Annotated in this window: 42 protein-coding genes (2 of these 42 cut by a window edge); 26 read left to right on the top strand and 16 right to left on the bottom strand. The window is 59.4% G+C overall.

Going from position 1 to position 57,671, the window contains the following annotated elements:
* Positions 1 to 289, bottom strand: the 5' portion of a protein-coding gene (locus SIC19_RS08320) for a CoA-acylating methylmalonate-semialdehyde dehydrogenase (RefSeq protein ID WP_075195413.1). Its footprint begins 1,202 nt before the window's first position; the window shows 289 of its 1,491 coding nt (coding positions 1-289); the start codon lies at positions 287 to 289; the stop codon falls past the left edge of the window.
* A gap of 149 nt (positions 290 to 438) precedes the next feature.
* Between SIC19_RS08320 and SIC19_RS08325 the strand changes: the two genes are divergently transcribed.
* The 7 genes from SIC19_RS08325 to SIC19_RS08355 all read left to right on the top strand — a co-directional run bounded on the left by SIC19_RS08325 (position 439) and on the right by SIC19_RS08355 (position 9,265).
* Positions 439 to 1,314, top strand: coding sequence for an AraC family transcriptional regulator (locus SIC19_RS08325; protein WP_041333627.1), 876 nt, complete (start codon positions 439 to 441; stop codon positions 1,312 to 1,314).
* 111 nt (positions 1,315 to 1,425) lie between these two features.
* Entirely contained in the window at positions 1,426 to 2,481 is a 1,056-nt protein-coding gene (locus SIC19_RS08330; RefSeq protein ID WP_075195414.1) for an NAD(P)-dependent alcohol dehydrogenase, read from the top strand.
* Positions 2,482 to 2,639: 158 nt separating this feature from the next.
* The gene (locus SIC19_RS08335) at positions 2,640 to 3,833 is read left to right on the top strand and encodes a sensor domain-containing diguanylate cyclase (RefSeq protein WP_041333625.1); all 1,194 of its coding nucleotides are present in this window, start codon (positions 2,640 to 2,642) and stop codon (positions 3,831 to 3,833) included.
* A 34-nt stretch (positions 3,834 to 3,867) separates the two neighbouring features.
* A complete protein-coding gene (locus tag SIC19_RS08340; RefSeq protein ID WP_127402304.1) occupies positions 3,868 to 4,689 on the top strand; it encodes a crotonase/enoyl-CoA hydratase family protein in 822 nt (273 codons plus the stop codon).
* Positions 4,686 to 5,306: a metallophosphatase domain-containing protein gene (locus SIC19_RS08345; protein ID WP_041333624.1), complete on the top strand. Its 621-nt coding sequence runs from the start codon at positions 4,686 to 4,688 to the stop codon at positions 5,304 to 5,306. The genes SIC19_RS08340 and SIC19_RS08345 overlap by 4 nt, the downstream gene beginning before the upstream one ends.
* 9 nt (positions 5,307 to 5,315) lie before the next feature.
* Complete coding sequence (locus tag SIC19_RS08350) at positions 5,316 to 7,016, top strand: VRR-NUC domain-containing protein (RefSeq protein ID WP_041333623.1); 1,701 nt, start codon at positions 5,316 to 5,318, stop codon at positions 7,014 to 7,016.
* Complete coding sequence (locus tag SIC19_RS08355; RefSeq protein ID WP_127402305.1) at positions 7,013 to 9,265, top strand: ATP-dependent DNA helicase; 2,253 nt, start codon at positions 7,013 to 7,015, stop codon at positions 9,263 to 9,265. The genes SIC19_RS08350 and SIC19_RS08355 overlap by 4 nt, the downstream gene beginning before the upstream one ends.
* Here the strand turns inward: SIC19_RS08355 and SIC19_RS08360 are convergent.
* Complete coding sequence (locus SIC19_RS08360) at positions 9,262 to 10,458, bottom strand: MFS transporter (protein ID WP_127402306.1); 1,197 nt, start codon at positions 10,456 to 10,458, stop codon at positions 9,262 to 9,264. The genes SIC19_RS08355 and SIC19_RS08360 overlap by 4 nt on opposite strands.
* Positions 10,459 to 10,647: 189 nt before the next feature.
* Between SIC19_RS08360 and SIC19_RS08365 the strand changes: the two genes are divergently transcribed.
* From SIC19_RS08365 to SIC19_RS08380, 4 genes are all read left to right on the top strand, one after another.
* Complete coding sequence (locus SIC19_RS08365; RefSeq protein WP_127402307.1) at positions 10,648 to 12,639, top strand: ExeM/NucH family extracellular endonuclease; 1,992 nt, start codon at positions 10,648 to 10,650, stop codon at positions 12,637 to 12,639.
* Positions 12,640 to 12,766: 127 nt separating this feature from the next.
* Positions 12,767 to 14,602 carry an NAD nucleotidase gene (nadN, locus tag SIC19_RS08370; RefSeq protein ID WP_127402308.1) on the top strand — a complete coding sequence of 612 codons (1,836 nt, stop codon included), beginning with the start codon at positions 12,767 to 12,769 and terminating at the stop codon, positions 14,600 to 14,602.
* Between the two features lie 78 nt (positions 14,603 to 14,680).
* The gene (locus SIC19_RS08375; RefSeq protein WP_286810071.1) at positions 14,681 to 15,685 is read left to right on the top strand and encodes an LLM class flavin-dependent oxidoreductase; all 1,005 of its coding nucleotides are present in this window, start codon (positions 14,681 to 14,683) and stop codon (positions 15,683 to 15,685) included.
* Between the two features lie 19 nt (positions 15,686 to 15,704).
* Positions 15,705 to 16,235, top strand: a complete 531-nt coding sequence (locus tag SIC19_RS08380; protein WP_127402310.1) for an alpha/beta fold hydrolase — start codon at positions 15,705 to 15,707, stop codon at positions 16,233 to 16,235.
* An 11-nt stretch (positions 16,236 to 16,246) separates the two neighbouring features.
* Here SIC19_RS08380 and SIC19_RS08385 read toward each other — a convergent pair whose 3' ends face one another.
* Genes SIC19_RS08385 through recC form a run of 4 tightly spaced genes read right to left on the bottom strand, consistent with a single transcriptional unit; the run spans position 16,247 to position 26,212 of the window.
* Positions 16,247 to 16,705: an META domain-containing protein gene (locus SIC19_RS08385; protein ID WP_075195423.1), complete on the bottom strand. Its 459-nt coding sequence runs from the start codon at positions 16,703 to 16,705 to the stop codon at positions 16,247 to 16,249.
* A gap of 35 nt (positions 16,706 to 16,740) precedes the next feature.
* The gene (recD, locus tag SIC19_RS08390) at positions 16,741 to 18,912 is read right to left on the bottom strand and encodes an exodeoxyribonuclease V subunit alpha (protein WP_127402311.1); all 2,172 of its coding nucleotides are present in this window, start codon (positions 18,910 to 18,912) and stop codon (positions 16,741 to 16,743) included.
* Entirely contained in the window at positions 18,909 to 22,616 is a 3,708-nt protein-coding gene (gene recB, locus SIC19_RS08395; protein WP_127402312.1) for an exodeoxyribonuclease V subunit beta, read from the bottom strand. Before recB ends, recD begins: the two co-directional genes overlap by 4 nt.
* Entirely contained in the window at positions 22,613 to 26,212 is a 3,600-nt protein-coding gene (recC, locus tag SIC19_RS08400) for an exodeoxyribonuclease V subunit gamma (RefSeq protein WP_127402313.1), read from the bottom strand. Before recC ends, recB begins: the two co-directional genes overlap by 4 nt.
* A gap of 182 nt (positions 26,213 to 26,394) precedes the next feature.
* On the opposite strand from recC, the gene dctP reads away from it, so the two are divergent.
* The 5 genes from dctP to SIC19_RS08425 all read left to right on the top strand — a co-directional run bounded on the left by dctP (position 26,395) and on the right by SIC19_RS08425 (position 31,353).
* A complete protein-coding gene (gene dctP / locus SIC19_RS08405) occupies positions 26,395 to 27,423 on the top strand; it encodes a TRAP transporter substrate-binding protein DctP (RefSeq protein ID WP_075195426.1) in 1,029 nt (342 codons plus the stop codon).
* Positions 27,424 to 27,532: 109 nt separating this feature from the next.
* A complete protein-coding gene (locus SIC19_RS08410; RefSeq protein WP_036202413.1) occupies positions 27,533 to 28,126 on the top strand; it encodes a TRAP transporter small permease in 594 nt (197 codons plus the stop codon).
* 33 nt (positions 28,127 to 28,159) lie between these two features.
* Positions 28,160 to 29,443: a TRAP transporter large permease gene (locus tag SIC19_RS08415; protein ID WP_075195427.1), complete on the top strand. Its 1,284-nt coding sequence runs from the start codon at positions 28,160 to 28,162 to the stop codon at positions 29,441 to 29,443.
* A gap of 33 nt (positions 29,444 to 29,476) precedes the next feature.
* A complete protein-coding gene (locus SIC19_RS08420; RefSeq protein ID WP_041333611.1) occupies positions 29,477 to 29,917 on the top strand; it encodes a universal stress protein in 441 nt (146 codons plus the stop codon).
* A gap of 23 nt (positions 29,918 to 29,940) precedes the next feature.
* Positions 29,941 to 31,353, top strand: coding sequence for an alanine/glycine:cation symporter family protein (locus SIC19_RS08425; RefSeq protein ID WP_075195428.1), 1,413 nt, complete (start codon positions 29,941 to 29,943; stop codon positions 31,351 to 31,353).
* A gap of 15 nt (positions 31,354 to 31,368) precedes the next feature.
* On the opposite strand, the gene SIC19_RS08430 is transcribed toward SIC19_RS08425, so the two are convergent.
* Positions 31,369 to 33,606, bottom strand: coding sequence for a GGDEF domain-containing protein (locus tag SIC19_RS08430; RefSeq protein WP_228712285.1), 2,238 nt, complete (start codon positions 33,604 to 33,606; stop codon positions 31,369 to 31,371).
* Positions 33,607 to 33,849: 243 nt separating this feature from the next.
* Between SIC19_RS08430 and SIC19_RS08435 the strand changes: the two genes are divergently transcribed.
* Positions 33,850 to 34,806 (top strand): HAD-IIA family hydrolase, encoded by a 957-nt coding sequence (locus SIC19_RS08435; protein WP_127402315.1) that lies wholly within the window; start codon positions 33,850 to 33,852, stop codon positions 34,804 to 34,806.
* Between the two features lie 30 nt (positions 34,807 to 34,836).
* Here SIC19_RS08435 and SIC19_RS08440 read toward each other — a convergent pair whose 3' ends face one another.
* From SIC19_RS08440 to SIC19_RS08465, 6 genes are all read right to left on the bottom strand, one after another.
* The gene (locus SIC19_RS08440; RefSeq protein ID WP_127402316.1) at positions 34,837 to 35,880 is read right to left on the bottom strand and encodes an extracellular solute-binding protein; all 1,044 of its coding nucleotides are present in this window, start codon (positions 35,878 to 35,880) and stop codon (positions 34,837 to 34,839) included.
* Positions 35,877 to 36,647 carry a spermidine/putrescine ABC transporter permease PotC gene (potC, locus tag SIC19_RS08445; protein ID WP_041333605.1) on the bottom strand — a complete coding sequence of 257 codons (771 nt, stop codon included), beginning with the start codon at positions 36,645 to 36,647 and terminating at the stop codon, positions 35,877 to 35,879. Before potC ends, SIC19_RS08440 begins: the two co-directional genes overlap by 4 nt.
* The gene (gene potB, locus SIC19_RS08450) at positions 36,644 to 37,504 is read right to left on the bottom strand and encodes a spermidine/putrescine ABC transporter permease PotB (RefSeq protein ID WP_075195436.1); all 861 of its coding nucleotides are present in this window, start codon (positions 37,502 to 37,504) and stop codon (positions 36,644 to 36,646) included. The genes potC and potB overlap by 4 nt, the downstream gene beginning before the upstream one ends.
* Complete coding sequence (gene potA / locus SIC19_RS08455) at positions 37,497 to 38,627, bottom strand: spermidine/putrescine ABC transporter ATP-binding protein PotA (RefSeq protein ID WP_041333602.1); 1,131 nt, start codon at positions 38,625 to 38,627, stop codon at positions 37,497 to 37,499. Before potA ends, potB begins: the two co-directional genes overlap by 8 nt.
* Positions 38,624 to 39,694, bottom strand: coding sequence for a TRAP transporter substrate-binding protein (locus SIC19_RS08460; RefSeq protein ID WP_075195438.1), 1,071 nt, complete (start codon positions 39,692 to 39,694; stop codon positions 38,624 to 38,626). Before SIC19_RS08460 ends, potA begins: the two co-directional genes overlap by 4 nt.
* A gap of 103 nt (positions 39,695 to 39,797) precedes the next feature.
* A complete protein-coding gene (locus SIC19_RS08465) occupies positions 39,798 to 41,474 on the bottom strand; it encodes a methyl-accepting chemotaxis protein (protein WP_127402317.1) in 1,677 nt (558 codons plus the stop codon).
* 267 nt (positions 41,475 to 41,741) lie between these two features.
* Here SIC19_RS08465 and SIC19_RS08470 point away from each other — a divergent pair, with 267 nt between their 5' ends.
* Positions 41,742 to 43,103: a CHAD domain-containing protein gene (locus tag SIC19_RS08470; RefSeq protein ID WP_127402318.1), complete on the top strand. Its 1,362-nt coding sequence runs from the start codon at positions 41,742 to 41,744 to the stop codon at positions 43,101 to 43,103.
* A 19-nt stretch (positions 43,104 to 43,122) separates the two neighbouring features.
* Here SIC19_RS08470 and rarD read toward each other — a convergent pair whose 3' ends face one another.
* Positions 43,123 to 44,022, bottom strand: a complete 900-nt coding sequence (gene rarD, locus SIC19_RS08475; protein ID WP_127402319.1) for an EamA family transporter RarD — start codon at positions 44,020 to 44,022, stop codon at positions 43,123 to 43,125.
* Positions 44,019 to 44,366, bottom strand: coding sequence for a YchJ family protein (locus SIC19_RS08480; protein ID WP_075195441.1), 348 nt, complete (start codon positions 44,364 to 44,366; stop codon positions 44,019 to 44,021). The genes rarD and SIC19_RS08480 overlap by 4 nt, the downstream gene beginning before the upstream one ends.
* A 251-nt stretch (positions 44,367 to 44,617) precedes the next feature.
* On the opposite strand from SIC19_RS08480, the gene SIC19_RS08485 reads away from it, so the two are divergent.
* Positions 44,618 to 45,349: a sulfite exporter TauE/SafE family protein gene (locus SIC19_RS08485; RefSeq protein WP_036202386.1), complete on the top strand. Its 732-nt coding sequence runs from the start codon at positions 44,618 to 44,620 to the stop codon at positions 45,347 to 45,349.
* A gap of 11 nt (positions 45,350 to 45,360) precedes the next feature.
* On the opposite strand, the gene SIC19_RS08490 is transcribed toward SIC19_RS08485, so the two are convergent.
* The gene (locus SIC19_RS08490) at positions 45,361 to 46,038 is read right to left on the bottom strand and encodes a hypothetical protein (RefSeq protein ID WP_127402320.1); all 678 of its coding nucleotides are present in this window, start codon (positions 46,036 to 46,038) and stop codon (positions 45,361 to 45,363) included.
* Positions 46,039 to 46,311: 273 nt separating this feature from the next.
* Here SIC19_RS08490 and SIC19_RS08495 point away from each other — a divergent pair, with 273 nt between their 5' ends.
* The 7 genes in view from SIC19_RS08495 to pelG are tightly spaced (at most 25 nt apart) and all read left to right on the top strand, a layout consistent with a single transcriptional unit that may run on beyond the window.
* Positions 46,312 to 48,948: an endo alpha-1,4 polygalactosaminidase gene (locus tag SIC19_RS08495; protein WP_286848031.1), complete on the top strand. Its 2,637-nt coding sequence runs from the start codon at positions 46,312 to 46,314 to the stop codon at positions 48,946 to 48,948.
* A gap of 4 nt (positions 48,949 to 48,952) precedes the next feature.
* Entirely contained in the window at positions 48,953 to 52,420 is a 3,468-nt protein-coding gene (locus tag SIC19_RS08500; protein WP_127402322.1) for a tetratricopeptide repeat protein, read from the top strand.
* 11 nt (positions 52,421 to 52,431) lie between these two features.
* Positions 52,432 to 52,956, top strand: coding sequence for a hypothetical protein (locus SIC19_RS08505; RefSeq protein WP_036202378.1), 525 nt, complete (start codon positions 52,432 to 52,434; stop codon positions 52,954 to 52,956).
* Positions 52,957 to 52,981: 25 nt separating this feature from the next.
* Positions 52,982 to 54,346 (top strand): PelD GGDEF domain-containing protein, encoded by a 1,365-nt coding sequence (locus SIC19_RS08510; RefSeq protein ID WP_127402323.1) that lies wholly within the window; start codon positions 52,982 to 52,984, stop codon positions 54,344 to 54,346.
* A complete protein-coding gene (locus SIC19_RS08515; RefSeq protein ID WP_036202376.1) occupies positions 54,336 to 55,322 on the top strand; it encodes a HEAT repeat domain-containing protein in 987 nt (328 codons plus the stop codon). The genes SIC19_RS08510 and SIC19_RS08515 overlap by 11 nt, the downstream gene beginning before the upstream one ends.
* The gene (gene pelF / locus SIC19_RS08520) at positions 55,319 to 56,839 is read left to right on the top strand and encodes a GT4 family glycosyltransferase PelF (RefSeq protein ID WP_036205546.1); all 1,521 of its coding nucleotides are present in this window, start codon (positions 55,319 to 55,321) and stop codon (positions 56,837 to 56,839) included. Before SIC19_RS08515 ends, pelF begins: the two co-directional genes overlap by 4 nt.
* Positions 56,839 to 57,671, top strand: partial view of an exopolysaccharide Pel transporter PelG gene (gene pelG / locus SIC19_RS08525; RefSeq protein ID WP_036202374.1) — the 5' portion only. The gene runs 544 nt beyond the window's last position; 833 of the gene's 1,377 nt are visible here — the first part of the coding sequence; it begins with the start codon at positions 56,839 to 56,841; its stop codon lies off the right edge, out of view. Before pelF ends, pelG begins: the two co-directional genes overlap by 1 nt.

Here is a 57,671-nt window from a genome sequence, read left to right on the forward strand (position 1 = left end):
CCTCGAAGGTTTTGCCGGTTTCGCTGGACAGGATCTCGGCGATTTCATCATGGTGTTCTTTCAGCAGGGCCTGGTAACGCATCATCACCCGGGCGCGCTCGGAGACCGGGACCTCTTTCCAGGTCTTGAACACTTCGCCTGCGTTGTCGATAGCGCGACGCATCTCGGCGTCGGTGGTGCAGGGTGCACGGGCAATCACTTCATTGGTAGCTGGGTCAGTAACGTCAATCCACTGCTCAGTCTGGCTTTGGACGAACTCACCACCGATATAAAGGGGTACGTTTTTCATAGCAATATTCCCTGTCATTGTTGTAGGTCTTTGGGCCTGTGCCCTATGGTTGTCATCGATCCTAGCACAGCCTTCTGCCGCTTAATGATTGACTAAGTTTCGACCATGATGGACTATCTTTCGAATCCATCATGAAACAGGCGCCTACGATGACCAAAACATCACAGTGGCCCGTACCGCCGGACAGCATTCGTTATGTCATCCCTGACCCGGTCATACGCGGCCTGTCACGACACCCGCTGACCCGCGACCTGTACCCGCTCGCCTTCGGTCACTATCGCCGCGCCGCAGGCCACCACATGCACCGGGAGCACCACAATGACGATCTTTTGATCCATTGCACGGAGGGGGAAGCCTACCTGAATGTCGAAGACGAACCCTGCCTGATACGGGCGGGCGACCTGGTGCTGATACCGGCCGGCGCCGCCCACCGATACACCGCCGCACCGGAGAACCCATGGACAATTCATTGGGTGCACTATGCAGGCCCATTGGCGGAACACTTTCGGGAACACATGGGATTTACCGACGGCATCCGCGTTCAGCACATCGGTCGGCAACCCCGATTGCTGGTGGACTTCAACGGCCTGCTTTCGGTACGGCAGACCGGTTTCCGCACCCCCGGCCTGGTCCATGTGGCCAACCGGCTACGCCAGTTGCTGGCGGCCGTCCCCCTGAGCGTCGGCGAGGCCGGCCAGGCGCAGCAGCCAGACCTGGACATCATTCATAACTTCATGCGCGAGCATCTGGATGAGCGCATCACGCTCAATCAACTGGCGGACCTGACGGGGCTCTCACCCGCACACTTTGCCACCCGCTACCGGGCCCTGACCGGCGTCTCCCCGATCCAGCATTTCCTGCACCTGAAAGTGGAACAGGCCTGCCAGTTACTGGACACCACGGACCACTCCTTTACCCAGATCAGTAGCCTTCTGGGCTATGACGACAACTATTATTTTTCGCGACTGTTCAAGAAGGTCATGGGCCAGTCCCCCACCGACTACCGCCACACCCATCGTCATTAACCCTTGATGATATTCCTTTCATAAAAGGAACTTGCGGTTGAGAAACTGACTCACACCCGGAGTTACTGCGTATAGGTTTGAATATTTACCGACAAAGAAGGAACACGGACCATGGCGACTGCAAAAGGCTACGCAGCTGAATCAGCCGACTCAAAGCTGGCCCCCATCAGCTTCGAACGGCGCGAACCGCGCCCGGACGATGTCTCCATCGAGATTGACTACTGCGGGGTCTGCCACACCGATATCCACTTCGCCCAGAACGATTGGGGCGTCACGCAGTTTCCGGTAATTCCCGGCCACGAGATCATTGGCCGTGTCACTGCTGTTGGCTCCGACGTGACAGACTATAAGGTGGGCGATACGGTCGGCGTAGGCTGCATGGTGGATTCCTGCCGTAGCTGTTCCGCCTGCGAATCCGGCCTCGAACAGTATTGCCTGGAAGGCATGACCGCCACCTACAATGGCGAGGACCGTTATGACGGCTCCATCACCTACGGCGGTTATTCCGACCGGGTTGTGGTCAGCGAGCGCTTTGTGGTGAAAGTCCCGGAAAAGCTGGACCCAGCCTCCGCCGCCCCCATTCTCTGCGCAGGCATTACCACCTACTCCCCACTACGCCACTACGGCGTTCGACCTGGCGACAAAGTGGGCGTTATCGGCATGGGCGGCCTCGGCCATATGGGCGTGAAATTCGCCAAGGCCCTGGGCGCGGAGGTCACCATCTTCACTCGCTCCGAAAGCAAGGTGGCCGAGGCGAAGAAACAGGGCGCCGACCATGTTGTCGTCTCCACCGACGACAGCCAGATGGAAGCTGCCGCCGAATCCTTCGATTTCATGCTGGATACCGTGCCGGTACAGCATGACCTGAATCCGTACCTGAACTGCCTGACGTTCGACGGCACCCACATCCTCGTGGGTTTACTGGAACCGGTCGATCCGCCCCTGGAAGCCGGCGGCCTGGTATTCAAGCGCCGCGTGCTGGCAGGCTCTCTCATCGGCGGTATGCCCGAAACCCAGGAAGTGCTGGACTTCTGCGCCGATCACGGCATCACCTGTGACGTGGAAATGCTCGACATCAAAAACATCAACGAAGCCTACGAGCGCATGAAGAAAGGCGATGTGAAGTACCGTTTCGTGATCGACATGAAGACACTGAAAGCCGCATAACCAAACGGCCAGCCGCCAGCCACGCTCTGCCGGCGCTGGCGGCTGCGGCTGCCCCCTGTTAGCTTATGCACTAAGAAACGACACACAAAGCTTACTGATCGTAACGTCCCTGGGGGCGTACTCTGTGAAACTGCGAAAATCCGTCACCAGGGATGACTATGGGATTTACCGTTCACCTGCCGACTTTGCTGCTGCTTTCTGTCGCGATCAATCTGTTGATCGGTGGGTTGTTGTGGGCCATTTTCCGGCTGCGTTCCCGCCAGCATTGTTTCCGGTTGTGGGCACTGGCGTGTATGACCTTCGCGGTGGGAACCCTGTTCGCAGGTACACGCGCCTTTATCGATACGCCCTGGATCACCGTGTTCCTGGCTCACCTGTTTCTCGGCCTTTCCCCGTTGCTGGTATTGGCGGGCCTGCAGCGCTTCTCCGGCAGTGCATCGCGTAAAACCCGCCGCTCCCGCCATGCTCTGCGCTTATCCGCGGCCTGTTATCTGCTGATCCTGCTGCTCACCTTCCAAGGCGATCCGCTGAATGCCCGCCTGCTAACAGCCCTGTTCTCGGCTGCCATTTTCAGCTTTGCGGTCTACACCCTGTCGAAACTGGATACCACACCGTCACTGCCCGTCAGGATTCTGAAAGTGCTGTTTACCATGCATGGGGTACTGATGATGTCCCAGGCACTGGTGATCGGCATGGACTGGCTTGGCCTGAACCAGGCCAATACCGGTTTCGTGCTGCAGTTAATCCTCGTCAACCATATTCTGCTGGCTACCGCGACGACCCTGGCACTGCCATTGCTGGCCTTTACCCATTCCGAACAGCGCCTGAGAGTGATGGCGGAGCGCGACGGCCTGACCGGGCTATACAACCGCCGCTCCCTGTTCCGGGAAGGCATCCGGGCCTTTGACCAGGCGACACAGTCCCAGACGCAGCTGGCCGTACTGATGTTGGACCTGGATCACTTCAAACAAGTCAACGACCGCTGGGGACATGCAGCCGGAGATGACGCCCTCCGCCTGGTCGCACGCACGCTGAAAAACGAACTCAGGGATGACGACATCATTGGCCGTGTCGGGGGAGAAGAGTTTGCGATGGTGCTTCGCATCACCGGTGATGACGACGTGCGCATCATCACCCGCCGTCTGCTGGACACCATCGCCACCAACGGCCAGGAAATAGACGGGTTGCCACTGTACATCTCCGCCAGCATAGGGGGTGTTGAAAAAGCCGGCCATCACAAAACCTTCGCAGATATGATGATCGAAGCCGACGCGGCGCTATACAATGCCAAGGACAAGGGCCGGAACCGGGCAGAATTCGGAAGACTGACGCCGGAGACCAGCGTTAGCTGAAACGGCCCGACAACAATAATTCGTTGGAGGCCATGTGACACCCCCACCCGTATACTCTCAAGCCAGCGGTCATGTGCTGACCATTGTTCTCGCCCGCCCGGAGAAACGAAACGCCGTCGACCGCGAAACTGCCAACGCCCTGCGCCAGGCGTTCACCGACTTTGAGGCTGATGACACCCTCAAGGTGGCTGTGCTCTGGGGCGAGGGTGGCAATTTTTGCGCCGGCGCCGATCTGGAAGCCGTCGGCGATCCGGAGCGCCGCAACGAGATCGAGCCAACCGGAACAGCCCACGGTCCAATGGGCCCTTCCCGCATGTCATTGTCGAAGCCGGTGATCGCTGCCGTATCCGGCTACGCCGTGGCCGGGGGACTGGAGCTGGCACTGATGTGTGACCTGCGAGTCGTAGAGGAATCCGCCACCTTCGGCGTGTTCTGCCGCCGCTGGGGGGTACCGCTGATCGATGGAGGCACCGTGCGCCTGCCACGCATTGTTGGCCACGGCAACGCCATGGATATGATTCTGACCGGTCGACCGGTCAATGCGGAAGAAGCCAAGGCGATGGGGCTTGCAAATCGGGTGGTGCCTGATGGACAGGCGCGATACGCAGCAGAAGCTCTTGCCGCCGACATTGCAGCGTTCCCGCAGAAGTGCCTGCGCGCCGACCGACACTCCGCCATTCACCAGTGGGACCTGGAACTGTCCGAAGCCTTGGCGGCGGAAGGCGCTGGCGGCTATCCTGTGGTGTTCGAGGAAGCCATCGAGGGCGCCGGCCGGTTTTCCGCTGGTGCCGGACGCCATGGTGTTTTCCGCGATGGTGTTTTCTATAGTCCCGACGAACCCGGCGAGCCATCATGAGACTGGTCTGCATATCCGACACCCACAGCATGCACCGCCAGGTGGTGGTGCCCGATGGCGACGTGCTGATCCACGCCGGCGACTGCCTGGGAGTGGGCACCCTTGAGGAACTCGAGGACCTGGACAACTGGTTTTCCGAACAGCCCCACCGCCACAAGATCCTGATTGCCGGCAACCACGACTGGTGCCTGCAGGATGAGCCTGCGGACGCCGAAGCACTGATCAGGAACGCCGTTTACCTTCGGGACAGAAGTATCGACATCGAAGGACTGAAATTCTGGGGCAGCCCCTGGACACCGATCTTTTTCGACTGGGCATTCAACCTCGAGCGTGGAGCGCCCATTGCGGAGCGCTGGGCACAGATACCGTCAGACACTGACGTTCTTATCACCCATGGTCCGCCAGCAGGCATCCTCGATAAGGTGAACGAGTCACTGGCGGTAGGCTGTAGCGATCTGGCCAGGGAGCTGGAACGGCTTACGCTCAAACTCCACATCTTCGGGCATATCCACGAAAGCTATGGCCAGCAAATGCTGAATGACTGCCTGCATGTCAACGCCAGCACCTGCACCGGCCAGTTCAAGCCGCTGAACCCACCGATTGTCGTGGATATCTGACGCCCAGCCATGCCCCTCGCATCAGACCAGCAGACTCACATTCCCGGCACCGCGGACCTGGACAATCCGCTGTACTATCTTGAGAACTTCGAGACAGTGGTGCGCTGGGTCCGGCGTTTTCACAGCGATCTGCTGACCGCCGATGAAATCGGAAAGGTAGATGGCCTGCTGAGCTTGGATCAGCCGGCAAGGGCACTGCTGGCTCGTATGGTCATGCGCACCGGCGACCTGTTCCGGGTGGAGAAGTTCAACTACCCGGAGATCGGTGTACCGGTGAATGACGCCGTGAGCGCGCTCGCCACCAAAGGCTGGATTGAGGACAATCCGAGCGTTCCCCTTGCCGAGCTGTTTCGCCTGTTCACGCTCGGCGAGCTTCGCACTGCCCTCGCTAACCAGATCTCAGCGGCCGGCCTGCCAGCGACGGCCGCCAAGGGTCTTCTGAAAGACACCCTGATTCCACTGCATCCCGACATCGCTCCTGTGGACCTCTGGCTACCAGACGTCTCCACACAGGTAATCCGCCTGAACCACATGGCCCTGTTTGACCGACTGCGGCTGATGTTTTTCGGCAACCTGCGCCAGAGCTGGTCCGATTTCGTACTGGTGGAGCTGGGCCACCAGCAGTATGAACAGGTACCGCTTTCTGCCGAGTCCCGGGCTTTTGACGAACGTGACGACGTGGATCGTTATCTGGTGATGCACCACTGCCGGGAACGCCTGGATCAGGGCGAGGCGCCAGAAACGGTATGGCAGGACATCCCCACGGCCGATGAGAATGCCTGGTTGGAAAGCCGGCGCGGCCGCTTGCTGTTCGAACTGGGCAAGCTGGCGGAGCGCGGCGGTAACACCGAGCTGGCGTTGAAGGCCTATCGCCTCAGTGGGCACCGCGAATCACGGCTGCGCCAGCTACGCCTTCTGGAACGGCTGAAGCAACACCACGAGGCCTGGAAGATTGCCCAGGCCGCCACCGACGAACCCAGGTTTGGCGCCGAGGAACGCGGACTCGAACGCATCCTGACGCGGTTGGCGAAGAAACTGGGAGAGGCGCTACCCCAGCAAAGCGAACGCCCGCAACTGACGGCGTTCACCCTGGAACTGGACAATCCGGACGGCCAATCGGTGGAGTGGGCGGCCATGCAACACCTGAGCGAACCCGACACCCCCGTTGCCTATGTGGAAAACACCCTCATCAATGGCCTGTTTGGCCTGCTCTGCTGGCCCGCCCTGTTCGAACCATTGCCCGGCGCATTCTTCCATCCCTTTCACACCGGGCCGGTGGACCTGTACCGGGAGGATTTTGTAGAACGTCGTCAGGCACTGTTTGACGACTGCCTCGGCACGCTGGCCTCTGACAATTACAAAACCCGAATCCGCGATACCTGGCAGGAAAAACAGGGCATCGCGTCGCCGTTTGTGATCTGGCCAATACTCTCGGAGGAATTGCTTGAAATGGCGCTGACGTGCATCCCGGCCCAACACCTGGAGCGGATGTTCCGGCGCCTGCTGGGCAACCTGCGCGAACACCGCAGCGGCTTTCCTGACCTGATCCGCTTTCGGCCCGACCACAACGACCCAAACCGGCGCTATGAAATGATCGAGGTCAAAGGCCCTGGCGACCGCCTGCAGGATCATCAGACCCGATGGCTTGAGTTCTGCGTTGACCACGGCATTCCCGTCTCCGTCTGCTATGTGCGCTGGACCGACCGATGACCGACCTCAACGTCGCGGTACGAACGCTGTGTGAATTCGCCGCCCGCAAGGGCGATCTGGACCTGCGCTACACCCCGGCGCCCACGTCGGAAGAAGGCATTGCCGGCCACGGTGCGGTGCAGGCCCGTCGCGGGCCGAGGTATCAAAGCGAAGTGGCGCTGGCCGGCCAATGCGGCAAACTGATGGTCAGCGGGCGGGCCGACGGTTATGACCCGATCGCCGGCCGCCTGGAGGAAATCAAGACCCACCGCGGTGACCTGTCCCGGGTACGGGAAGCCCAGCGCAATCTACACCGTGCACAATTGCGGGCCTATGGAGCACTACTGTGCCGACAGGAAAAGTTGAGCCAGATCGATCTCGCCCTGATCTACTACGATGTCGGCAAGGACAAGGAAACCCCCATCACCGAAACCGCCCTCGCAGAGGAACTGTGGCAGGAGCTGGAACAGCTCTGTGAACACTACAGCGATTGGGCTGAACAGGAAGCCAATCACCGGCATGAAAGGGATCTGGCGCTAAAAAACCTGGCCTTTCCCTTCCCGGACTTCCGACCTCAGCAGCGCGCCCTGGCGGAAACCGTCTACAGGAACAGCGTCCGTCAACAGACATTGTTGCTGGAAGCACCCACCGGCCTAGGCAAGACGCTTGGCACCCTTTTCCCGGCCCTGATGGCGATGCCCACGGCCAGACAGGACCGCCTGTTCTACCTGACCAGCCGCAATACCGCCCGGCAACTGGCCGTCGATGCCGTTCACCTGTTGCGGGAAAAGCAACCCGGCCCGTTGCCCCTGCGAACCCTGGAACTGGTGGCCAAGGATCATGCCTGCGAGCACCCGGACAAGGCGTGCCATGGGGACGCCTGCCCGCTGGCGAAGGGCTTCTTCGACCGGTTGCCGGCGGCCCGTAAGGACGCCGCCAATCACAGCGGCGCCCTGACCCAGATGGTACTGGCGGACATTGCCCGCCAGCACGGTATCTGCCCCTATTTTCTGGCGCAGGAAATGGCCCGCTGGTGCGATGTGGTGGTGGCCGATGTAAACCGGATGTTCGACCAGTCCGCCCTGCTCCATGCCCTGGTTCGGCAGAACGACTGGAAAGCCAGCCTGCTGGTCGACGAGGCTCACAACCTGGTGGACCGCGCCCGCGGCATGTACTCCGTGGAGCTGAGCCAGGCACATCTGCTGCGGGTTCGGAAACAGTCGCCCAAGGCTTTGAAATCAAAACTCGATGGCGTGTCTCGGGCGTGGCAATCGGTGATCCGCGACCATTGCCCCGACATCAGCCGTGAGCCGGTGATACTGGACAATCTTCCGGGTTCACTGACCGGCGCTCTGAATCGACTGGTCTCCGCCATTACCGACTACCTGGCGGACCATCCGCCGGACCTTGTCCTGCAGGAACTGTTGTTCGAAAGCCTGGCCTTCACCAAACTGGCGGAGGTGTTTGGCGATCATTCCCTGTGCGAGCTGATCAGGCCGGCGAGGGGAAAGGCCAGACTCACCATCCAGAACCTGATCCCGGCGGACTTCCTGGCCCCGCGCTTCGAAGCCGCCGACAGCACGCTGATGTTTTCCGCGACCCTGTCGCCTGGTGTCTATTACCGGGACCTGCTGGGCATGCCGGAGGACACCTGCTTCCGCTCCCTGCCGGGCCCCTTTACCCGCGACCAGCTTGAGGTGAATTTCACCCCGGACATCAGCACCCGGCGGCCGGACCGGGAACGCTCGCTGACGCCCATCGCGGAACTGATCCACCGGCAATACCAGCAGCGGCCCGGCAACTACCTGGCGTTTTTCAGCAGCTTTTCCTATCTCAACCGGGTACAAGAGACTCTTCTGCAACAGGCGCCCGACCTGCCGCTTCGAGCCCAGCGCCCCGGCATGTCCGCAGAGGAGCGCACGGCGTTTCTCAAGGCCTTCCATGAGGACAATACCGGCGTCGCCCTGGCCGTACTCGGGGGCGTGTTCAGTGAGGGCATCGACCTGCCCGGCGACCGCCTCATCGGCGCTTTCGTGGCAACGCTCGGCCTGCCGCCCTTCGACAATTGGCATGAAATCCTGCGCCAGCGGCTCGAGCAACGCTTCGGTGCCGGCCACGCCTATACCTACCTGATTCCCGGCCTGCAGAAAGTCGCCCAGGCCGCCGGCCGGGTTATCCGAACGCCGGAGGACACCGGCGTGATCTGGCTGATCGATGACCGCTTCCTGCAACCGCAGATCCGCAACCTGCTGCCAGCCTGGTGGGCCTAGGTCGGTTCCACGGCAGGCTTCCCCTGGCACATCATCAAGCCAATGGTCAGCAGGCAAAAGGCGGCGCCAGCGTAAAACGTAAGCGCGGGGCCAGCCCAGGTCCATAGCAGTCCCGCAACCGCACTGGCCAGAAACAGGGCAACACCGCCAACCAGATTGAAAAAGCCAAACGCTGTGCCTCGCAGCGCTTTCGGTGCAGTGTGAGCAACCATCGTCGCGAGCAGCCCCTGTGTCATCCCCATGTGCAGACCCCAGATAACAGAGCCGACAAGCGTCCAAAGCCAGTGGTTACCCAGTGCCAACACCAGGTCCGCTACGAACAATACCACCAGCCCCATGATCAGTAGCTGGCGATGGTCCATGCGGTCAGAAAGTTTGCCAAACGGGTAAGCCGACAAAGAATAGGCAATGTTCATGACCACCAGAACGACGGGCAGCCAGGCAACGTCCAGGCCACCGTCTTCCGCCCGCAACAGCAGGAAGGCCTCGCTGAACCGCGCCAGGGTAAACACGGCACCAATTGCCACCACCGCCCAGTAGGCACGGCTCAGCTGCTTCAGGCTCGCACGGCTTATGGGATTGGTACGCCTTTCGGTGATGGGCTTTTCCGGTTCGCGAATACCAACCACCAACAACAACACTGCCAACGCGGCGGGTATCACTGCCACCCAGAACACCGCCTGATAGTCGTTTTGCCAAAGCAGCATCAGGCCGATCGCCAGCAGGGGGCCGAGAAACGCCCCCACAGTGTCCAGGGATTGACGCAGGCCATAGGCCGCCCCTCGTATTTCAGGGGGTGCGAGATCGGCCACCAAGGCGTCTCGAGGCGCACCCCTGATCCCCTTTCCCACACGATCAGTAAGCCGGGCCGCCAGAATCCATCCCAGCCCTGGTGCGAGGGCAAATACTGGCTTGGTCAGTGCGCCCAGACCATACCCTATAACAGCCAACCCCTTGCGCTTACCGAGGTAGTCACTCAGCGCGCCCGAGAACACCTTGATGATAGGCGCTGTCGCTTCCGCCGCGCCTTCGATCAGCCCCACCATCAGAGCACTGGCGCCGAGAACGGAAACCAGATAGATCGGCAACAGACTGTGAATAATCTCCGATGAAATATCCATCAGCAGGCTGACAAAGCCGAGGATCCAGATGCCCGTGGGTAGCTGGCGTTTGGCAAGCGTGGATGTCGTCACATATGTTCCTTGATGATGCGAAGAAGCCTTTTCGAAAGCGGATAATTGTGCCTCAAATGCAAATGGATATCGATATCATTAATGACTGATTCATAAAACCAACATCCCCTCGTCACAGTCCTTTCCCAGACTGGAACAGGCGGCGCCGATCGCCCCCGACAACTTCAATGACCAATCAGGGAAAGAACCATGACGATAAAACAGTGTGCATTTGCTACCGCCATTGCCAGTGCCATCGCCACCTATGCCGGGCCGGTGGCCAGTGCGGAACCAGGCAACCCCGGCTTGCCGGATATGGCCTGTGGTAATCCCGCAAGCCTGATCTCCGACATTCAGGGCGCCGGTGACGTCAGCCCGCTTGACGATGAAAATCTGGTTGTGGAGGCCATCGTAACCGCCGCGTTCAACGGCGATGACGGTCTGGGTGGTTTTTACATTGAAGCCGCGGCGGACCAGCGCGATAGCAACCCCAGCACGTCAGAAGGTCTGTTTGTCTATGCGCCGGGCGAGAGCGTCACGGTCGGCCAGCGTCTGAGGATCGCCGGCGAGGTCACCGAATTCGGCAACCTGACCGAACTCACCAATGTGACGAACCTTGCCGACTGTGGCACGGCGCCACTTCCAGCCCCCATCAACATCACACTGCCCTGGGCCTCCGCCAATGCCCCGGAAGCCTTTGAGTCCATGCGCGTCCGCTTCAACGAGCCGCTAACCGTCAACGACAACTACGACCTGGGCCGTTTTGGCAGCCTGACCCTGGGAAGTGGCCGGCACTTCATTCCAACCAGCGTCGCAGAGCCTGGGGAAGACGCCGCGACTGTCGAAGAGCTCAATGCCCTGGACCGGCTGATCCTGGATGACGGCAGCAATCGCCAGAACCCGGCAATGGTGCCCTATCCATCACCAGAACTGAGTGCAACCGCCACCGTTCGCGCCGGTGACACCGTGAACGACCTGATCGGGGTGCTCGACTATCGGTTTTCCGAGTGGCGCCTGCAGCCGCTGTCAGCTCCCAGCTTCGCACAGAGCAACCCGCGCACATCCAGCCCCGAACTGGAAGCCAGCGGCAACCTCGTGGTCGCCTCCTTCAACGTACTGAACTATTTCAATGGTGACGGCATGGGCGGTGGCTTCCCCACCGCACGCGGCGCCGATGATGCTGAAGAGCTGAGCCGTCAGACAGCCAAGCTGGTTAGTGCCATCAACGCGCTGAACGCCGACATCGTGGGCGTGATGGAAATTGAAAACGACGGCTACGGCGACAACAGCGCGATTGCGCAACTGGCAGACAGCCTCGGCGGCAACTGGTCCTACGTTGACCCGGGCCTGCCAAAGCTGGGCGGAGACGCCATCGCGGTGGGCTTCCTCTACAACGCCGACCGGGTGGAAACCGTTGGTGACGCAGCAACACTCGCCACCGCGCCGTTTGACGATCTGAACCGCCAGCCGCTGGCCCAGACTTTCCGCGCTACCGACAGCAACGATGCGGTGGTCATTGCCGTTAACCACTTCAAGTCCAAGGGCTGTGGCAGCGCCGACGGTGCCAACGCTGATCAGGGTGACGGACAGGGGTGCTGGAACCCGGCTCGCACCCAGGCCTCAAACGCACTGGTAAGCTGGCTGGCCTCAGACCCCACCGGTACTGGCGAGGAAGACGTACTGATCATCGGTGACCTGAATGCCTACGCCAAAGAAGACCCGATCCGCGCACTCGCCAACAACGGCTATACCGATCTGGTCGCTCAGGCGGATGGGGAAAGCGCATATTCCTACGTGTTCTTCGGCCAGGCCGGTTACCTCGACCACAGCCTTGCCAACACCTCACTGGCGCCGAAAGTGGCCGACACCGCGGTGTGGCACATTAACGCGGATGAGCCCCGAGCCCTCGACTACAACACCGACTTCAAGTCGCCGGAACAGCAGGCCAGCTTCTACGCCCCAGACAGTTATCGCGCCTCCGATCATGACCCGGTGATTATCGCCCTGAACATGGACTCCGCTTCGTTGTTCGACCGAGCCGACCTTAACGGCGATGGCCGCATCAACGGCCGCGACGTTGCCCGGTTCATCCTGGCACGCTTGTTCGGCAAGGCCTCCGTTGAGCACTATGACGTCAACATGGATGGGCAGGTTAACTTTCAGGATTTGAAGGCCATTCTGGAAGCAGCTCGCACGCGCTGACAACGAGCTGTACCCGTTAACGCCCGCCTCCGAGCGGGCGTTTCTTATTTCGGCAACAAAAGCATCACATCACTGACATCCGGGAAGCGGAACATGCGGGGGATAAATCAAACACAGGAGCAAGGAAATGATCCGTAAGTCAGCCTGGGTAGTACTCCCTCTCGTCGCACTGGTCGGTTGTGACAGCGACGATGACGACAACAGCAGCAACGATAACACCGCCAGCCCGCTGAGCCTGAACGTTCTCCACATCAACGATCACCACTCACACCTTGAAAGCGGCTCGCAGTCCCTGACCATCGCCGGGCAGGAAACCGAGTTCTCCGCCGGGGGCTTCCCCCGAGTTGCCGCCAAGATCGCCGAGCGTGAGATGGCCCTGGATAATGTGCTGAAACTGCACGCCGGCGATGCCATCACCGGCACTTTGTACTTCACCTCCTACGAAGGTGAAGCCGATGCCGAGCTGATGAACCTGGTGTGTTTCGACGCCTTTGCGCTGGGCAACCACGAGTTCGACCGTGGCGATGAAGGCCTGAAGAAGTTCCTGGATTTCCTCGCCAGCGGCAGTTGCCAGACGCCGGTTCTGGCAGCCAACGTAGTGCCCCAGGTTGGCACTCCCCTGGCCCCGACCGCTGTTGACGATTACATCAAACCCTATGTGGTGAAGGAGGTCGCCGGCCAGAAAGTGGGTATTGTCGGCATCGACATCGCCAACAAGACCCGGAACAGCTCCAGCCCGCTGGACACCACACAATTCCTGGACGAAACCGAGAGCGCCCAGGAAGCCATTAACGAATTGGAGGCCGATGGCGTCAACAAGATCATCCTGCTAACTCACTACCAGTACGAAAATGATCTGGTACTGGCCGGAGCCCTGTCCGGTGTGGACGTGATCATTGGCGGCGATTCCCACTCCCTGCTGGGTGACTTCGACGACTTCGGCCTGACGTCCTCCGGAGCCTATCCCACCGAGTTGACCAACGCCGACGGTGACAAGGTTTGTGTCGCGCAGGCCTGGCAGTATTCCCAGGTGGTGGGTGAACTCAATGTTCAATGGAACGCAGACGGCGTGGTGGAATCCTGTGTCGGTGTGCCTCACCTGCTATTGGGCGACGACATTGTCCGTGAAGACGGCGGTGGTAACGAATACACACCCGAAGGTGCGGAATTGCAGGCGATCATGGACGCCGTCGAATCTGCTCCGCAGTTGAGCATCGTCACCGAAGACGCCACCGTGGCAAACGCCCTGGCCAATTACACCCAGCAACTGGACACCTTCCGCAATGAGGTGGTGGGTACCGCAACCGAAGACCTCTGCCTGGAGCGCATTCCCGGCCAGGGCACCAGCAGCCTGCCCAGCTGCGCAGGCACGACAGGAGCGCGCGGAGGTGACATCCCCAATGTGGTGGCCCAGGCTTTCCTGTTCCAGAGCAAGAATGCCGATGTGTCGATCCAGAACGCCGGCGGAGTGCGCACCGACATTGAGGCCGGTGACATCACCATTGGCGACAGCTACACGCTGTTGCCGTTTGCCAATACCCTGGTCGATCTGACCATGACAGGCGCCGAAATCCGCCAGGTGCTGAACGAAGCTGTCGCCTTTGCCCATGCGCCCGATGGCTCCACCGGTGCCTACCCTTACGCCGCCGGCTTACGCTGGAACGTGGACATGAACCGCGCCGAGGGTGACCAACTGTACAACATCGAAGTGAAAGGCCGCGACGAGACCCAATGGCGCGCCCTCACCGATGGTGAAACCCTGAACGTGGTCACCAACAGTTTCACCGGTGGCGGACGGGACGGTTATGTGACCTTCGGCACCGTCACCGACGACGGCCGCTCGGAGGACACCTTCCTCGACTACGCCCAGTCCTTCGTGGACTACGTCAGCGAGCAGGGCACCATCAGCAAACCCGCGATGGATGACTACTCGACCCAGTCCTACACGCCACCAGCACCGTAACGGCAACCATCCCCTGGCCCGCTTCATAGCGGGCCGGTTTTTGTTATGCTGCCGGATAGTTCAAACCCGGAGCATTCAATGTCGCAGAATTCCAGCGCCCAATTCCCTGTCTATTCCCTTCTTGAGCTGGCCTCCGTTCGCGAAGGCGATTCCGTGGGGCAGACCCTGGCCAACAGCGTGGCCTACGCCCGCCATGCGGAAAGCCTGGGCTTTAACCGCTTCTGGCTGGCCGAGCATCACAACATGGAAGGCATCAGCAGTTCCGCAACGGCCGTACTGGTCGGGCACATTGCCGGTGCTACCGGCACTCTCCGGGTAGGGTCCGGGGGTATCATGCTGCCCAACCATCCGCCGCTGGTAATCGCCGAGCAGTTCGGCACCCTGGAAAGCCTCTATCCCGGCCGAATTGACCTTGGCCTGGGCCGAGCTCCGGGCACCGACCCCATAACCAGCCGGGCGCTGCGCCGGGACGGCCTCGGGGCAGAACAGTTCCCCGAGGATGTCGCGCGTCTGCAGTCTTTGCTGGGGCCACTCCAGCCGGGGCAGCCGGTCAAGGCCATTCCCGGCGCCGGCACCAATGTGCCCATCTGGCTGCTGGGTTCCAGCCTTTACAGCGCTCAGCTTGCCGCGATGCGGGGGCTACCCTACGCCTTTGCCGGCCACTTCGCGCCCCGGCTTTACCGCGAGGCGATCCAGACTTACCGGGACAACTTCCAGCCTTCGGATCAACTGGACAAACCCTATGTGATTCTGGCCGTTCCGGCCGTGCCAGCGGACACCGACGAGGAGGCCCAGTTCCTGGCTACCACCAGTTACCAGCGCATTCTTTCCCTGTTCCGAGGACAACCACTGTGGATGCGCCCCCCGGTCAAGTCCATGGAAGGTTTATGGAACAGCGGTGAGCAGGCAGGCGTGAAGGACTTCCTGTCGCTGCAGTTGCTGGGCAGTGAGGACACTCTCCGGGAGCAGCTAGATCGGTTATTGCAGACTGTGGACGTGGACGAACTGATGTTTACCGTGGATCTGTACGACCCCGAGAAACGGCGGCACGCGCTGGATATCCTGGCCGCCACCCGACACTGACCTCTTACCGGAGACAACCATGGCCACGCCCGAATTTCATGTTTTCCTGTCCCACGGCCTGGAAAGTGGCCCTGGAGGCACCAAAGTACAGGCGCTGAAAGCCGAAGCGGAAACCTTTCCCGGTGTAACCGCGATTGCCGTGGATCATCGCAGCACGAAAGATCCCGCCGAACGCCTCACACAGATGAGAGAAGCCATCACCGAGGCGGGTGCCGCCCCGGAAAGAACCATCCTGGCCGGGTCCAGCATGGGAGGCTGGGTGTGTGCTCGCACCAGTGCAGAAACACCGGTACTGGGGTGCTTCCTTCTGGCGCCGGCTTTGGCGATGTCGGCCTATCCGCAATCCAGCCCCCGGATTCAGGCCCGGCACACCCAGATCATTCACGGCTGGGACGACGATGTGGTGCTGCCGATGCCGGTGATTGAGCTGGCACGGGAGCAGAAGTTGCCGTTGCTGGCACTTCCGGACGGACACCGCCTGGAAAACAGCCTGGCGCGGCTGGTGATCGAATTCAGGGGCTTCATGACCGACTGTCTGTCTGACGCCTGACGACCGGCGCCTTATTTCATCCGTGAGGCTTCGAACACTGCCAACTCTTCGCCGGCTTCACCCAACAACCGAAGCTCGATGCCTTCGAGATTGACACCAACGGTCTTCGCCAGGGCCGCGAACAGCAACTGTTCCGTCTGATTATCCGGGCAGGCCCTGCGAGTGCTGCTCATGGAATCAAACAGCAGGTTCTCACCCGTGACCTGATAGTTACCCATGTATTGATTGCAGCCACTGAAGCCACTTACCCGGCCGTCGTCCAGAAACAGAATGTGGGGTTTCTGGTCGGCGTTGGTTTCTGACACCGGTTCACCCCCGATGCTCAACAGCTGCCAATAGGTGTTGGTCAACGGCATCGCCACGATGTCATCGGCTGAACGGCTGGTAGCAGGTGACCCGACGCAACCGGCCAGGAAAAGCAGAGCAAACAGAATTGCCACATGCCCGGGTACCGACACGACTCCTCTCATGTGCTTTCTCCCTATAAGGGTTAACAATAGACGCTTCAAGCCAACAACCCAGCCAGCCCTGACGCCCTGATCACGCTACGCCCCACTGCCTCTTTCAGCACACCGTCCTGGCATACCGCCAGGCTGAGCCAGTGGCGTGCCCGGGTGATGCCGGTGTATACCAGCTCCCGGGTCAACACCGGGGTCAGGCGGTCCGGAATCACCAGGCAGGCGTGGGTAAATTCCGAGCCCTGGGACTTGTGCACGGTCATGGCGTAGACCGTTTCCATCGATTGCAAACGGCTGGGCGATATCCATCGGACACCTCCGCTACCGTCACTGGACGGAAAGGCGACCCTCAGGGTCTCAACCGGCTCACCCGCGTCGTTACGATCCCAGGGCACGCTGAGGGTGATACCGATATCGCCATTCATCAGGCCCAGATTATAGTCGTTTCCGGTGATCAGTACCGGACGACCGGCGTACCAGCCGTCGGTGCGCTCGATCAAACCGGCACTATGTAAACGCCCGGCAATGTCATGGTTCAGCCCTTCTACTCCAAACGGCCCCTGACGCAACGCGCAAAGCACCTTGAAGCGATTGAACGCCGCGAGCACCTCGGTTGCCCAGGCGTCCCATGATTCACGCCCATCCGCCTCGACGTCGATGACAGGTTTGCGGTCACGAATCAGCTTTAGATAGTGGCCGTAGCCAACCGGAGGATCAACCGGCGCAGTGCCAACCACGCGCTGCATGCCCTGGTTGTGGAAGCGTTCCGGGCTGCCCGTCAGGGCGTGATTTGCCAACCACCCCATGTCGTTCTCTCCAGTCAGCCAGGCCACATCCTCAAAGCCCTGGTTGCGGCATTGGCCGATCAATTCCCGGCCGAGCTGGCCCGCATTGGTGGCCGATGCCAGCACGCCGATACCGCTGTGTTCGTCAAACCTATAGCTCTTTCGCAGCATGGCAACCGCCTGGTCCAGGGCCAGGCCTTCGGAGTCCAGCAGCTCTGATGGCAATTGACATCCGGTCACCGCTTGCAGCCATTGCGCCGTTTGCGGCAGGTAGTGTGCGCCTTCGGCGCGCTGGCAGAGCTCCCCCAACACCGCACCAGCGTCCACCGACGCCAGTTGATCCTTGTCCCCCAGCATAATCAGCCTGGCCTTGTCGGGCAGGGCGGCAAAGACCGACGCCATCAGGTCCACATCCACCATGGACGCTTCATCAATCACCAGGATATCCAATGGCAACGGATTGTCCTCGTTGTGACGAAAACTCCGTGAACCCGGGCGACTGCCCAACAGCCGGTGTAATGTAGTGACCTGAGTTGGAATGGCGGATTTATCCGGTGCACCCGGCAGGCTTTCCAGCGGCAGACGGTCAACGGCACCCCCGATGGACTCACTGAGCCTTGCGGCCGCTTTTCCTGTTGGCGCCGACAGGCGGATGCGCAGGTAAGGGTTGGCACCGGCGGTCTCAGCCGATTCACAGGCCATCGACTGCAAAGCCGCCAGCAGGTTGACTACCGTGGTGGTTTTACCGGTGCCGGGACCGCCGGTAATGACACTGAAGCGGTTCCGTGCTGCCAGGGCACAGGCCACTTTTTGATAATCCGGCGGGCCATCGGAATCGTTTTCCGTGCCGAACAGGGTATCCAGTGCCGTTTTCAACGGCGCGGTATCCGTCAACGCCACACGGTTGTCGAGACGTGTCCGAATACCGGCGGCAATAGCCTGCTCATAGCGCCAGAATCGACGCAGGTACAGCCGCGAGCCATCCAATACCAGCGGTGCTGCCTGCTCGCCGTTGCTTACAGCGCAGCTTTGCCCCAGCATCCCAATCAGTTGGTCAGCGTCGACACTGGCAAACAGATCCGACGGCCTAGGGCTGTTTTCAGGTAGAGAACCGACGCCTTCCGGCGGCAGCACCAGCGTGGGTTCCGTGGCACGACAGAGATGACGCACATCCAGGCAAACGTGCCCCCGCCCCACCTGGTGTGACACCATCGCTGACAGCAGCGCAAGCATGGCCACCGGCTGCTCTCCCTGTTCACGGACCATCGTGCAAACAAACGTCGCGAAGGCATGATCGAGGGCACGAATCCAGTCGCGCTCCACCCACTCATCCAGCAGGGCCAGAGCGTCGGCAGCGGTTTGGGGCAACCGTGGTGCCGGTTCGGGCTCAACGGCGTCGAACAGGTCCGCAATGGTTCCGCTTTCTCCGGTCATGCTGCTTTCTCCCCCTGGCCGCTGAACAGCCGGTCCAGTTCCTCAATCAGGGCCCTGTCCGGTCGTTCGGTAAAAGCGCCGGCGCCCGGTGCATCGCAGCCACGCAGGAACAGGTAGACGGCACCTCCCATGTGGCTGTCGTAATCGTAGTCCGGCAGGCGCGCTTTCAACAGGCGGTGCAACGCCAGCAGGTAGATGACGTACTGCAGGTCATACCGTTTCTCAAGGATTTTGTCTTTCATCACGTCAGGGATATAGGCCTGATCGTCCTCCCCCAGGAAGTTCGACTTGTAGTCCAGCACGTAGTAGCGGCCTTCGTGTTCAAACACCAGGTCGATAAACCCTTTCAGCATGCCATTGAAGGTGGCTTGCTGAGCCTCGGGACGCGGATCACCACCCAGCGTATGCCGGCGGACCAGTCTGTCCATGGCGAGGGTGTTCACCTCATGGCTTTCAAACCAGAACTCCAGTTCCGGCCGAAAGGTTTCAAGGCCCGCCAGGGAGCATGTCCTGCTGCTGCCCGGAAGCGGGATGTCCATGGTGATCAGGGTGTAGATCCAGGTTTTCAGGGTGTCAGTCCAATCACTCCAGTTGCGTAACTGGCAGCGTCGCTCCAGCAGCTCGTGGAGATCCTCCGGCGCATCAGCCACCTTATGGAACCCCTCTCCAGCGCACCACTCCAGAATATCATGCAGGAAGGTGCCGGGGCCGGAGCCTTTCGGGAAAGCATGCTGGTTGACCGGTTGCGGCCCTTGCCAGTCGGGAATCATTGCGGCCAGGGTATCGGCCACAACGGGCTCGTCCTCGTCACGCAGGTTCTCCTGCTCCGCATCCTCACTGGCCGGTGCGAAGTCGTTCCCGTAGCCACCGCGGGCGCCATAGGTGATCGCGGAATAGCTTGCGATCCACCAGTTTTCCCGGGCTTCCCGCACTGGCTCCAGGGCGTTGCCAAGCTCCGGCTCCTCGTCGCCCGCGTAAACGTCGTCTCCTGGCTCAGGCATGGGCGCCACATCGATTGCGGGCTCGCCGGTGGCCACGGACTGCAGGAAGGGCATCAGGTCCGTGTCTTCATCGCTGGCAGAGCGGCCAATCAGGTGCCCCAGACCACTCTGCCGCCAGCCTTTGATGCCGCTGGCGCCAACCCAGGTGGCGTGACGGGATCGGGTCAGGGCAACGTAGAGTTTGCGAATATCCTCACCCAGTCGTTCGCGGTCGGCCCTTGCCAGGGTGTCTTCATCCGGCTCCAGGGAAATCTGCAGCCGGCCCTCGTCGTCGTGGTACTTGATAAACGACTGGTTCGGCTTTTCCTCGCGGAATTCGGTGGCAAACGGCAGGAACACCAACGGGTACTCCAGGCCTTTGGACTTGTGGACAGTAACCACCTTGACCAGCCCGGCATCACTTTCCAGGCGCATGGTGCGGTGTTCGTCCTCATCGTCGGAATCCTGCAACATCTCGGTGTAGTGGTGAATGAGCGCATGTTCGCCGTCCAGCTGCTGGCTGTCCTGCTGAAGCAGTTCGGCAATATGCAGAATGTCGGTCAGGCCGCGTTCGCCGTCAGGCCCGGACAGCAGCTTCGCCGGCACGTCATAGTCCATCAGCAGGCGCCGCAGCATCGGCAGTACGCCCTGTTGCTGCCAGAGTTCACGGTAGCCCTGAAAGCGGTTGATCTCGCGGTCCAGCGCATTTTCGTCACTGAACAGACGGTCCAGCTCCTGATAAGCCAGGCCCATGGTGGGCGTGGCGAGTGCCGCGCGAATCAGCGGAAGCTGGCCCGGTTCGGCGCAGGCCTGCAGCCACTGCAACATCTCCACCGACTGGACCGACTGCAGCACGGAATTACGGTCTGAGAGGTACACACTGCGAACGCCCCGGGCGCCCAATGATCGCCGGACGGCATTCGCCTCGTCACGTTTGTTGACCAGCACAGCAATGTGCTCCGGTCGCACGGGCTCAAACGGCGTGCCCTCGGCCCCAAAGCCCGCCTCGCCGCTCTGCCCCAGATTCAACAGGCGGGCAATCTCCGCCGCACAGGCCTCGGCCATGGCCTCCCTGCCGGTTTCCTTGGCGATAGGGCGCTCATCGGTCAGGGTCCAGAACGTCAGTGGTGGTCGCGGCTGCCCGTTAACAAGCCATTGCTGGCCGGTACCTTTGGCCTCCACGGGGCTGAAGGGCAACGGGTTGTCGTCCCCGGCTCGAAACAGGAAGGCCCCTTCGGGCAGGGACTGGTCGGCCTGGGCGAATACCCGGTTGACGCCGTCTACCATGGCGACAGCTGAGCGGTAGTTGGTCCCCAGCGTGTAGGTTCGGCTGCTGACCGCCCGACGGGCATCCAGATAGGTGTAGATATCAGCGCCACGGAAACCGTAAATCGCTTGTTTGGGGTCGCCAATCATCAACAGGCTGGTGTCCTGGTCGTTGCTGGCCACCCGGTATATACGGTCAAAAATCCGGTACTGCACCGGGTCGGTATCCTGGAATTCATCGATCATCGCCACCGGAAACTGCCGACGAATAGTGCCTGCCAGGCGTTCGCCCTGGGGGCCGCCCAACGCGGCATCCAGTCGCGTGAGCAGGTCGTCAAAGCCCATACTGGCCAGGCGCTGTTTTTCGCTGTCCAGGCGACGGGCGATCCAGCAGGCGGCATGGTTGAGAATGTCCGCTTTCGCCACCGGCATGGTTTTCAATGCCGGTTTGAGTTCGGTGATGGCGTCCATGGCAGGATGATGCGGAGGCTCATCCTCGCCGGTCCATTTTTCGGCAAACGCGTCCGCCTCCAGGGTATCGAAACCCTTGGTGCGCTTGCTCGACAAGAACTCATGCGGTTCAGCCGCATCGGTTGTGGCCCATTCTCGAAGGTGTTCCACGGCTTTTTGAAGGGAGTTTTTGGTGGTGCCATGCAGCGGTTTCGGCTTTCGCTTCGTGGTTTCCGCCAACAGCTCTTCCAGTTCGTCGCACCAGGCCGGCCAGGGGGCTTTCAGAGCCTGCAGTTCCACCTCCCGCAGGCGTTTCGCTTCCTCCGCAGCGGCCAGTGGGTCACGTTCCGGCACTGGCAGGGCATCAACGTGTGGCAACAGGTTGCGCACTGACTGGCGCAGGCTTTCCGGGGTTTTCCAGGTGTCCAGCACCTCCCCCATCAACTCCGGTGGCATGGGGTAGATAAAGGTACGCCAGTAATCCCTCACAACGTCATCCAGCAGGTCCGTCTGACTGGTCTCCAGGGTCTGACGGAACAGGCTGCCGCTGTCGAAGGCATGTTCGCTGAGCATGCGATTGCACCAGCCGTGGATGGTGGACACGGCAGCCTCGTCCATCCATTCCGCGGCCAACAGCAGTTTGCGGCGGCAGGCTGGCCAGTCGGTCGCTGGGCAGGCATTGCGCAGATTCACCAGTGGGTCTTTTGACATCGCCGCGGTGTCGACAGTGTCCGGTTCAGCCGCGAATAACGCCGCGGCTTCGGTCAGGCGGGCGCGAATCCGGTCCCGGAGTTCCTTGGTGGCGGCCTCAGTAAAGGTCACCACCAACAGGTTGGGCGGCATGATGCCCTCACCGAGGGGTTCTTCCACGGTGCGATGGCCCAGTACCAGGCGCACGTACAGCAGCGCCAGGGTAAAGGTCTTGCCGGTGCCGGCACTGGCCTCGATCAGCTGGCTGCCACGCAACGACAGTGTTAGGGGATCGAGCTTGCGGATCTCTTCCGTCATTTTGTCGACTCCTTTCCCGCACCGCCAGGCTTGGCCCGACCGGCCTGTTCGGCGTGCCAGAGTGGCTCATACAGTGCCGACACCAACAGCGGAAATTCGTCATCCGCCAGCAGTTGTTCTACCTCCGGATAGGCCCGGCGCAGGTAACCACTGTCGCGCTCCAGAGCCTTGCCGTAGGCGTCCGTCGCCTTCAGCAGTGCTTTGTCTTCACTGCCCTCGCCCCTGGCGGGATAAAGGCCCCGCAAATAGCCGAAGGCCGCACCCGACTCTATCGGCAGCGGCCGCGTCTGACCCTGAATCCAGTAGCCCAGGATGCCGGCCAGGTATTCCCTGGCCTGGTCGGTGTCCAGAGGCAACAGGTTGACGACACGCTTTTCCTCTTTGGCGATCACCAGGGTGTGGAAAGCGTCGTAACGAATATTACCTGCCAGGTGTGCCACCCAGTGTTCCAAGAGGGCCGGGAACTTTAGCTGGCGAGCGCTTCCGGCCCCTTCCAGCAAATTGCTACTGGCGATCACCACCCGGCAGAGGTCACCGCCCGGGCGGGTACGCAGGTTGCCCAGCCTGTCGTTAACAGTGACCGCCGCGTCGCCATGCTCATGGCGGTACTCAAAGCCTGAGATATCTTCCACCGGCTCAGGCCAGAGCGCCACGGCCTCCTGATAACGCCGGTACAGGTCTGGCATGCGGCTTTCCAACTGCCGGGTCAGGGCGGTTTCGGTCACTCCCATGCCCAACTCACCTCGCCGGGCCATACTCGCCAGGGCAGCCTCCAGCCGCTGATGCAGTTCGTCCTCGGTGCCCGATTTCATCACCGCATGACGGATCAATTCGTCCTCCAGGCGCCAGTGGTGCAAGCCGTCCATGGCGAATGCCTCGTTGTCGGTGTCCAGACTCTCCACATCGGTAAACCGGACCTGCAGCCGGCGCTGGTAAAAGGTGTCCACTGGTCGCTTGAGGAAAGCGCCAATATCAGCAATCGTCAGTGGCTCCGCCGGAGGCAGGAAAGGCAGTTCGACGCCCACCACATCGGTTTCCCGTTGCTGGTGCGCACTGAGCCATTCACTGTCATAGGTGAACAGGCGCCGCGTTGCCAGCACTGCGTTCACGTCGGGCGAGCCATTGTGCCCGGCTCCGCGATTTCCGGCGGGAAAATACTCACGGCTGAACGGCTGCAGCGGGTGTTTGATCGTCAGGGCCGGAGAGGCTTTTCGGTCCGACTCCTCCACCTGCCACACCGCATCAAGATGGTCACAGAGCTGGCTGACCAGTACGGAGGGTGGCCGTTCCGAGTCATCACGGATGCTGCGCCCTACCCAACTGATGTAAAGCTGCTCCCGCGCGGAGAGCAATGCCTCCAGAAACAGGTAGCGGTCGTCCTCCCGGCGGGAACGGTCGCCCGGCCGGTAATCCACGGCCATCAGGTCAAAATCCACCGGCGGTCGCGAGCGCGGGTAGTCACCGTCGTTCATGCCCAACAGGCACACCCGCCGAAAGGGGATGGCGCGCATGGGCATCAGGGTTGCAAAATTGACCTTGCCGGCCAGGAAGCGCTGATTGAGGCCGCCTTCTTCCAACCCTTCCAGCAGAATTTCCCGCACGATGCTCAGAGGCAGTTCCACGTCTTCCATGCCGGCACTGTTGCAGTCCTGGAGCCACTGCTCTGCCTGTCGGCGTAGCCGGTTCACCAGCAGCAGATCGTCGTCAGACAGTTCAGCGAAGAAGCGTTCGAGGATGGACTGCAGCCGATCGAGCCAGCCGGCAGGCGTTGCAGTGGACCTGAGTTCGTGCCAGAGCTCTTCCAGCCGATCCACAAAGCGGTAGAGATTGCCCGCCACACCCGCCTGCAGGCCGCCAATTTCCTCGAACGGTTCGATGCCCTGCCAGGGATCGTCGCGGCCAGCGCCATAGCCCAACAGCATCCGCCGCAGCCCCGCCTGCCAGGTGTTGCGTTCCAGTCCCTCAGGCAAGTCGAGACTGCTGCGATGTTCGCTGTGCAGGCCCCAGCGGATGTTGGCGCCGTCCACCCATTGGCGTACCAATGGAAGGTCGCCCTCGGCGATACCGAACCGGCTGCGTACGGCCGGCACTTCCAGCAGGCTGATGATCTCGCTGACGCCAAAACGGCTTTCGGGCAGCGCCATCAACGTGTCCAGTGCAATCAGCACCGGCTGACGATGCCGCTGGCCCTGGTCGGAAATGGTGAACGGGATGTAGCGCCGGGACGACGACGGGTAACGGCCAAACACCGCCTGGATGTGAGGTGCGTAGGTGTCGACGTCTGGCACCATGACGATCACGTCGCGGGGCCGAAGCTGCGGGTTGCTGTTGAATGCCGCCAGCAACTGGTCGTGAAGAATCTCCACTTCCCGTTGCGGGCTGTGGGCATTGTGAAACACCACGGAATCGTCCTGGAACGGATCGAGGGTCCGTGCCTGCCCCAGCATCTCTGCCTGGGAAGTGAGCGAACGAATGTCGTTCTGGATCTGGTGCAACAGCGCAGGCTTATCCGGATCTCCGTGGGGCGTGAAAATATCGATCCGGCCCTCCGGAGTTGCCACGCGGCCCTGGTACGCCTCGGGGTTGTCGAACTCGTCCAGCAGGCGAATGTAGTCCCGCCCCTGTTTGCCCCAGGCCGCCAGCAGGGGGTTGGCGTGCTGGTGGAGGGCATCAGGGTCGGTCAGTGCCGCCAGTTCCGGGTGGGTCTTGCCGCGCTTGCGGTCCGCCGTCAGCAGGTCACGGTCGCTGATGATGTCGGCCCAGTAAAATTCGCTGGGATTATGGACACAGAGCACCACCTGGCTGACCCGGCTGAGAACGGACAGGGCTTCCAGCGCCTGCTTCGGCAGGGATGACACACCGAAGACCACAATACGACGGGGCAGGTTTGGAGGCCGGTCTGCGGCTGTCAGTGCCTGCCCTTGCGCCATGAACCGGGTGTGAATGCGTGAACGGCTGGTACCCGCGAGTTCGCCCACATCGGCCACCAGCCTGCGCCACAGTACCGCCTGCCAGCGCAGCTCATCGCCCAGCTCACGGTATTCGCCGCGCGCCATCCGCAGCCGGTCATGGCCGGCTTCCCAATCCGCCAGCCAATCGGCGCGGAAAACCTGATACTGGTCGAACAGGTCCGCAATCTTGCCGGCGAGCTGGTAGCGTCGGGTTTCAGTATCCGTTCCGGCCATGAATCGTCGCAACGGCGCAAACACGTCGTCGTCCGCGATCAACTCCGGCAGTAGTCGGAACAGGCGCCAGACCAGTCGGGACTTATCAAACGGGGACTGTTCCGGTACGCCCTCCGAGGTCAGTACCGCACGGTAGGCCTGCCAGATAAAGCGGGCGGGAAACAGAAAATCCATGCCGGCCGCAATCCCCAGGCCGCCGACCCCGACATCAGCACCCTCCTCGGACGGGTCTTCAGCCAGTGCCAGCTTGAGCCATTGGGCAATACCATTGCTCTGCACAAGAAAGGTTTCACTTTCCAGCGGTGGCAGGGGGCTTTGCCGGCTGATCCAGACCACAGCCCGGCGCAGGTCTTCCAGATGATTCGCGTGGATGGCGTGAAAGCCGGGCTCGATGGATGGCGTTACTGGCATACCTGCCCTGTGTGTTGTTTCCGGTAAGAAACAAAAGCCTACCACAACTTGCATGGGCGACCGGAACGCGTCGCTTTCGGCCCCAGGTAAATTCGCCAATTTCTTGCGAAATCGGGATTGTTTTGCCAGTCTAAATAAATGTAACAGATCATTTCAGCAAAAAAATAAGCGGAGACAACGCGATGAGCACCATGAGCAAGTTCAAGAAACTGGCCGGATTTTCTGCGTTTGCCTTTGCCGCAATGACAGCGGCGAATTCGGTGAATGCTGCCAACTGGCGCTATGCGCACGAAGAATATGAAGGTGATGTCCAGGACGTATTCGCTTACGACTTCAAGGAATACATCGAAGACAACTCCGACCACACCTTGCAGATTTATCGTTTTGGTGAGCTCGGCGAATCCGACGACATCATGGAGCAGACCCAGGCTGGCATCCTTAACTTCGTCAACCAGTCTCCCGGCTTCACCGGCTCGCTGATTCCGGAAGCGCAAATTTTCTTCATTCCTTACCTGATGCCGACCGACATGGACACGGTGATCAAGTTCTTCCGTGAAAGTGAGGCGATCAACGAGGACTTCCCGGAGCTGTATGCCCAGAATGGTCTGGAGCTTCTGCAGATGTACCCGGAAGGCGAAATGGTTGTAACGGTGGACGAGCCCGTCAGCAAACCGGAAGACTTCAACAACAAGAAGATCCGTGTCATGACCAACCCGCTGCTGTCGGAAACCTATTCAGCGTTTGGTGCAACCCCCACGCCGCTGCCCTGGGGTGAAGTTTACGGTGCCCTGCAGACCAACATGATCCAGGGTCAGGAGAACCCGATTTTCTGGATCGAATCCGGCGGTCTTTATGAAGTTTCCCCGAACCTGGTCTTCACCAGTCACGGCTGGTTCACCACTGCCATGATGGCCAACAAGAACTTCTACGACGGCCTGTCCGACGAAGACAAGAAGCTTGTTGAGGACGCTGCGGATTACGCGTTCGAGAAAATCATCGTTCACATCGATGGTCTCGCTGAAGAAGCCCTTGAGAAGATCCAGAAAGCCAGCGACGAAGTCACCGTCACTCGCCTGAACGACGAACAGATCGAAGCCTTCAAGGCCCGCGCGCCGCAGGTTGAAGAGAAGTTCATCGAGATGACTGGCGAAAGCGGTAAAGAACTGCTGAACCAGTTCAAGGAAGACCTCAAGGAAGTTCAGAGCAACTGATCCTGAAGGAACCATTCCCGCCGGCCCTGCCCGGCGGGAATCTGTTTTAACCCCGCCCCGCCGGGGACCTCCTGCCGGCTGGGAGCGATATGTTCTGGAGCAACCCCCCATGTCCGAGAACTCCCCGGATCTAGAAGACGATACCGGCACCTACGAGTCCGGCCTGCCCGGGTTTCTGGGAACCATTGATGAAGTTATTGCTAAAACTGAGGCCGTGATGCTCGCGGTTGGCGTCATCCTTATGGCCGTCAACACATGCATCAACGTTATTGCACGCTTTGTCTTTGGAGAAGGCCTGTTTTTCTCCGGCGAGATTAACCGGATTCTTATTATCCTGATTACGTTTGCCGGCATCGGCTACGCGGCCCGCCATGGCCGCCATATCCGCATGTCTGCGGTTTATGATGCGATCCCGCCAAAAGGGCGCAAAGTACTGATGATTTTCATCGCCCTGTTTACCTCTTTGGTAATGTTCTTCCTCTGCTACCACTCCTATGGATACGTCGAGACCCTTTACAGCCGTGGGCGAATTCTCCCTGCGTTGGGCTTTGAGATCTGGTGGATTTACGTTTGGGCGCCAGTGGGCTTTGCGATTACCGGCATTCAGTATTTCCTCACAGCGATCAAGAATCTCACCAGCAAGGATGTTTATCTCTCCACTGGTGTGATCGACGGCTACTCTGATAGTGAGTCGGAAGTCTGAACCTGCAGCTGCTTTAACAAAGGATAGAAACTCATGGCGACTATAATGATGGTAATCATGATCGGGCTGCTGCTCCTGGGCTTCCCGATGATGGTTCCGCTGATTACCGGTGCGGTGGTCGGTTTTGTAATGATGTTTGATGGCTTCGGCCAGATGGGCACGTTCGTCCAGCAAATGATGGGAGGTATCCGTCCAGCCTCTTTGATTGCTGTGCCCATGTTCATTCTGGCGGCTGATATCATGACTCGCGGGCAGTCCGCCGACCGCCTTATCCATATGGTGATGGCCTTTATCGGGCACATCAAAGGCGGGCTGGCGATCAGTACAGCCACCTCGTGTACCCTCTTTGGTGCGGTATCCGGCTCCACCCAGGCGACGGTTGTGGCTGTTGGTTCTCCCTTGCGTCCCAAACTGCTTAAAGCGGGCTATTCCGACTCGTTCTCCCTGGCGCTGATCATCAATTCCAGTGACATTGCCTTTTTGATCCCCCCCAGTATCGGCTTCATTATCTACGGGGTTATTTCCGGAACCTCCATTGCCGAACTGTTCATTGCAGGCATCGGCCCGGGCGTCATGATTCTGATGATGTTTTCAATCTACTGCCTGATCTATGCATACATTAACAAGGTCCCCACCGAGGAAAGGGCCGGCTGGAGAGAACGGGGGGTCGCCGTCCGCGAAGCACTATGGCCTCTTTTCTTCCCGGTCATCATTGTTGGTGGTATCTACGGCGGTATTTTCAGCCCTACGGAGGCCGCCGCTGTGTGCGTGCTGTACGCCTTCTTACTCGAATTCGTGGTGTTCCGCTCGCTGAAATTGCCGGATATCTATCGGATTGCCAAGTCCACCGGCCTGATTACCGCTGTGGTTTTCATACTGGTTGCCGTGGGCAACGGCTTTTCCTGGATTATCTCGTTTGCACAGATTCCACAAACAATACTGGAAGCAGTTGGCGTCAATGAAGCCGGCCCGGTAGGTGTCCTGATTGCGATCTGTATCGCCTTCTTTGTTGCCTGCATGTTTGTTGACCCGATCGTGGTGATACTGGTGCTGACGCCGATCTTTGCACCGGCGATCGAAGCCACCGGTCTGGACCCAGTGCTCGTCGGGGTTCTGATTACACTGCAGGTCGCCATAGGCTCTGCAACGCCACCCTTTGGTTGTGACATATTCACCGCCATCGCCATATTCAAGCGCCCATACTGGGAAGTAATCCGTGGTACGCCACCGTTCGTCTTTATGCTGGTGGCAGCGGCCGGGCTGATCATCGCCTTCCCGCAAATTGCGCTGTTCCTTCGTGACGTTGCGTTCCGCTGAGGGATATAGAGACCGGACTTCAGGGAGAGTGAAATGTTCAAGAAAATTCTGGTGGCCGTTGACGGTTCCAAGTCATCCTTCAAGGCCATGGACAAGGCCATTGAGCTACAAAAACTCATGGACACCGAGATCTATCTGATCTGTGTTTACAAGCATCACAGCCTGTTTGAGGCATCTCTGTCGATTGGCCGGCCGGATAGCATGGATATCCCTGACAAGGTGCTATCGGAATACGCCAAGGAGATCGTCAACCATGCCAAGGAAAAGGCCAAGGAAAAGGGGGCGGTAAAGGTTCGGGGCTTTGTTAAAGCCGGCCGTCCTTCCAGCGTGATCGTCAAGTTTGCCAAGGACAAGGAAGTAGACCTGATTGTGGTCGGTACCCGGGGCACTCACAGCGATAAAGAGGGTATGCTGCTTGGCAGCGTGTCCCACCGCGTCGCTTCCAAGGCGAAATGTCCAGTGCTGGTAGTTTAACGACAACTGTTTAAGGAAGAACTATGACCACTATCGTAGATTCGCTGAACTCCATTCTGTGGGGCTACGTTCTGGTCTACGGCCTGCTGGGCGTTGGTGTCTTTTTCACCATCCGTCTGGGTTTTCTGCAATTCCTCAATTTTGGGGAAATGATCCGCGCCATTCGTGGCTCCCGTGACAGCGATGTCCACGGTATATCGCCGTTCCAGGCCCTATGCACCAGCCTTGCCTCTCGCGTGGGCACCGGCAACCTCGCCGGTGTCGCGGTGGCCCTGTATCTTGGCGGTGCTGGCGCCATCTTCTGGATGTGGATGGTCGCCCTGGTCGGCATGGCAACCGGCTACGCGGAGAGCACGCTGGCACAGCTCTACAAGGTACGTGATGGCAAAGGCCAGTATCGGGGTGGGCCTGCGGTCTACATAACCAAGGGCCTGAAGGCGCCGTGGGCGGGCAGTATTTTTGCCGTCTGCCTGATCCTGTCCTTCGGACTGGTCTTCAACGCTGTTCAGGCAAATTCCATTGCCGATGCCATGCAGGGTGCCTTTGGAGTGCCCAAGATTTGGGTTGGCATTGTGATCGCTGTTCTCGCGGGCATTGTCATCTTTGGTGGCCTGCGCTCCATCGTCCGGTTCGCAGAACTGGTAGTGCCGCTGATGGCGGGTCTCTATGTGCTTATTGCTCTGGTGATTATGGCCATTAACATCACTGAAGTGCCGGGCGTGCTGATGACCATCGTAAAGAGCGCCTTCGGGCTGGAAGAAGCCGCCGGCGGCGCAGCGGGTTCCATTACCGCCGCCATGCTCAATGGTATCAAGCGCGGGCTGTTCTCCAACGAGGCCGGCATGGGCTCGGCGCCCAACATTGCGGCAACGGCCACACCAGCGCCCCACCACCCGTCATCCCAGGGATTGGTGCAGGCGTTTGGCGTGTTTGTCGACACCATCATTATCTGCACCGCAACAGCAGTGATGATTTTGCTCTCCGGCGTCATGGAACCGGGCTCCGGCATTACCGGAACCCAGCTTACCCAGGATGCCATGCAAAGCCACATTGGCGAGTCTGGCGCCTATTTCATCGCCATTGCCATCCTGTTCTTTGCATTCACGTCCATTGTCGCCAACTACACCTACGCAGAGAATGCCCTGATTCACCTTGGCGGTGACAGTACCATCGCCATTACACTGCTTCGCTCTGCCGTCCTGGGGATGGTTGTATGGGGCAGTTACGAGGCGGTGGTGACTGTTTTCAACGCCGCTGACGCATCCATGGGTCTGATGGCAACCATCAACCTGATTGCCATTGTCATGCTTTCAGGTACGGTGGTGAAGCTGACAAAAGACTATCTTGCCCAGCGCAAACAGGGCGAGGTACCCCACTTCAAATCAAAAGACTACCCTGAGCTGCACGAAAAGATCGACGGCAACATCTGGCATTAGTACCCGTTCCGGCGCCTATGAAATTTCTACCCGGTCCCTGCCCGCCTCCTTGGCGCGGTAAAGGGCCCGGTCGGCAAGTCCCAGCAAGCTGTCTGGGGAGTCGCTGCACTCGGGCCAGCTGGACACCCCCACCGATATGGTTACGTGGCCCAACTCAAAGCCACCATGTTCCACCGGCATGGCACGGACGGCATGGGCCAGTTCTCGCGCCTTATCGTAAGCGGCTTTTGCGGTGGAGCCGGCCATGATGATGACAAACTCCTCGCCTCCAAAACGACAGACCACATCGCTGTCGCGGAAATGCCGCGCCAACACACCGGCCACGGCTTTCAGAGCGGAATCGCCGGCTTCGTGGCCATGAGTGTCGTTAAAGCGTTTGAAATGATCGATATCCACCATCAGCAGTGACAGCGGCTGGTCACCACGCAAGGCCACCGCCGACTCGTGCTCCAGAAGCTGATCAAAATAACGGCGATTCTTCAGGCCGGTGAGCGCATCCTCATACGAGTATTTCTGCAGTTCCTCCCGCAAGCTGATGCTTGAGAGCGCGATACCGATTTTCTGCACCCCCTGACTTAACGTCTGGAACAAGCGGGCCACGCCGTAATCCGTGCCGTCAGCCGCAAACTCGTCCGGCACTTCCACAAACAACAGCGCCATTGTCACCGCCCCCTCGGTTGCCGATTGCAAGTTAATCCACAGGCACAATGACTCATCCTCGCCCTTCTGCCACCCGGACCAGGACTGATCCAGGTCCTGAACATGGCGGGCCGGTATCTGGCTATGGGGCGGCGGGCCCTCAGGAGTTTCGATGCGCAATGGTGATTCCGGTTCCCCGGCATACCCCCAGCGAGTCAACAGTTCATAGGCGCTGCCGTTTTCCACACGCTGATATAGCCTTCCCCGCAGAGGGCTGCACAGGTCAGGAAGTCGTCGCGCCAGGATATGGAACGTCTGGTTGAGGCTGATGCAATCCTGCAGCTCCCCGTTGATGTCGTTCAGAACACGGGTTTTTTCATTCTCGAACGTGAGCAGCCTCACCCTGGCCTGCTCACGGCGAGCCAACGATTCCGCCTTCTGGGTTCGCTCTGTTACCTGCTGCTCCAGCGACAGGTTCAACCGATGGAGCGCCTGTTGGGTTCGTGCATAATGCCAGAGGGAAATCATCACTACGGCCAGCGAGAAGACCAGCGTTCCCCAACTGACCGGTACCCGCCCCCAGGGCAGGACGCCGTGGGCAACGGCCATATCCACCACCAACAGGCTGCAGAACACGCCATAAGCGGCGAGGATGATCTGCTGTTCAATCTTCAGTTGTCTGAACCGCTTTACGACAACGACCGTGACGGTTGCTAGGGACGCTAACAGCAGCGCATCAAACGGCGGGTACGTTGATGACAGGTCAACCACACCCATTAATGCCAGCCCTATCGCCACCACCGCGTAGACAAGGTGAATCTTCCAGACCAGATTAATCAACCAGGGCCGGCGATCACTGAACCACTGCTCCAGCAACAATGCCATGGCCACCGGCAGCATGTAGTAGGAACCAGCGGCCAGATAGTCCCACATCATCGGCAGGTTCCAGATCAACTGACTGGCCTGGCTGTCGGACAGAAGCAGAACAGCGGACGACAAAGAGAACAGGGCAATGCTGCCGAAACTCTTCTTTTCCGTTTGCAACAGGGCAAAGATCATCGCTAGCAGGGCAATCAGGGCTGAAAAGCCGGAAATGACCAGGGCTTCGAGGGAGTTTTTCACGATAAACAGGGTCAGGGCCGGCTGCTCCATAATGGAGACTTCACCCCACAGACCAATGTCGGTGTAATCAGAGAAAATGCGAAAGTAGATCGGCGTACCCGCAAACTCTTCAGGCAGCGGAATCGCGTGCCAGGGCCAACCTTCAAAACGCCCCCGGCCCTGATCATCAAACCTGCCGTACTGGTAGATGTTCTCGCCGTCGAGCCAGACCTGGACAATCAGATCGACACTGTAGATATACAGAACCGGCTCCTGCCACTCGCCCTCCGGAAGGGTGATGCGATACCACACATGTTCTTGTCCGTTGCGACCAGGCGGGTTGGATGGAAAGCTGATAGCGTTCCATTGCCAGGGGGCCTGGCCCAGAGTCCACTCCGGCACCCCCTCCTCGGTCAATGGAGAATCGCCCCACCGATATTCCCATCCCTCGTCCAGGTCCACTGCCGCATACGCCGCCGAAGGCACCAAAAAGCTCAAAGCGATCAGGAGCATCAGCCTTACGGCGTTTAGGGAGTACAACATCTGCATACAGTGGGCTTGCCTGTCGCCAAATAGTACAGTAGTGCAATTATACAACATCTATGGAGTTAAACTCGCTCAGGCGCGCAATAAACACAAGTACTAACCGCTCCTTTATACAACGATTTCAGCGCCGTTCGCCTATCCCCTGTCACAAAACCGTCCAGCGCTGGAAATGGGTTTCCGCCGAGGTACGCCAAGCGGTACTCTAGGCCAATGATCGATACCCACCCCACCTCGTTTAATGGCATAACACCCACTCCAGCCTGGGCTTTCCACCAGTATGAGCAGATCCGTCGCTGGCTGCCTGCGGGCCTGCCGACCTCAGAACAGCCTCGACCTGTCACGCTGGAGGATATGGCGCCGCTGGCGGACCGGTTCCAGGTATACGTGTTCGATGCCTTTGGGGTGCTGAATGCCGGACCCAGGGCCTTCCCCGCAGCCATTCAACGGTTTCGCGAGCTGCAACGAATGGGCAAACACGTCCAGATTCTCTCCAACGCGGCTACCGCCAGCCACGCCAAACTGGTGGAGAAGTATCGGCGCATGGGGTTCGACATCACGCCGGAACAGTTGATTTCCAGCCGCTGGTTGTTGGAGCAGTCTCTGTCCGACCGGGGACGCGAAGGCCTATGGGGTGTCATTGCCCCGGAGAATTCCGAACCGGACACGCTGCCGCTAGACTGGCAACCGGTGCGGCCCCCCGTCACGGAGCAACTGAAACGAAAACTGGATAGCTATGACGGCCTGATCATGCTCAGCAGCGAGGATTGGAACGAGAAGATGCAGGCGGCACTGGAGGCCACACTGACAGAACGGCCGAGGCCACTGGAAATCGCCAATCCAGATCTGGTGGCCCCCCGCGGCGACTGCCTGACGCTGGAACCCGGATTCTTCGCCCACCGGGCCCGTGAGGCCAGCGGTGTCCAACCGCAGTTCTACGGCAAGCCCTATGCACCTGCTTTCCAGGCCGTGCTTGAGCGCTTCGCGGACGTGCCGCCGGGGCAGATACTCATGGTGGGCGACACCCTTCATACGGACATCCTGGGCGGGCAGAACGCCGGCATGAAAACCCTGCTGGTGACGACCGAGGGCTCCCTGCAGGATATGGATATACCGCGCTGCATCGCGCAGTCTGGTATCGCGCCTGACTTTATCGCCCCGGAGATCTGATTTCCGGGGCGGATCAAGCCGTTTGCGGGTTTACTGCCCGGACTTCAGCATTTCCCAGTATTTGGTATAGACCTGCATGGCATCGTCACCCACGTCCTTCTGGAACTCGGCGTTGGTCAGGTCTTCCGGTGTCGGGTAGCTGGTGCGGTCGTTGGCCACTTCATCGCTCAACAATTCGCGGGCCGCAAGGTTGGGCGTGACATAGCCGATGTCTTCACTGATCAGCGCGGAGATTTCCGGCCGCATGACAAAACTGATGAATTGATGGGCAGCGTCTGCATTCTCGGCGTTCTTGGGAATCACAAAGCTGTCGAGCCAGACAATGATGCCCTCTTCCGGATAGACGTATTCAAGGGACGGCATGTCCTCCTCACCCATCACGGCTTCACCATTCCAGATCATGCCGATGTCGGTCTCGCCTTCAAGATAGGGCATTCGCGGTGCATCCGAGTTGAAGGTACGCACCGCAGGCATCAGTTCGGTCAGCTTGTCATAAGCCGCCTCGATCTCTTCGGGATCGGTGCTGTTGCCAGAGTATCCGAGCACTCTCAGCCCGATGTGGAACACCTCGCGCATGTCGTTGGTGAGCATCACGCGGCCTTCGTATTTCTCGTCCCACAGATCCGACCAGGCCGTTACCTCTTCGCCCTCAACATCATTGGCATCGTAGGCCAGCCCTGTGGTGCCCCAGAGGTAGGGAACGCTGTATTGGTTTTCAGGGTCGATATCCAGGTTCGTCAGCTCGGGGTCGAGCTTTTCGAAGCCTTCCAGTTTCTCGTGGTTGATCTTTTCCAGCAGCCCTTCCTTACGCATTTTGTTGACGTAATAGGTGGAGGGCAGCGCCAGATCGTACTGGCCGCTGTCATCCAGAAGTTTCAGCCGCGCATACATAGCCTCATTGCTGTCATAGGTGGTGTAGACCACCTGGATACCGGTTTCCTCCTCAAAGCGGTCCAATACCTCCTGGGGCATGTACTCAGACCAGTTGTAGAGGTTCAGTACCTGCGGCTCTTCCTGCGAGCTGCATCCGGTCAGGGTTGCAGCCATCAGGCCCGCCAACGCCAGTTTCTTCATCGTTTGCTCCTTGTCAGTATCCATTGGGACAGCATCAACATTGCCAGGGAAAACACCAGCAGCAGGGTGCCCAGGGCATTCACTTCCGGCTTAAGGCCCACACGCACCATAGAGTAGATGCGAAGTGGCAGAATTTCATAGCTGGGACCACTCACAAAGGTGCTCACCACCACATCGTCCAGTGACAGGGTGAAGCCCAACAGCCATCCAGCCAGCAATGCTGGCATGATTACCGGAATCAGTACCGTGCGGGTCATGGTGAAATCATTGGCGCCCAAATCCCGCGCCGCTTCGGGCAGGCTTTCATCGAACCCGCTCAATCGTGCCATTACGGTGATCACCACAAATGGCAGGCAGAAGGTAACGTGGGCCAGCAGAAGAGAGACAAACCCCAGTTGCAGGCCCACCAACAGGAACAACGCCAGCAAAGAGATGGCCAATACAATCTCGGGCGACATCATCACCACAAACAGCATCCCGCGCAGCACACGCTTGCCACGAAAGCGATACCGGTGAAGAGCCAACGCTGTCAGCGCGCCAATAATGGTCGATACCGTGGCCGCCGCCAGTGCCAGCCAGAGGGAATTCCACATGGCCTGGACCATGGCGTGGTTATTGAACAGCGACTCGTACCATTGCAGACTGAGCCCGCCCCAGCGGTAACCGGTGCGGGAACTGTTAAACGAAAACACCACCAGCACCAGGATCGGCAGGTAGAGCAACACATACACCAGGGTGAGATAGGTTTTCGGCAGCCAGCGATTCATGCCCTGGCCTCCTCACCGAGCCGCCGCTGGCTGAGCCGGTGCGCAAACAGCAGGACAGCCATGGCAACCGTCAACAGAATGCTGGCGGCGGCACCGAAGGGCCAGTCACGGGCGTCCAGGAACTGGTTCTTGATGACATTGCCGACCAGCAGATTGCGGGAACCACCCAGTATGTCCGCCACGAAGAACAGGCCCATGGCGGGCAACAGCACCAGCATCACGCCCGCCAGCACGCCCGGCAAGGTCAGGGGTATCGTCACGTGCAGGAACGTCGAAAGCTTGCCCGCTCCCAGGTCGTGCGAGGCCATCAGCAGCTCTTTCCTCAGGTCATCGAACACGGAGTACAGAGGCAGGATCATGAACGGCAGCAGCAGGTATACCAGCCCGATGATCACAGCACCTTCGGTGTAGAGCATTCTCAGCGGCTCGTCGATCAGCCCCAACCCCATGAGTGCATTGTTGATCAGGCCGTTGGTGGCCAGCAGCAGTTTCAGGGCGTAGGTGCGCACCAGGGAATTGGTCCAGAAAGGCACAATCAACAGGAAAATCAGCAGCATCTGGCGCTGTTTGCCCAGGCCCGATAATGCCCAGGCAAAGGGATATCCTATCAGCAGGCAGAAGACGGTCGTCATGCCGGCCATGTAGAGGGAGTTCAGGAACACGTCCAGGTACAGCGGGTCGAACAACTGCCGGTAACTGTCCAGGTTCAGCGGCAACGAGAGGAAGGTGCCGGGGTCTCGTGTCATCACACTGGCCCCCACCACCAGTAGGTTCGGGGTGAGCACAAGAAGCAACAACCAGCCCCAGACCAGAATCAGCACTGCGGTTTTGAAGGGCTGCTGTAACACCCTATGCATTCGTACTCAGCCCTTCTTCTGCGTCGTTGTTGACGGGCTCCAGTTCAACCGGCAATAACCATTCCCAGCCGTCGACCCAACTGACCCGCACGGGCTCGCCCAGTTTATAGTCAAAGGCAGGATCGTCCTCATCAAAAAACTCACTGGCCAGCACTTCAGTACCGTCCTCAAGATGAATCACTGAGTCCAGCGTGCTGCCCTTGTAGTTTCGCTCCACAATCCTGCCGGCCAGACCCTTTTCGTCTTCAGGAGCCAGCACACGAATATCCTCCGGACGCAGCAGGACATTCACCTGCTCACCTTTGCGCAGCGTAAACCCGGGCTTCTGAAGGGTACGGCTCAGGCCCAGGATATCCAGGGTAATGCCAGTATCTTCAACCGAGGTCAGATATCCCGGAAAGAGGTTGGTCTCCCCAACGAAGCGCGCTGTAAAGAGATTGGCGGGCCGCTCATAGATTTCCCGGGGCGTACCCAGCTGTTGAATCGCGCCGTCTTTCAGGACCACCACCCGATCCGACATCGACAGGGCTTCTTCCTGATCGTGGGTCACGAATACAAACGTGATGCCCAGTTCCCGTTGCAGTCGCTTCAACTCCACCTGCATGGTCCGGCGTAACTTGTAGTCAAGCGCAGACAGAGGCTCATCCAGCAACAGAAGTTGCGGACGCTTGACCACGGCACGGGCAATGGCCACCCGTTGCTGCTGTCCACCAGAGAGCTGATGCGGTTTGCGGCGGGCGAAATCCTGCAGTTGCACCATGGCAAGCACTTCATCCACGCGCTGGCGAATTTCGTCCCTGGGCCGTTTCTCCATCTTCAGGCCATAGGCGACGTTGTCGTACACCGACATATGGGGAAACAACGCGTAGTTCTGGAACACGGTATTCAGGGGGCGGTGTTCGGGGGCGGCATGGGTAATGTCATGGCCAGACAGGCTGACTGCCCCGGTGTCTGGCTGCTCAAAACCCGCCATCAGGCGCAGCAGGGTGGTTTTGCCGCAACCCGACGGCCCCAGAAGAGTGATGAACTCGCCGTCCAGGATGTCCAGGTCCAGCGAGTTCAACACGGTTTTGTCGTCAAACGCCTTGGAGACGTTTTTCAACGAGAGAAGCGTCTCTTTCATTCACCCGAAACGCTGTTCAGATAGGCCTTATCGGAAATGTTGGTCCACTGACGAACCTGCTTCAGATAATCCTGCTGGGAAGTGATGATTTCCCGTGCCAGTTCATCCTTCTCCGCCTCTTCGGCCAACAGCTTCTCTGTGGCATCACGAAGCGCTTCAATGACCTCTGGCGGGAAGGTTTTATGGGTGACATCCGGATAGTCTTCCTTCATACGATCCCAGGCCACGCCACTTTCATGCATGCTCTGGATGTACATGTCGTAGGCGGCGGTCCGCATAGCCACCCGCAGTACTTCCTGGAGCTCTTCGGGAAGCTTGTTCCAGGTTTTCTCGTTAATCAGGAACTGAACTTCAGCGCCAGGCTCCTGCCAGCCGGAGTAGTAGTACTTTGCGATCTGATGGAAGCCCATCTGAAAATCCAGTGCCGGGCCGACCCACTCCAGAGCGTCAATCGTGCCTCGCTCCAGCGCGCTGTAGAGCTCCCCGGGAGGGATGTTGGTCACCGCAACGCCCACTTCGGACATCACTTCGCCGGCGAACCCGGGTGTGCGCATTTTCAAACCCTGGAGGTCCTCAACACTGTTGATTTCCTCGCGGAACCAGCCACCCATCTGGTTGCCGGTATTGCCACCGGGGAACGACAGCAAGCCATGGGGACGATATACCTTTTCCATCAATTCCATGCCGCCACCGTAGTAAAACCAGGCGTATTGCTCAGGTGCAATCATCCCGAAGGGAACGGTGGTGAAATACATGGCATTGGGAATCGAGCCTTTGTAGTAATACGAGGCGGTATGCCCCATATCGTACTGGCCCGCCTTCACCATATCGAAAATACCGAATGGCGCCTTGTGCTTGTTGGATGAGTCAATGCGAAACTGCAGGCGGCCGCCCGACATCTTCTCAGCCATCGAGGCCATGTGGCGCGTTGTTTCACCCAGAATCGGAGAGTTGGGCCCCCAGGTTTCTGCGAGGCGAAGCGTATAGGTTTCCTGGGCCGACAGCGACGCGCTTGCCAGCGCGAACACCAATGCCAGGACGGTCATGAAAGATTTGCGAATAGTCATAGCGAGGTCAGGTTCCGTTTTTTGTAGTGGTCGGATCAGATCGCCCACATCATAGCTTGCTGGCCGGCTGACGCCAATCGTCGACCGACCAGAAGCAACGGTTCTATACCTTGAACTGGCCTACCAGCTCACGCAGACTCTCACCAAGCCGCGCCAACTCGTGGCTTGCCTCGTTGGTCTGGTTCACACCCGTATCGCTACGCTGCGCCGCGTCCACGATGCGCACCACGTTCTGGTTGATTTCCTCGGCCACCTGGCTTTGCTGTTCCGCCGCGGTGGCAATCTGGGTCACCTGATCATGAATATGGCCCACAGACTTCTCAATGGTGCGCAGGGCGTCAGTGGCGTGATTAATGCGCTCAACCGTTTCACTGGAGCGTTGGCGGGACGCGTCCATCCGCTCGACCGCCGCGCGGGACTCGGTCACGAAGCCGTCAATCATACCGCGAATCTGATCAGCGGATTCCGCACTGCGTTTGGCCAGCTGGCGGACTTCATCGGCAACCACCGAGAAACCACGGCCATGCTCACCGGCCCGGGCGGCCTCAATGGCTGCGTTGAGGGCCAGCAGGTTGGTTTGGTCAGTGACGGCGTGGATGACGTCCAGCACCTGGGTAATCTCGTCGGTTTTCTCAGCCAGATTACTGATACGGCCAGAGCTGGACTCAATCTCCTCCGACAACTGATTGACGGACGCCTGTGCGTTGGCAATGGTCTCGCCACCATCCCGTGCAAGCCTGTCGGCGTCAGAGGCGGCACTTTCCACCGAGTTGGCATTGCCGGAAATCTGCTGGATCGTGGCCGCCATCTCATTAATGGCGGAGGCAATCTGATCGGTTTCCGAACCCTGCTCCTGTACCGACGCACGGGTTTCATTGGCAACACGGCTGAGCTCTTCCGCGGCCGAGGCAACCTGGTCAGTGGTCGCGCCGACATCGCGGATGGTGTCCTGGATTTTCACCACGAAGGCGTTGAAGCGACGCCCAAGCTCGGCGAGTTCGTCGTTTCCTTCGTCCGGCAGACGGTGGCGGAGGTCGCCCTCACCCTCGGCGATGTCCTTCATCATGGCAGTAACGGTGTTCAACGGTTTCGTCACCGTACGACCGACAAACACACCGATGAGCAATGCGATGACGACCACAATCACAGTAACCAGAACGATAAAACCGAGGGTTTCGGCTATCTCCGCTTCAATATCCGCGCGTGCGGCAGAAACCACTTCCGCGATATCGGTGACATACACACCGGTCCCGATCATCCAGCCCCAATCGGGAACAATTGTGGTAAATGACACCTTGGGTTCAACCTCGCCGGAGGCGGGGTTGGGCCAGTCATAACCAAAAAAGCCATCCTTCCGTGCCGCTTCGAACAGTGATCGTATCAGCTTCTGAACATCTGGATTGGTCGTAGGTCCTTCCCGGGAAGGATCCGGCGCGTAGGCCAGGTTTTCCAGATCTTTGGCATACGCAAAAATATAGTTGCCGCCCCCAAATCGGATGGAGCGTAGACGATCCCTTGCCGCTTCACGGGCCTCGGCATCCGAAAGGTCCGGATCGTTCTTCGCGTCCAGCACCACGGAACGGGCGGTATCCACCAGATTCTTCAACCCTTCCTTGCGGGCACTGAGCAAACTTGCTTCCAGGCGCTCAAGCTCGGCCTCACCACCGCTTTTGATCTGGGCGACCGTAATCCAGGCAAGGGTTGCCGCCGTAATGACCACCGGGACCAGAACGCCCAGCAGAAGACGAGAACGTATGCGTAACCGGCTCAGCAATGTCATCAAGAAGTTCTCCGTATGAGATCAAATGTTCAGCGTAATTATCCACAACCGGGCACCCAGGGTGTGTTCCAGTTTGTAATACCGGTGTGTGCGACTTCGGGGTGTAAAGCTGCGACACTGCCACAACTCATTCATGCATTTGCTTTTATTGTTAAAAGTCTTAACGGCCGGTAGCGGATGGACTTGAACCAGCGTTAGACTAAAGGTCTAGCCCCAAACGTCCGATTCATCAAACCTGGCCCAATAAAACCAGTTTCAGGGGCACGGATGAAACACCTCTATCTGATTCGCCACGCCAAATCCAGCTGGGCCGATGATGGCCTTCGTGATCACCAGCGCCCCCTCAACAACCGGGGCCTGAAACAGCTTGCCCCCATGAGCAGGGCAATCCGTGCGGATGGGGCGTTCGATGGAACGGTCTACTGCAGCAATGCCACCCGCGCACAACAAACCCTGGAAGGCCTGATCCCGAGCAACCATCAACACGCAGTCAAACTGGCGCCTGTTCTATACACGTTTAACCATGAGGTCGTGCTCGACTGGCTGCGCGACCGGAACGAAGACAGCATTACCCTGATTGGCCACAACCCTGCGCTGGAGGATCTGGCAGGCTTACTGCTGAAGCACGCACCCGACACCTTCCCCACGTGCAGCTACATGCACATCACCCTGCCCATAGAGCACTGGTGCGAGATCGGCAAGAACAGGGGCCGGCTTGAACGGTTCCTGACGCCCAAAGACGTCAGCTATGAGCAGTTTCATCGCAAACGGACGAAAATCCGTATCGACGAGCACTCTCCGCTGGCATGGCACATCCCGGAATCGCTGTTACACCAGTATCAACGCATCAGGGATCTGGAACCGGGCGTATTGCAGGGGTACGACGACGAGTTTCTGCATCAGTACCATATTGCCATTCGCCGCAGCCGGGCCATCGCCGAAGCAGTTGTCGACATCAGTGGTGACAGCGATTTACGCAAGGCCGTCAAGAGTCTGAAACGGCATGGCCAAGCCACCAGCCGGCTCAGAGACCTTCACGTGTTACTGGGTGACCTGGCGCAATGGCCACTGGAGGAAGATACCCGGTTGGCCCTGGTGAGCTCCGGCGCCCGCAGCTATTTTGCCAACCTGGCAGACATTGAACACCAGGAGCTGACCAAACGCCTGAGCAGCGGCCAATACCGCAAAGACATGGATGAGTGGTACCAGCTTATCACCTCCCGCCACTTGAAGAAGATAACCCGGAAACTGGCTATCGAAGACATCCACAAAGCCCTGAAAAAGCACATACACAAGCACGACGCCGTGGCGCGGCAACTGAACGAACAGTCCCCGGACGATCACTTTCACGATCTGCGCAAACGGCTGAAACGTATACGCTACCTGGCCGAGTTGAACAAACCGGCGTTTCACGACAGGCTCAGGCCATTAAAACATCGACAACAACGGTTCGGAGACTTTCAGGACCTGCACGTGCAGATTGACACGCTGCTGGCCTTTCGCAACAGCATTGCCACGGAGCCGGACATGCTGGCGCCCGTGGCGGGCCTGAACACGCTGATTTCAGACCTTGCCGTGGAGAAACATCGCGTACGGGCTGACATACTGACCCTCGGCGGTATTGCCTGACAACCCACTAGGCAACCCACTATTTGGGCGTGGGACTCATCCCACGCCCCATCCAGGCCGACCAGGAATAAAGCCCCAGCGCCACCCAGATCATCACGAAGCTCGCCAGCTTCTCCCCACTCATGGGTTCATCAAACACAAACAGCGCGATGAAGAACTGCAGCGTGGGGTTGATGTACATCAAAAAGCCCACGGTTGCCAGGCGCAGCCGGCGGGCCGCACCGGCGAAGAACAACAGGGGGATGGCGGTGACGATACCGCTGGACATCAAAAGCAAGGCAATGGTGATGTTGTCATTGAAGTGGGATTCTCCGGCCGAGCCCAGAACCCCGAGAGCCAGCAGGCCGACCGGTAGCAGAAGCAGCGTCTCAACAAACAGGCCCGAAAGACCATCCAGCTCCACCTGCTTTCGAAGCAGGCCATAGGTTCCGAAACTGAACGCAAGTACCAGGGTGATCCAGGGCACCACGCCCAACAGAAAAAGCTGATAAAGGATGGCGATGGTCGCCAATGCAACCGCCACAATTTGCAGTCGGGTAATGCTCTCCCGCAGCACCAGCATGCCCAGACCGACGTTCACCAGGGGCGTGAGGAAATACCCCAGGCTCGCCTGGAGCACATGACGGGTTTCCACGGCATAGATATAGACCCCCCAGTTCAGCGCAATGAATACCGCACAGCCGAATACGAAACCAAGCTTTTTAGGGCGTGCCAACGCAGCAGTGATGGGTTTCCAGCGCCCCAGGAAACTCACCACGATGGCGAGAAAAACACAGGACCAGACGATCCGGTGAACCAGCACCTCGTAAGAGGGCACACCCTCGAAAAGCGCGAAGTAAATGGGGAAACAGCCCCACAAGGTATAGGCGGCCAGGCCGAAACCCACGCCTTTTGCTGCATCAGGCGTAGCATGTTTCACAGACAACAGGCCTTGTATTTTCTGCCACTTCCGCAGGGGCAGGATTCGTTCCGGCCAGGCTTGAGGGTCCCTTCGCGGGTATCGCCCGACACGTAGTACCAGCGCTCATCATCGCGGACAAAGCGGGAGTTCTCTTCCAGATACCCCCAGCCGCCGCCTGCCCGGTAAAGGGCGCGAAAGTGCACCGTGCCTTCGTGTTCACCTTCCTCTGACGACAGTACCTGCAGCGACACCCACTTCGGCGCCTCGGTCAAATCAAGGTCTTGAGGCCGGGTGCTGGTGTGCCATGTGGCTTTCAGATAGTCCGTCAGATTCAGTACAAACGCGCTGTAGCGAGATCGCATAAGGGCTTCCGGTGAGGATGCCGGTTTGCCCTGATGGCATGGCTCGCAACAAGTACTGTACGGTTGGCGGCTGCCACAGGGGCAGTCGTCCGGGGTAATCTCTGGCGCCATCGGGTCGTCCTTATCGCCGGTTAGTGCTGTTCACGGACCCGGCAGACCCAGGACACGTAAATGATTCATTTTAACAGTTTTAGTTGCCCTGCGGCTGTGCTATCAACAATCATCAACTGACCTGATCGAGTAGCCCGATTGTGACTGACCTCTCCCTGCTGCAGATACTCCTTGCTAACCTGGCTTTGCTGGCCGGCGCCTGTTTGCAAGGCGTGGCAGGTTATGGCATCGGTACGCTGGCGGCACCATTGCTGTTCCTGATCAGCCCCATACTGATACCGGCGCCGCTGGTTCTGAACGCCGTGGTGCTGACGATTCTCATGCTACTGAGGAACCGGGGCGCGTTACAGGTCCGCGAGGTGCGTTTTGCCATTGGCGGGGGCGTTGGCGGCATGATCCTGGCCGGGATCACGCTGATGCTGATTTCACCCACGGGGTTCGAGCTGGCGTTCGGCGTTCTGATCCTGATTGGCGTATTACTGAGCGCAGGGGGTTTGCGACCTGCCCTGAACGCTCGCAACAGTATCCTGGCCGGCGCTGCCTCGACCTACATGGGAACCATTACCGCCGTTGGCGGCCCACCGATTGCACTGATCTACCAGAATCAAAAGGGGCCGCTGGTGCGGGCCAATATGTCGGCCTTCTTCCTGGTGGCGAGTTTTTTCAGTATTGCCGCCCTGGTGGTTTCCGGCTACCTGGGGCAGCGAGAGCTACAGTTGTTTGCGGTCACCTTTCCAGGGGTTCTCATCGGCTTCTGGCTTTCCGGCAAGCTGGTCAACCGCATGCCTTTTGACGGACTGAGGCCGGTCATTCTTGGCATCGCCGCCGTTGCGGGTGTGGCGGCACTGGTTCGCGGGCTGATGTCGCTCTGACCCCGGGACTACTAGGCCCACAGTCTCGCCCGGAAATGGCTCTGTTTCCACAATACCGCGACCCATATCGCGTGAAGATTGATCAAAAACGCCAAAATCCACTCGAAGGCGTCGTCTATCTGGCTGTACACCCCTGGCACAACGGCCGTGAGGATAACCGATAGAATACCCACCGCCAGTATCAGCTCACACAGCCACAACAGTCGCCGGCCATTGGCATACCATCGCGGGTGTCCCTTCAGGGCCGAGCTGATCAGCAACTGTGCAATGAACGTCAGCGAAAAATACAGCACGACACCTATCCGGCGAATCAGATTGAAACCGTCTCCTTCGTGCCCCAAAGCCAGTGTGTATGCAGCCAGCGACGTACACGCGACGAAGCCTAGCCAGGGAATCCAGGGCCGACCGCGGCTGGTGGCACCCAACTGCTGTAGCCAACGACCGTTGAGAGCCCAGAACAGAATGCCGAGAATCGCCGCCGGCAACATGGTGCCCTTGAAAATGAAATAGCTGGTACCGTATCGGCCGGTGCGGCTAATGCTCGTGCAACTGTCCCAATAGGGAATACACCAGGAAATATGCCCCTCCAGCACCGACACCGCGAAGGTTGCGTGAATGGTGACCAGCGGCGTCAGCGTGGCGGCCAGCGCCAGCCACCACAGGGGGATGCCATTCCTCACGGAGGTCATAACGTTATTCTCTCATTACAAAATAGTTGGAAAATCGAGTGCTTGCAGACTGTCATCTATAATAGATTAGCAACGTATTACTCATTCGCGATGACTTTGTGCGCATCATTCAGTCGCTTCTCTACCTGATTTCGGTTCCACATGATAAGACGACACCCTCTGCTTCAACTGCTTGCAGTCGCCCTACTTTTACCCTTCGGTTTTGCCAATGCTGTGGGTCATCCGCCTAACATCGCGTTCTATTACGGTAACGAAGCCCCAATAGGCAGCTTGATGGCCTACGACTGGGTGGTACAGCAACAGGATCAGGCCAGCGACGCACGTATCGACCTGCTGACCGAAGCCAGCACAACGCCCATTGCCTACGTCAGTGTCGGAGAGATGGCCCGCAGCCACCGCCTGTTCGCAAGCCTGCAGAACAGCTGGCTGATCGGCAAAAACCCGGCCTGGTCGAGCGCAGTGCTGGACCTGCGCAACCCCGAAGTCCGCGCCTTTCTGCTGGACAACCTCATTGACCCGGCCTTCGAACGCGGCTTTCAGGGGGTGTTTCTCGATACTCTGGACAGCTTCACGCTTGCCGCCAGTGGCGAAGCGCAAATGCAAGCCTTCGCAGAAGCCCAGACAAAACTGATTTCAGACATCCGCGCCAGGCACCCGAACGGCAAGATTATCCTCAACCGCGGCTTCCATCTGCCAGACAGCATTATCGGCAAGGTCGACGGGCTCGCCCTGGAGTCCTGGCGCAATGGCTACAACGCCAAGGATAAGCGTTATTACAAAGTCTCTGAAACAGACCGGCAGTGGCTGGACCAACAGCTACAGCGCTGGCGTAAGGCACGACCGGACATGCCCATGATTGCCATCGATTACGTCGCGGACGCCAACCAGGCAGGGGAACTTGCGGACCAGCTACGTCGCGACGGTTTCGTGCCCTGGGTGGCCAACCCGGCTCTCGATCGCCTCAGCCCGCCCCAACCAGAACAGGTGAAACGCCACGTCCTGGTGATTCATGATTTGCCGGAATTCAACATGGACCTAAGCGACGCCCATCATTTTGGTGGCATTGTCCTGGAGCGTTCCGGATTCATCCCACAGTACCATTCCGCGCTAGAGCCCCTGCCAACCGAGCCCACCGAAGACCGGTACGCGGGCATCCTGGTGTGGTGGGAAACAGGGGATCGCCACAACGGCCTTTGTTCATGGCTTGCCCGGCAGCAGGACAAGGGCGTACCCGTGGTGCTGATGGGACTGATTCCCGGCAACCCGGCGTGCAGCGGCGTGATGGCCGCCAGCAGCACCACTGTGCCCGCTGCGCCTCTGAGTCATGAGCGCGTACACCCATCGGTGGCCAACTACGAAGGTAGGCGGCTTCCTTCCCTGACCACACAGGCCATGCCGAAAGTAGAAGGACACACGCCCTGGCTGACCATCACCGACGCGCAGGGCCAGCAATTTTCGGCCATCTACACCCATGACAAAGGCGGCGTGGCCTCAGCGCCCTTCCTGTTCGAAACCGGCCCCGACGACGAAGCCTACTGGCTGTTCAATCCCTTCGAGTTTATCCAGCAGGCCTTCAGTGCACCTGCCATGCCGGTAATTGATACCACCACGGAGAATGGCCGCCGCATACTCACCGCCCACATTGACGGCGATGGCTTCGTCTCGCGGGGGGAATTCCCCGGTAGCCCGTTGGGCGCCCAGGTCATCCAGGATGAGATTCTGTCACGGTATGAGGTGCCCCATACCGTTTCGGTCATCGAAGCGGAAGTTTCACCCGAGGGCCTATACCCGCGCGCCAGTAAAGAGGCGGAACGCATCGCCAGGGCCATATTCAGATTAAATTCGGTGGAAGTTGCATCTCATACCTACAGTCATCCGTTCTTCTGGCAGTCGATAGAAGGTGGCCCCGCCCCGAGGCTTGAAAACACGCTGTATGGCTATTTCATGAACATCCCGGATTACCAGGCTTCCCTTGAACGCGAAATCGAAGGCTCGGTGGGATACATTAATCAACGCTTGGCCCCGGCGAACAAGCCCGTATCGGTGTTCCTCTGGACAGGCGACGCCCGGCCCGGCGCCAATGCCCTGAAACGGGTTCGGGAAGCCGGTCTGGTCAACGTCAATGGCGGCAACACCAAGCCATTGCCTTACGCTTCCGAACTGGCGGATACCTGGCCCGATGCCAGGCCGGTAGGCGATGAGTTGCAAGTGTACGCACCGGTGATGAACGAAAACGTCTATACCAACAACTGGACAGGCCCCTATTACGGGTTTCGCAATGTGACGGACACTTTCCGAATCCTTGAGGACAAAGGCCGGCTGAAACCCATGGGCATTTACTACCACTTCTATTCGGGCACCAAACCCGAGGCCCTCGGAGCCTTACATGAGGTCTACAAATACGCCCTAGATCAACCCGTCACACCGCTCTATCTCAGCGACTACGCCAAGCGCGTGCAAACCCTCTATTACTCGGCGTTGCTCAGGGACGATAACGGTGGCTGGCACTGGCGCGGTATTGGCCAACCCCACACCGTCACCATTGAGCAGGACCGGTTTCCCGACCTGGAGAGAAGCACTGGCGTCGCCGGTTTCCACGATGCTGCCGGCCACCGCTACGTGCATCTGACCGGTGATTCGCCCCGCCTGCTCCTGACCGACTCCGCCCCGAAAGGCCCCTGGCTGGCCCACGCCAATGGGGTACTTACCCAATGGCAGCGCGAGCAGGTAGCCGGGAAATGGCGGATAACGCTGGGTTTGCAAAGCCATCGGAACGTGGAATTCACCCTTGCCGGAACCCGCCGATGTACAACCAGCGGCGGTTCGGCACGGATGTCACGGTCGGGTGAACAGGTGCGGATTGTTCTCAGCAGCCGGCAAACAGAATCCCTGATGCTGGAGTGCCAATAGCGTTATGCGTCGGAACAGGGAGTCCTTTTTCAGCTTGCCCGCGCTGGTCCTTATGGGAGCGCTTATCGCGCTGGCGTTGTATCTGCTGTTTCCGCGACAGGCAGTGTTCGAGAACCCGGAGTACCTTGAAACGCCAGACGCCCTTTCCATCGCCTATCTGGAAGTGCTACTGCGTTCGGATTCAGACAACGTTCCCTTACGCCTCAGCCTGGCCCGGGCCCTGAGCACAACCGGCCAACTGGAACGCGCAGACCAGGTACTGGCCCCCTTGATGGCACAACAGACGGTGCCGGAGGAGGCCTTTGAGTTTTACCTGGAACTGCAGGCTCAACGCCTGTTTGCAATCCCAGAAGGCCCCCGGAGGGAGGCCCGGAAAGACCAACTCTTTGCCGACGCCCAGGCGCTGGTCCGCCAATCCTATGAACCGGAACGCATTCTGGAGCTCTTAAGGCCAGCCTCCAGCTGGCTGAGCCAGCCCCGTTACCTGACATTGCTGCAAGGCGTCGAGGACCGGATGACCAGCCCCGGCCAGCGGCTTCAACTGGCCCGTGAAATCGCTCGGCTGGAGGAAGCACAGTCCCGGCCTGGCATGGCTGCAGCCACCTTGCGCCCTTATATTGATACCGTCCGCCCCGAGGCCCGCGATGAGTTCATCGACAACATCATTCGCCTGGAGCTGGCCGGCGGCAATCCGAAAGCGGCGCTGGCACTCTTCAAGCAAAAACTCCCGGATACCCGGATGTCAGAACCAGCACTGACCGAAGGTATCCGGCTGGCAAGACTGGCCGGTTCGGCTTCGGACGAAGCCACCTGGATTCGGCAACGGGCGGACCGGCATCCCGGCAACACCGCGTACCAGCGAGAATTGCTGACCTTCCAACTCGCCGCCGGGAATCTGAAAGCAGCGCTCAATACTATCCGGAGGCTGCAGAAGACACCGGACAGGCTCACTCGCGAAGATCAGCAAACCATTGCTCAAGTGCTGGAATGGAACGGCCTGCCGCAGGAAGCACTGCCTGTCTGGGTGTCCCTCTATCGACAAACCGGTTCCGCGCAAGCCTTCCAACGATCGGTGGACCTGGCACGCGGGCTTTTCCAGTGGGACACACTGCGAATGCTGTTAACCGAGGGGGCCAGGCAGAAGCGCTTGCAACCGGACGGCTATATCACCCTGGCCGACGCATTGGTGGGTTCCGGACGCTTTGATGATGCAAGGGAATGGCTAACGGACGGCCGATCACGGTTTCCCCGGTCCGACACGCTAAGGGAACGACTACTGACGCTGCTGGTGAACCTGCGTGACTTCCCCGCAGCCATTGAACTGCTGGAAAACGAGCCACGGTTATCCGACGCCGACCGCATACAACTGGCCTCTCTCTACTGGCGCACACGGCAACCTGAACGCGCCCTGGCCCTGCTGAATTTCGAGCCGCAAGACCGGCAACTGGCCGAGACTGTTCAAATCATGCGAATGGACCTGGCTAGCAGCCTGGGTAGAACCGACATCCTGGAGCGGGATTATGAAAGTCTCCTGGCCAGAAGCGACACTGAGCTTACGCCGAATTTGAAGGAGCGCCTGCTCAACCTGGCAGCCCTTTTCGAGGACTACCCGAGGGCCCTGTCATTGAGTGAACGTCTTTTCCTCGAAACCGGGGAACCGAGGTTCCTGGCTGCTATCGCTGAATACCAGTTGGCTCTCGGGCAATGGCAGGAGCTGGAGCAAACCCTCGAGCGCTGGCAAGCGGAAGTACCCACTGCCCGCAACAACCCGCGCTACTGGTCACTTCGGGCATTGATTCACCAACGCAACGACGAGGTCCTGGCAGCAAACGATGCCTACCGCGCCGCGTGGGAGCTGGCACCCGACGATGAGAACCTGATGATCAGTTGGGCCTGGCTGCAACTTGCCAATGCGGAACAGTTCGCCGACACCCTTCAGGCCCTGCTGGCCCGAATCGGTGATACACCTTCTCCCGCTGCCTACCCGGTCCTGGCCTACGGCTACAGTGCCCTGGGCCAGCCGAGACGGGCTCTGAACTGGTTTCGTCAGGGTATGGATACCCGCAGTGATGACATTGAGTGGCTTCTGGCGACGGCAAGACTGCTGGATCAGACCGGTGCACCCGGCACCGCAACCGATCTTCGCCAAAAGGCTGCGAAAAGATTACAGGAAGACCCATCCACCCGCTCCAGCCGCTTTGCGGTGTACAGTGAGGAAGGGTTGCTCAAACTGGCCTGGCAAACCTTGGCGACCTTTCCCCGCAGCGGCGAAGGCAACGACCCTGACCAGAGGGGATTACGCGAAACCCTGGCGTACTTCGCGTCCAACCAGGGTGACACGCTGGTCGCGGAGGCCCTGCTACCGGCACCGGACGGCCGAAACGCAGCGGTGCGCCAACGCATCGGACAAACCCTACGGTCTGCGCCGGAAAACCGCGAACAACAGACAGGCCGCTATGTTCGGCAGCTTGATCGACTCAACAGTCCGATGACGGCGGAACAACAGAGGGTGACGATGCAGGACACGGTAAATCTACACCAGACGTTCAACCGTGCCATTCAAGTGGGCAGCCGCTGGCAGAACCTGGGTAACTTTACCGTTCAGCGCAGCGGGATAACCGGGCAGTTCAGCGAAGACGAGTTTCGCTGGAAATTGTCTGCCAGCACTCTCAAGGCGAGCGATTCCGGGCGACTGATAAGCACCCCCGGTCGCAGCAGCGAGACTTCTTTCGAGGTGGACAGGCGCTCAGGCAATAGCGCCTGGTCGCTATCGGTCAGCCAGTTGCCACGCTACCAGCAGGATGACCTGGCCATCAGCGCTGCCTTCGACCAGCAATGGTCTGACCGCATCGCCTTCGGCGCCGGCTACCATTTCCAGGAACGCACACCGGACAGCGCCGAAGCCTGGTGGCTGACCCGCCGCGACCGCGCCTACGCCAGCGCCAGCTACACCCCTTTCTCCCGGCTTAACCTGAATGCCCAACTTGAGCAACTGACGGTCAACAGCCTGGAGAACGATCAACTGGCGGACGGCTACGGGCTGGACCTGAATGCCACCTACACCATTTTTCGCAATGACCCGGCCTGGATTATCAGCGCCGGTTATCGAAACCAGCAGCTATCCCTGGCCGAAACCCTGCCCTCATCCACCCTTGCGGCACTGGATCAGCCACTGGAAACCGCCAGCCTGCTGACCGAGGAGTATGAACGTATCGGTGTGGGCACACGTTGGTTCCATGGCTCACCCCACGCTCTGTATCGCTCGACACCCTCACCCCGCGCATTTCTCGGTTTGGACGCCGGTTATGTATTATCCACTTCAACGGCGGAAATCGGTGTGGAAGTGGGCCTGGGTTGGCGGGTGCTGGGGGATGATGAACTGGCCCTGTCTGGACGCTGGTCGTCGGAAGGGCTGGACGGCAACGGCCGAACCGAATTCAATCTTACATACACGATTTACCCTGGTCGCTGAAGGAGACCGTTATGAAAACACTACGCCATAGCCTCTGGCTCACCCTGTTACTTCTGGCTGGCTGTTCGGTTATCCAGAGCCAGGAGGGCTCGCCGATTCCGGAGGATGGACAGTTTGCGGTGCTGCCGCTGATCAACCTGTCACAGACACCCCAGGCCGGAGACCAGGCCGCCAGTGTGCTGTCCGCGATCCTGAGAGCCAAGGGCAGCGAAAACGTGACCCTCTACCTGCCCGATGACCGCAACCCCCTGCTGTACGAAAGCAGTGAACGACAGCAAACAGCTCTCGCCACGGCCCGCAACGATGGCGCGGACTACCTGTTCACGGGCACCGTGGAAGAATGGCGCTACAAAAGTGGGCTGGATGGCGAGCCCGCCGTAGGCATTACCCTGGAAATACGCAACGCAGACGACAATCGCGTAGTGTGGTCCGGCACCTCGGCCCGCACGGGATGGGGTCGTGAAAGCCTGAGCGTGGCGGCCCATAAGGTTCTGGACGAGCTGGCCAACGCCATGCCACTGATCGAAAGCCAATAATACCGCCTGAGCAACAGGGTTCACTATGGACGAAGCAGAGCAGATAACGGGCGAGAAGGTACGGGTACCCATTGCACTGAAGTGGCTGGAAACCCTGCTGATTACCGCGTTTTTCCTGGCCTTTAGCGTTTGGCACCGGCCGGATGATCCGTTCTATCTGACGGGAAACTTTCCCTGGCCCGTGCTGGGACCGCTACTGGTAGGCCTGAGGTACGGCTTTTTCATGGCGCTGATTTCAGCCCTGATCATCATCGCCGCCCTGGGTTTTCACTTGCGGTTTGAGATCACCAGCGGCACCCGTGATTTTCCCTACGTGTGGACCACCGGGGTACTCGGCATCAGCCTGTTGGCGGGTGAGTTTCGGGACTACTGGGGCCGCCAGCAGCAAAAACTGGAAGCGAGCAACGACTACCGCGGTTCCCGCCTGGAAGAGTTCACCCGCAACTACTATCTGCTCAAGGTGTCCCATGACCGACTCGAGCAACAACTGGCCGGCAGTTCCAGCAGCCTGAGAGAGGCGCTTAGACGCCTGTACGCACAGATTGGCGAAGCCGATCAGGCCGGCCTGAATCAGGAGACGGCCTCATTGATGCTCCAGCTACTGGGGCGTTACGGACAACTGCAGATTGCCGGCATCTACGCCGTCAATAATGGCGTACCCGAACCGGAACCACTGGCAACGGTCGGTCGCTTCCGCAAGGTGGACCTGAAAGATCCACTGCTGCTGCACGCACTGGCGGAACGGAAACTGGTGTCGGTGCAGACTGAGTTCCGCCAGCGTATGGGCGACCTCGACACCGATCTGCTGGCAGCCATTCCCCTGATTGACTCCGAAGATCGCTTTATCGGCCTGTGTGTTATCGAGGCCATGCCCTTTTTCAGCTTCGAGGCTCGCTCGTTGCGACTGCTGGCGATCCTGGCCGGGCACATGGCAGACATCGCCCATGAACACTCGGAAATACAGGCCGGCGGATCACCGGAATGGCGTTACTTCCGGCGCCATCTGGCCCGTGCAGGCCGCGACGCGGAATTCTTCAACCTACCCGCAGCGATGGTGGGCTTGCCGCTGGCCGACAGCCGCAATGGCCAGTTGATTGCCGACCATATTCAAAAAGTCCGCCGGGGCCTTGATGTGATTGCCGAGCATCGGGCCGGCAATCAGCGCTACATCGTTGTTTTGATGCCGCTCACCGATGAACTGGGCCTGGCCGGCTATCTACAACGGCTGGACGACGGACTGAGGGAACAGCTGGGGTTGCATGCCAGTGACCTGGTGACACCGCAAACCCTGCAAGTCCGTAATCGAGCCCAGGCCGATGAGTGGGTGCAGGCCTTCCTGTTCGACAACCAGGGAGAGCACAACCAGGGAAAGAACAGCCATGGCCAATAGCTGGTTTGCACTGCTCGCCCTGGCGCTGGAAACCGGCGGCGTCACCGGACTGCTATCACCCACCGCCGGCAACCTTGAGCTGGCCGCTTACCTGATCGCCCATGCCATGGCCTGTGCGCTGCTCACCCTGATCCTGCTGCCATTGATGCCGTCGCGCTATCGCGGGCAGCCCATTACCACAGGTGTCTTCCTGTTCACCCTGCAGTTTGCCATCCCTTTCATTGGCAGCGTGGGCCTGGTACTGGGCATGTTGCTGGCACTGTATCTACCGCGGTCCAGTCGCGACATACCCTGGCAGGAAGTGGACATCCCCGAACTGCCATTCCAGCCGATCGATATGGATCTACAGGTGGTTTACAGCCAGGGCGGCCTTCGCCAGGTGCTGCGCGAAGCCATTAGCACCGACAAACGCCTGAAAGCACTGATGGCCACTCGCCAGATGAACGACCGGGACGCCATTGAAATTCTGCGTGAAGCTCTGAAAGACCCGTCTGACGATGTGCGATTGCTGGCCTATTCCATGCTTGAGCAAAAAGAGAAAACCCTGGCCCAACGGGCCGGCACTCTCCAGCAGTCACTGCAGAACGCCGACGACCTGACCAGTGTTTCCCTTCAGCGGAGGCTGGCACAGGTTTGGTGGGAAATGGCTTATCTGGGCCTGGCCCAGGGCGGCCTGCGACACTACTACCTGGACAGTGCGGGGAAACTGCTACGACGACTGGTGGCCCGACGCTCCCAACACAACGACTGGCGCCTGCTCGGCCGTGTGGAACTCGCCCTGGGTAACATCGATAACGCGGAAGAGGCCTTCCGTTCGGCGCTTGCCGGCGGCTCGTCACCGGAATTGATCATGCCCTACCTGGGGGAAGTCGCGTACCTGCGCCGGGACTTTGCTCAGGTGCGCCAACATCTTTCGGCCTGCCCTCTTGAGCGTTTCCACCCCGCCAACCGACCGGTTATCGAGTCATGGTTATGACATTACCCAAAACCAGCGTAACCCCCAAAGCTGACATCGCCCTGTTGCTGGAAGGCACCTATCCGTTCATCCGGGGCGGGGTGTCCTCCTGGGTGCACCAGGTCATTACCGGCTTGCCGGAATACACCTTCGCCCTGATCTTTCTGGGCGGCGACCGCGCACATTACGGCGAGCAACAGTATGTCCTGCCAGACAATGTCACTCACCTGGAATGCCACTACCTGATGGACACCGAAGCTGCTGGCAAACCCCGGCCACGTCGGGGTAACAAGGCCGCCTTCGAGGCCCAGAAGTGCCTGCACGAGCAGTTCAAGTCCGAAAAGTCAGTACCGCCAGACATCCTCCACAAGGTGTTTGCCGACCTGGGCCAGAAGCAGGGTATCAGCCGTGACGACTTCCTCTACAGTGAAGAAAGCTGGGAGATGATTGACGAGAACTACCGTAAATACTGTACGGAGCCGTCCTTTGTCGACTATTTCTGGTCGATCCGTATCATGCACGCGCCATTGTTCCAGCTCGCCGAAGTGGCGCGAAAGATGCCGGCCGTGCGCATGCTGCATTCCATTTCCACCGGTTACGCGGGCTTGCTCGGCGCCATCGCCAGCGAGCAGCGGGGCATTCCCTTCGCGCTCAGTGAACATGGCATCTACACCAAGGAACGCAAGATTGACCTCTCCCAGGCCCAGTGGATTCACGACCCCACGGACCAGGTCAGCGGTACGCTGAATGAGCAGTTGGGATACATTCGCCGGCTCTGGATCCGTTTTTTCGAGGCCCTTGGACGACTGGCCTACCAGCAGGCGGACCCGATCGTGTCGCTATACCAGGGCAATCAGCAACGGCAGTTTCAGGACGGAGCACCGCCTGAACGTACCTGTATCATTCCCAACGGCATTGAGCCCACCCGCTTCGACGCCGCAAGGAAGGCCCGCCCCGACCACATCCCGAAAGTGCTGGGACTGGTCGGGCGGGTCGTTCCCATCAAGGATATAAAAACCTTTATCCGTGCCATGCGCTCGGTCAGCGAAACCATTCCCGACGTGGAGGGCTGGATCGTCGGTCCGGAAGACGAGGACGAAACCTACGTACGCGAGTGCAAGGAACTGGTGGATAGCCTGGGCCTCAACCAACGAGTGAAATTCCTGGGATTCCAGAACGTCAACGACATTCTTCCTCAGCTTGGGCTGATGGTACTGACGTCCATTTCCGAAGCGTTGCCGCTGGTAATCCTGGAGGCCCACGCTGCGGGCCTGCCCTGCCTGGCTACCGATGTGGGCGCTTGCCGCGAATTACTGGAAGGCGCCAGCGACGAAGACCGTGCACTGGGCGCCAGCGGTGCTGTGGTGCCCATCGCAGATCCTGAAGCGACCGCGCGGGAAGCGGTGCGGCTGCTGTCGAACCCCGAGCAATGGCAACAGGCTCAGAAAGCGGGGCTGGAGCGGGTACAGAAGTTCTATACCCTGGAAAGCATGTTCGGGGCCTACCGCTCCATTTACAACAAGGGGCTGAACGGCTAATGGCAGGCATCGGTTTCGAGATACGCCGCATCCTCAAGCGCGACAGTTTCCTGAACCTGTTCGAGGCCTACGGCCTGGCCGGTATCATCAGCTCCGGCCCCTGGGTGCTGTCGGTGCTCGGCGTCATGATGATCGGGGTGATCAGTTTCACACTGGCGGTATCTGATACCGAGGTGGTTCAGTTCCTGGTATCGGTGACCTACCTGATGGCCGTCTCCCTGACCCTGTCGGGCCTGTTCCAGCACGTCTTCACCCGCTGGGTGGCAGACCGGCTGTACGCCAAGCGCAATGACCTGATCCTGCCCAATTTGATGGGGCTGATCTGGGTCACTACGGTACTGTCATTGGGGCTGGGGTTGATGGCCATGGTGCTGTTCTTCAGCGACACTTCGGTGCTGTACCGCCTGCTGATGCTGGCCAACTTTGTCGTGCTGTGTAACCTGTGGCCGGTGACAATCTTCCTGTCCAGCATGAAGTCCTATCGTCGCATTGTGGTGGTGTTTGCGCTGGGTTACGCCACCGCCGTAGTCAGCTCCATGGTGCTGTCACAATTTGGCCTTGAGGGGTTGCTGGCCGGCCTTCTTCTGGGCCACAGCCTGCTTTTCTTCAGCTTCTTCTACACCATTATCCGGCAGTATCCGGGTGACCACTTCATCCGATTTGATTTTACCCGGCGGCGGCAGATTTTTCCGGCGCTGATCCTCACCGGCCTGCTGTTCAATGCGGCGGTGTGGGCCGACAAATTCATCTTCTGGTTTCACCCGGACACCTCACAGCCTATTATCGCCAGCCTGCGCGCGTCGGTGATCTACGACTTGCCCATCTTCCTGGC

It is taken from the genome of Marinobacter sp. MIT930201, assembly GCF_047122665.1.
In the GTDB taxonomy this organism is placed as follows: domain Bacteria; phylum Pseudomonadota; class Gammaproteobacteria; order Pseudomonadales; family Oleiphilaceae; genus Marinobacter; species Marinobacter salarius.

Excerpts from the sequence above, each read along its gene's own strand:
- SIC19_RS08410 (WP_036202413.1), top strand. The coding sequence starts at position 27,533 with ATGTCCGAGAACTCCCCGGATCTAGAAGACGATACCGGCACCTACGAG.
- SIC19_RS08330 (WP_075195414.1), top strand. The coding sequence starts at position 1,426 with ATGGCGACTGCAAAAGGCTACGCAGCTGAATCAGCCGACTCAAAGCTG.
- SIC19_RS08375 (WP_286810071.1), top strand. The coding sequence starts at position 14,681 with ATGTCGCAGAATTCCAGCGCCCAATTCCCTGTCTATTCCCTTCTTGAG.
- SIC19_RS08490 (WP_127402320.1), bottom strand. The coding sequence starts at position 46,038 with ATGACCTCCGTGAGGAATGGCATCCCCCTGTGGTGGCTGGCGCTGGCC.
- SIC19_RS08350 (WP_041333623.1), top strand. The coding sequence starts at position 5,316 with ATGCCCCTCGCATCAGACCAGCAGACTCACATTCCCGGCACCGCGGAC.
- recB (WP_127402312.1), bottom strand. The coding sequence starts at position 22,616 with ATGACGGAAGAGATCCGCAAGCTCGATCCCCTAACACTGTCGTTGCGT.
- SIC19_RS08460 (WP_075195438.1), bottom strand. The coding sequence starts at position 39,694 with ATGACTATTCGCAAATCTTTCATGACCGTCCTGGCATTGGTGTTCGCG.
- SIC19_RS08440 (WP_127402316.1), bottom strand. The coding sequence starts at position 35,880 with ATGAAGAAACTGGCGTTGGCGGGCCTGATGGCTGCAACCCTGACCGGA.
- SIC19_RS08365 (WP_127402307.1), top strand. The coding sequence starts at position 10,648 with ATGACGATAAAACAGTGTGCATTTGCTACCGCCATTGCCAGTGCCATC.
- SIC19_RS08420 (WP_041333611.1), top strand. The coding sequence starts at position 29,477 with ATGTTCAAGAAAATTCTGGTGGCCGTTGACGGTTCCAAGTCATCCTTC.
- potC (WP_041333605.1), bottom strand. The coding sequence starts at position 36,647 with ATGAATCGCTGGCTGCCGAAAACCTATCTCACCCTGGTGTATGTGTTG.
- potA (WP_041333602.1), bottom strand. The coding sequence starts at position 38,627 with ATGAAAGAGACGCTTCTCTCGTTGAAAAACGTCTCCAAGGCGTTTGAC.
- potB (WP_075195436.1), bottom strand. The coding sequence starts at position 37,504 with ATGCATAGGGTGTTACAGCAGCCCTTCAAAACCGCAGTGCTGATTCTG.
- SIC19_RS08500 (WP_127402322.1), top strand. The coding sequence starts at position 48,953 with ATGCGTCGGAACAGGGAGTCCTTTTTCAGCTTGCCCGCGCTGGTCCTT.
- SIC19_RS08470 (WP_127402318.1), top strand. The coding sequence starts at position 41,742 with ATGAAACACCTCTATCTGATTCGCCACGCCAAATCCAGCTGGGCCGAT.
- SIC19_RS08480 (WP_075195441.1), bottom strand. The coding sequence starts at position 44,366 with ATGCGATCTCGCTACAGCGCGTTTGTACTGAATCTGACGGACTATCTG.
- dctP (WP_075195426.1), top strand. The coding sequence starts at position 26,395 with ATGAGCACCATGAGCAAGTTCAAGAAACTGGCCGGATTTTCTGCGTTT.
- SIC19_RS08335 (WP_041333625.1), top strand. The coding sequence starts at position 2,640 with ATGGGATTTACCGTTCACCTGCCGACTTTGCTGCTGCTTTCTGTCGCG.
- SIC19_RS08345 (WP_041333624.1), top strand. The coding sequence starts at position 4,686 with ATGAGACTGGTCTGCATATCCGACACCCACAGCATGCACCGCCAGGTG.
- SIC19_RS08430 (WP_228712285.1), bottom strand. The coding sequence starts at position 33,606 with ATGCTCCTGATCGCTTTGAGCTTTTTGGTGCCTTCGGCGGCGTATGCG.
- SIC19_RS08325 (WP_041333627.1), top strand. The coding sequence starts at position 439 with ATGACCAAAACATCACAGTGGCCCGTACCGCCGGACAGCATTCGTTAT.
- SIC19_RS08495 (WP_286848031.1), top strand. The coding sequence starts at position 46,312 with ATGGCCTACGACTGGGTGGTACAGCAACAGGATCAGGCCAGCGACGCA.
- SIC19_RS08515 (WP_036202376.1), top strand. The coding sequence starts at position 54,336 with ATGGCCAATAGCTGGTTTGCACTGCTCGCCCTGGCGCTGGAAACCGGC.
- SIC19_RS08425 (WP_075195428.1), top strand. The coding sequence starts at position 29,941 with ATGACCACTATCGTAGATTCGCTGAACTCCATTCTGTGGGGCTACGTT.
- SIC19_RS08505 (WP_036202378.1), top strand. The coding sequence starts at position 52,432 with ATGAAAACACTACGCCATAGCCTCTGGCTCACCCTGTTACTTCTGGCT.
- SIC19_RS08435 (WP_127402315.1), top strand. The coding sequence starts at position 33,850 with ATGATCGATACCCACCCCACCTCGTTTAATGGCATAACACCCACTCCA.
- SIC19_RS08510 (WP_127402323.1), top strand. The coding sequence starts at position 52,982 with ATGGACGAAGCAGAGCAGATAACGGGCGAGAAGGTACGGGTACCCATT.
- recD (WP_127402311.1), bottom strand. The coding sequence starts at position 18,912 with ATGACCGGAGAAAGCGGAACCATTGCGGACCTGTTCGACGCCGTTGAG.
- SIC19_RS08385 (WP_075195423.1), bottom strand. The coding sequence starts at position 16,705 with ATGAGAGGAGTCGTGTCGGTACCCGGGCATGTGGCAATTCTGTTTGCT.
- recC (WP_127402313.1), bottom strand. The coding sequence starts at position 26,212 with ATGCCAGTAACGCCATCCATCGAGCCCGGCTTTCACGCCATCCACGCG.
- SIC19_RS08355 (WP_127402305.1), top strand. The coding sequence starts at position 7,013 with ATGACCGACCTCAACGTCGCGGTACGAACGCTGTGTGAATTCGCCGCC.
- SIC19_RS08380 (WP_127402310.1), top strand. The coding sequence starts at position 15,705 with ATGGCCACGCCCGAATTTCATGTTTTCCTGTCCCACGGCCTGGAAAGT.
- SIC19_RS08465 (WP_127402317.1), bottom strand. The coding sequence starts at position 41,474 with ATGACATTGCTGAGCCGGTTACGCATACGTTCTCGTCTTCTGCTGGGC.
- pelF (WP_036205546.1), top strand. The coding sequence starts at position 55,319 with ATGACATTACCCAAAACCAGCGTAACCCCCAAAGCTGACATCGCCCTG.
- SIC19_RS08415 (WP_075195427.1), top strand. The coding sequence starts at position 28,160 with ATGGCGACTATAATGATGGTAATCATGATCGGGCTGCTGCTCCTGGGC.
- nadN (WP_127402308.1), top strand. The coding sequence starts at position 12,767 with ATGATCCGTAAGTCAGCCTGGGTAGTACTCCCTCTCGTCGCACTGGTC.